The following is a 57,671-nucleotide window of genomic DNA, read 5'->3' as shown; positions in this document are numbered from 1 at the left end:
GGCCGGACCGCACGGCCGTGCGCCCGTGGTGGCCGCGGCGCCTGGCCTGGCTCGGGGGCCTGACCGCGCTCGCGGCGGTGCTGCTGTCGACGGCCGTGCTCGGGCACCCGGAGGTGTTCGGCCCCCCGGCCATGATCCGCAACACGCTGGGCTGCACCGGTGCCACGGCGGCCGCCGCCGTCCTGCTGGGCGCCCGGCTGAGCTGGCTGCCCGCGTTCGGGTACGTCAGCGCGGTGTACCTGGCCTCCGCGGGGGCGCACGGGCGCGCGGTCACGGTGTGGGCCTGGCCGGTGCAACCGGGCGCGCAGCCCGGAGCATGGGCCGCCGCCCTCACCGCCTTCCTGGCGGAGGGTGCCCTGTACGCCGTGCGCGGGGCGCGCCCGGAGGGGCCCCGCGCCTGAGGCGCGCGGCCCGCTCGGGGAACGCGAAGGCCCGGACCGTCAGGCGGAGATGCCGTCGATCCGGGCCAGGGCGTCGTCCGCGCCGTACGGCTGCAGGTAGGGCAGCCAGCGCGGGTCCCTATGCCCGGTGCCGATGATGCGCCAGGCCAGACCGGTGGGTGGGGCGGGCTTGTGACGCAGCCGCCAGCCGATCTCGAAGAGATGCCGGTCGGCCTTGACGTGGTTGCAGCGGCGGCAGGACGCCACCACGTTGTCCCAGACGTGCTGACCACCGCGGCTGCGCGGAATGACGTGGTCGACGCTGGTTGCGACGCCACCGCAGTACATGCACCGGCCGCCGTCGCGCGCGAAGAGCGCACGCCGGGTAAGAGGAACGGGCCCCCGGTAGGGAACCCGCACGAATCGCTTCAGCCGGACCACGCTGGGCGCGGGGACGGTGACGGTCGCGCTGTGCATGTAGGCGCCGGACTCCTCGAGGCATACGGCCTTGTTCTCGAGGACGAGGACGAGCGCGCGGCGGAGCGGTACGACGCCGAGTGGCTCGTACGACGCATTGAGGACCAGGACGTGCGGCACGGATGCCTCCTTGTACGCCGGCGACGCGTGGCTCGCGCCGGGACGATGTGTAGCCAGTCTCCCCTCATGCCTGGTGGAAGCGCCACCATGTCCCGGTAACGGGCTGGGAGTGTTTTCGACCACACCCAGAGCATCCCCCGTTGAGCGGCCCCTTACTTCTCCAGGTGAGCACGGTCTCTCCTCGGGGCATCGGCCGGATCCCCACACGATGCCCCGTTAGTGTGGTGCTCCTGCCGTCCGGTGACCTTTCCGTGACCTCGGCCACGGAAACCGGAGTCAGAGGCTTCACCGCACCTGGAGGTACCTGCCGTGTCCTTGCCCGCCCTGTCGGCCGTCGGCGCCGCGCCGTCCCCGTCGCCTTCGCAGACGACGGATCCGGCGGTTCCCTCGCTCCAGGACGCCCAGCAGAGCGCGACGAACGCCGCAAGCTGGGTCGAGCAGAACTGGTCCACGTGGCTTGCGATCGGCCTCCAGATCGTGCTGGTCCTGGTGGTCGCGGCGGTGCTCAGGGTGGTGGTGCGGCGGGCGATCACCAAGCTGATCGACCGTATGGGCCGCACGGTCCAGGCGGTGGACGGCACGGCGCTCGGCGGTCTGCTGGTGAACGCGGAGCGCCGCAGGCAGCGCTCGCAGGCGATCGGCTCGGTGCTGCGTTCGGTGGCGTCGTTCCTGATCATGGGCACGGCGGCACTGATGGTGCTGTCCACCTTCCACATCAATCTGGCGCCGCTGCTCGCCTCCGCCGGTGTGGCGGGCGTGGCGATCGGTTTCGGCGCCCGCAACCTGGTGACGGACTTTCTGTCCGGCGTGTTCATGATCCTGGAGGACCAGTACGGCGTCGGCGACGTCATCGACGCGGGCGTGGCCTCCGGAGAGGTGATCGAGGTCGGCCTGCGCGTGACGAAGCTGCGCGGCGACGGCGGCGAGATCTGGTACGTGCGCAACGGCGAGGTCAAGCGCATCGGCAACCTCTCGCAGGGCTGGGCGGTGGCCGGGGTGGACGTGACCGTCCGCGCGAGCGAGAACCTGGACCGGGTGAAGGCGACCCTCGACCAGGTGGCCGAGCGCATGAGCAAGGACGAGCCCTGGAGCGAGCTGCTGTGGGGTCCGATCGAGATGCTCGGCCTGGACAGTGTGCTGCTGGACTCGATGGTGGTCCGCGTCTCGGCGAAGACGATGCCGGGCAAGGCGCTGGCGGTGGAGCGCGAGCTGCGCTGGCGCGTCAAGCGGGCGTTCGACGAGGCGCACATCCGCATCGTCGGCGGCGCCACGGCCGCGGTGGAGGAGGAGCCGGCCGATCCGGCGGCCGCGACGGCGCCTCCCTCGGCATACGCGAACACCGCCTCGCCCCAGTCGGAGGCGGCGTCCCCGATCCCGTCGGTGCGGCCCCCGGCGAGGTAACGGCCGTGCACGCCAAAAGGCGGCCTCCGGAGTGTCCGGAGGCCGCCTTTTGGCGTGCACGGGATCCGGTGCCCGTGAACGACGACTCCGCGAAGGCCCGCTACACCGTGGAGGTCAAGGTCGCCTTGGGCCACCCCCTCCCCCTGCCCGCCCCCTACCCCACCCTGGACACCGCCCCCTTCCTGGAGGGCTGACCGAAGCCGGCGGCCGGGCAGGTAACGACTTGGTTGCCGCCCGCAGCCGGCATTGACGCCGTCGCGGCACCGGCCTACCTTCCTCTCACCGATAGGAAACTTTCCTAACAATGGCTGGTGGACTTCCCGGCGACCCCGCTGCGAAGCTGGGCCGTTGAAAGGGCTGAAGGGCAGGTGGCGACACACATGGCAGGATCCGCCGGTACGCCGGGCACCCCACGCGTGCTGCGCGCCATGAACGACCGCGCCGCCCTCGACCTCCTCCTGGAGCACGGTCCGCTCAGCCGTACCCGCATCGGCAAGCTCACCGGCCTGTCGAAGCCCACCGCCTCCCAGCTGCTCGCCCGCCTCGAAGCCGCCGGGCTCGTCCTGATGACCGGCACGAGCGAGGGCCGCCCGGGCCCGAACGCCCAGCTGTACGTGGTGAACCCGGCCGCCGCCCACGTCGCCGGCCTCGACGTCACCCCGGAGCGCATCCTCGCCGCCGTCGTCGACGTGACCGGCAGAACAGTCGGCGAGTTCGAGCTGCCCACCCCCGGCCGCCGCCCGGCGCAGCCCGTCGCCCGGCAGGTCACCGACGCCCTCGGCGGCGCGGTGAAGGCCGCCGGGCTCGCCCTCGGCGACGTGCACCGCGTCGTGATCGGCACGCCCGGCGCCTTCGACCCCACCACCGGCCGCCTCCGTTACGCCTCCCATCTGCCCGGCTGGCACTCCCCCACACTGCTCGAGGAACTCGCCGCCGCCCTCCCGATGCCCGTCGAGTACGAGAACGACGTCAACCTCGTCGCCCTCGCCGAGCAGCGGCTGGGCGCGGCCAGGGGGCACGACGACTTCGTCCTGCTGTGGAACGAGGGCGGTCTCGGCGCCGCCCTCGTACTGGGCGGACGGCTGCACCGCGGCTGGACCGGCGGCGCCGGGGAGGTCGGCTTCCTGCCGGTGCCCGGCGCACCCCTGGTCCGCCAGGTGACCCGGGCCAACAGCGGCGGCTACCAGCAGCTGGCCGGCTCCCAGGCCCTCCCGGGGCTGGCCCGCGAACTCGGCGTCGAGGACGTCCCCTCCGGCCCGTACGCCGAGGTCGCCGCCACCCTCGTCGCCCAGGGCGCCGACAGCGCCTCGGGCCCCCTCAGGCGCCTCCTTCAGACGTACGCGACCCGGCTCGCCACGGGTCTCGCCGCCCTCGTCTCCATGCTCGACCCCGAACTCGTCGTCCTCAGCGGCGCCTCGCTCACCGCCGGAGGCGAGCCGCTGCGGGCCCTGCTCCAGGCCGAACTGGAGGAGCTGGCCGCTTCCCGGCCGCGCCTCGTCCTCGGCGACGTACGCGAACACCCCGTGCTGCGCGGCGCCTTGGAGAGCGCGCTCGCGACCACCCGCGACGAGGTTTTCGACACCTCGCGCTGACCCCTCGTAGCCGACCCTCCAACAGCCGACCTCTCGCGCTGATCCCTCGCGCTGACCCCTCGTAGCCGACCCTCCAACAGCCGACCTCTCGCGCTGATCCCTCGCGCTGACCCCTCGTAGCCGACCCTCCAACAGCCGGCTCCTCGCGCCACACCCTTTCCCTCACCGCCCCGCCCGCCCCAGGGAGACCCAAAGATGCCCGAAGTATCCCGAAAAACGGCTCTTGTTCTCGCCGCCTCCGCCTCCATAGCGCTGCTGGCCACCGCCTGTACCGGCCAGTCGGACTCCGGCGCGACCGATGACGCCTCCAAGGAGACGACGATCAACTTCTGGCATGCCTGGAGCGCGCCGAACGAGGTGAAGGGAGTGAAGTCGCTGATCGACGGCTTCGAGAAGGCCCACCCCAACATCCACGTCAACATCGTCGGCAACGTGACCGACGACAAGATCAACCAGGCGCTGCGCACAGGCGGCGACAAGGCGCCGGACGTGATCTCGTCCTTCACCACCAACAACGTGGGCAAGTTCTGCTCGTCCGGGGCCCTGGTGGACCTGGATCCCTTCTTCGAGAAGTCGGGCATCGACCCCGCCACGACCTTCCCGAAGGCGATGAACGAGTACACCCGGTTCGACGGCAACCGCTGCACGGTGCCGCTGCTGGGCGACGCCTACGGGCTCTACTACAACAAGACCGCCTTCAAGAAGGCGGGCATCGCGGGCCCGCCCAGGACCTGGTCCGAGTTCGAGGCCGACGCCAAGAAGCTGACGATCCCCGACGGCGACGGCTACAAGCAGCTCGGATTCATGCCGGACTACCACGGCTGGGAGACGACCACCGAGCACTACTTCGCGCAGTTCTCTCCCACGTACTTCGACTCCAGCGGCAAGTCGAACCTCGCCAAGGACCCCGCCTTCGTGGCCGGTTTCACCCTCCAGAAGAAGCTCGTGGACGAACTGGGCGGCTTCCGGAAACTGGAGAAGTACCGCTCCGAGCTCGGTGACGAATGGGGCCCCAAGCACCCCTTCCACACCGGTCAGGTCGCCATGCAGCTCGACGGCGAGTGGCGCCTGGGCATGGCCCAGGACGCCAAGCCCGCCTTCGAGATCGGGGTGGCCCCGCTGCCCGTGCCCGACGACCAGGCGCCCCGGTACGGCAAGGGCTACATCACCGGCACCATCGCCGGCATCGCCGCCACCAGCAAGAAGCAGAACGCGGCCTGGGAGCTGGTGAAGTACATGACCACCGACACGGACGCAGTGGTCGGCTTCGCCAACGACATCCACAACGTGCCCTCCACCCTGGCCGCGCTGAAGTCCCCCAAGCTGAAGTACGACCCCCGCTTCAAGACGTTCCTGGACATCGCGGCGAACCCGGACTCGACCACGACCCCCGCGTCGATCAACGGCGGCCAGTACCTCGTGACCATCCAGCAGTTCGGCTACGACTACGAGAGCGGCAAGACCAAGGACCTCAAGGCGGGCCTGGCGAGCACGGCCCGGCAGATCGACACGGACATCGCGCAGGCGAAGTGACGATGAGCACCCTCACCCTCGCGTCCAAACGCCGCCGGGCGGCCCTGCGCACGGCCGCCTTCATGTCGCCCTGGCTGATCGGCTTCGCGGTCTTCTTCGCGTATCCGCTGATCTCGACGGTCTACTTCTCCTTCATGCACTACGACGGCTTCCGGCCGCCGACGTGGAGCGGGACGAGGAACTGGGTGTACGTCTTCCGGGACTACCCCCTGTTCTGGCCGGCGCTGCGCAACACCCTGTGGCTCGTCGTCGTCGCGGTCAGCCTTCGGGTCGTCTTCGGACTCGGCGTGGGCCTGCTCATCACCAAGATCAAGACGGGTACGGGAGTCTTCCGCACCCTCTTCTACCTCCCCTACCTCGCCCCTCCCGTGGCCGCCACCATGGCCTTCGCCTTCCTCCTCAACCCCGGTACCGGACCGGTCGACTCGATCCTCGACGGCATCGGCATTCCGGCGCCGGGCTGGTTCAACGACCCCGACTGGTCCAAGCCCGGCCTCACCCTGCTCGCCCTGTGGGGTATCGGCGACCTGATGGTGCTCTTCATGGCCGCGCTGCTGGACGTGCCGAAGGAGCAGTACGAGGCGGCCGGACTGGACGGCGCGTCGGCGTGGCAGCGCTTCCGCTACGTCACCCTGCCGAACATCTCGCCGATCGTGATGTTCGCCGTGGTCACCGGCGTGATCCAGACGATGCAGTACTACACGCAGCCACTGATCGCGGGGAAGGTCGCCTCGGGCGTCATCCAGGGCGCCGGTACGCAGTTCGAGCCGGGCTACCCCGACAAGTCCACGCTCACCCTGCCCCAGCTCGTCTACAACCTCGGCTTCCAGCGCTTCGACTACGGCTCCGCCTGTGTGGTCGCGCTGGTGCTCTTCGCCCTGTCGATGGTGTTCACCGCGTTCCTGATGCGGCGCCGGGGCGGCCTCAACCTGGCTGGTGACTGATGATGACCCAAGTACTCGACAAACCCGTGGAGCTGAGGGAGGCCGCCTCTCCCGCCGCGCGCACCGCCCGCCGCAGGGCGCTGCTGGAGTGGATCGCGGTCCACTCCCTCGGCGTGGCCGCCGCCCTCTTCTTCACGCTGCCCTTCGTGTTCGTGTTCCTGACCTCGCTGATGAGCGACAGCCAGGCACTCAGCCGCGACCTGATCCCGCACACCTGGGAGTGGGGCAACTACCGGAAGGTCTTCGACACCCCCGGCTTCCTCACCTGGTGGAAGAACACGCTGATCTACGCGGGCCTGGGCACCGTCCTCACCGTCGTGTCGTCGATCCCGGTCGCCTACGCCCTCGCCAAGTTCCGCTTCCGGGGCCGCAATCTGTCCCTGATGCTGGTGATCTCGATGATGATGCTGCCGCCTCAGGTGATCGTCATCCCGATGTATCTGTTCTGGGCCAAGCAGCTGGGCCTGTCGGGCACACTGTGGCCGCTGATCATCCCCATGGCGTTCGGCGACGCGTTCTCCATCTTCCTGCTGCGCCAGTTCCTGATGACCATCCCGAACGAGTACCTGGACGCGGCGAAGGTCGACGGCTCCGGAGAACTGCGCACCCTGCTGAGGGTCGTCCTGCCCATGGCACGGCCGGGCATCGCCGCCGTCGCGCTCTTCCAGTTCTTCTACGCCTGGAACGACTACTTCGGCCCGCAGATCTACGCCTCGGAGAACCCGGCCGCATGGACGCTCAGTTACGGCCTGGAGTCGTTCAAGGGCGCGCACCACACCGACTGGAACCTCACCATGGCCGCAACCGTGCTGGTCATGGCCCCCGTGATCCTCGTGTTCTTCTTCGCCCAGAAGGCGTTCGTCGAGGGCGTCACGCTCACCGGAGTGAAGGGCTAGCACCGAATGAAACTCACCGTGGTCGGCGGAGGCTCGACCTACACACCCGAACTCATCGACGGATTCGCCCGGCTGAGGGACACCCTGCCCGTCGAGGAGCTGGTCCTCGTCGACCCGGCCGCCGAACGGCTCGAGCTGGTGGGCGGCCTGGCCCGGCGCATCTTCGCCCGGCAGGGGCACCCCGGACGGATCGTGACGACGGACGACCTGGACGCGGGCGTCGAGGGCGCCGACGCCGTGCTGCTCCAGCTGCGCGTCGGCGGTCAGGCCGCGCGGGAGCAGGACGAGACCTGGCCCCTGGAGTGCGGCTGCGTCGGCCAGGAGACGACCGGCGCGGGCGGCCTGGCCAAGGCGCTGCGCACGGTGCCGGTGGCCCTCGACATCGCCGAACGCGTCCGCCGCACCAACCCCGGGGCCTGGATCATCGACTTCACCAACCCGGTGGGCATCGTCACCCGTGCCCTCCTCCAGGAGGGCCACCGGGCGGTCGGACTGTGCAACGTGGCGATCGGCTTCCAGCGGAAGTTCGCCGCCCTGCTCGGCGTCGTCCCCGCCGATGTCCACCTCGATCATGTGGGGCTCAACCACCTCACCTGGGAGACAGGTGTGCGTCTCGGCGGCCCCGAGGGCGAGAACGTGCTGCCCAAGCTCCTCGCCGAGCACGGCGACACCATCGCCGGCGACCTGCGTCTGCCGCGCTCCCTCGTCGACCGCGCCGGCGTGGTCCCGTCGTACTACCTGCGCTACTACTACGCGCACGACGAGGTCGTACGAGAGCTGCGCACCAAGCCGTCCCGGGCCGCGGAGGTGGCCGCCATGGAGCGGGAGCTGCTGCGGATGTACGCGGACCCCTCGCTCGACGAGAAGCCGGCGCTGCTGGCCGAGCGGGGCGGCGCCTACTACTCGGAGGCGGCCGTGGACCTCGCCGCGTCCCTGCTGGGCGGCGGGGGTTCGCCGTACCAGGTGGTGAACACCTACAACAAGGGCATCCTGCCCTTCCTGCCGGACGACGCGGTGATCGAGGTGCAGGCGGCCGTCGGGCCGCAGGGGCCGGCCCCGCTGCCGGTGCCCGCGGTGGACCCGCTGTACGCGGGGTTGATGGCGAACGTGACCGCCTACGAGGAGCTGGCCCTCGAGGCCGCGCTGCGCGGGGGCCGGGACCGGGTGTTCCGGGCGTTGCTCGCCCACCCCCTGATCGGCCAGTACGCCTACGCCGACACCCTCACCGACCGGCTGATCGCGCACAACCGGGAGCACCTCACGTGGGCCTGACCGCAAGCGTCCTCGCCATCGACGCGGGCAACAGCAAGACCGACGTGGCCGTCGTGGCCGCCGACGGAGAGGTGCTCGGCACCGCGCGCGGCGGGGGGTTCCGGCCTCCGGCCGTGGGTGTGGAGACGGCCGTGAACGTGCTGGCCGACGCCGTGTCGCGAGCCTTCGCGCAGGCCGGGGTCACCTCGGCCGGCCATGTCTCGGCCTGTCTCGCCAACGCCGACCTGCCCGTGGAGGAGGAGCGGCTGGCGGCCGCGCTGGACGCGCGCGCCTGGGGCACGACCGTCGAGGTGCGCAACGACACCTTCGCCATCCTGCGGGCCGGCGTCGCCGAGCCCCGGGGGGTGGCGGTCGTGTGCGGCGCGGGCATCAACTGCGTCGGCATGCGTCCCGACGGGCGTACCGCGCGCTTCCCCGCGATCGGCCGGATCTCCGGCGACTGGGGCGGCGGCTGGGGGCTGGCGGAGGAGGCTCTGTGGTGGGCGGCGCGCGCGGAGGACGGGCGGGGCGGCCCCACGGCTCTGGCCCGCACCCTGCCCGGGCACTTCGGGCTCGGCTCCATGTACGCGCTGATCGAGGCGCTGCACCTGGAGCACATCGCGCACGGGCGGCGTCACGAGCTGACACCGGTGGTGTTCGCCACGGCCCGGGACGGCGACCCGGTGGCCCGCGCGCTCGTCGACCGGCTCGCGGAGGAGGTGGTCACGATGGCCACGGTCGCGCTGACCCGGCTGGACCTCCTCGACGAGGAGGCGCCGGTTCTGCTCGGCGGCAGCGTCCTGACCGCCCGCCATCCCCAGCTCGACGACCGGGTGAGGGAACTGCTGGCGGCCCGTGCCCCCAAGGCGGTCCCCCAGGTCGTCACGGTCCGTCCGGTGCTCGGCGCCGCCCTCCTCGGCCTGGACCGTGCAGGGGCTTCCCGGGAGGCGCATGTGCGGGTGCGGGGATACTACGAAGCAGGGGCGCAAGGGGCTCAAGTGGCTTGAGGGGAGCTGGGGGCGAAGGGGGCGTAGGCGGTGGCGGCGCGAGCGCACCCCGGGGAACCGAACACCCGCACGTGGCGTATTCATGGGCAGGGGTGGTCCGACGGGGGCCCGCGAGCCCGGCGTTCCGCACAAACACTGCGATCAGGAAACAAGATCGTATAAAGACCTGTTCGGATGCCGGTTCCGACGGCGATACTTGCCGCCGTGCACCTGCGTCCGCTCCCGCGCACCGGGCGGAGGTGACCGACGGATGACCGTGGGGGAGGTCAAGTGACACATCCGCAGCAGGCCGGCGCGCCACCGGGGGCGCCCGCGATGCCGCCCGCCACACCGGCCGGGGTTCCGGCGCCGCGCCGCACGGCCTTCGCCGAGGGCGCGGACCGGCTGCGGGCCACCGCGACCACCGAGCCCGGCCGGCTGCGTGTCATCGGTGCCGTCCTCGCCGTGCTCGTCGTCGCCTTCGGCGCCGTCACCGCCTGGCAGATGACCGACCGCTCCCACGCCGCCGACGACGTGCTGCACAGCAGCCAGCCGCTGAGTGCCGGGGCCGCCGACATCTACCGCTCCCTCGCGGATGCCAACACCACGGCCTCCAGCGGCTTCCTGGCGGGCGGTCAGGAGCCGACCGCGACCACCAGGCGGTACGAGAGGGACATCGAGACCGCCGCCGCGGGGCTGGTCACGGCGGCCGCCGGCGCCGAGCCCGGCTCCCCCGCCGCCGACACCATCGCCAAGCTCAACAAGCTGCTCCCGCGGTACAAGGGCCTCGTCGAGCGGGCCCGCGCCAACAACCGGCAGGGCTTCCCGGTGGGCGGGGCGTATCTGCGGGCGGCGAACGAGGTGATGCAGCAGCAGATGCTGCCCGCCGCACAGGACCTGTACACCAAGGAGAACCAGCGGCTGCGCTCCGACTACGCGGACGCGACCCCGTACCCCTGGTTCGCCATCGTCCTCGGCGTGCTCGCGCTGGCCGCCCTCGGCTGGGCCCAGCGGCGCCACTTCCTGCGCACCAACCGCGTGCTGAACCAGGGCCTGGTCGCCGCCAGCGCCGCCTGCACGATCGCCCTGCTGTGGCTGGTGGTCGGCCACAGCGTCGCGCGCGCCGGGCTGAGCTCCTCCTACGAGCACGGCGTCCGCTCGCTGAACGTGCTGCACGACGCGCGTATCGCCTCCCTGAACGCACGCGGCAACGAGAACCTGACGCTGGTCAGCCGTGGCGCCGAGACCAGGAAGCTGGCCAACGGCAGGGTCCTGGACGCCTACGACTACGCGTACGCGCAGGATATGAAGGCGCTCTCCGCCCGTCTCGCCGAGGCCGGGTCCCTCGCCGACGACCAGGCGGGCGGCCGGCCCGTCACGGCCGCCGCCGGCAGTATGAAGGTCTGGCAGCAGCGCCACGACCAGGCACGGGCCGCCGACGACGACGGCAACTACCAGGCGGCCCTGAACAAGGTCGTCGGATCGAAGGCGGACCAGCCGACGGGCGAGTGCTTCGACAGCGTGGACGCGAATCTGGCGAAGGCGCTGGACCATGAGGAGAGCCGGTTCGAGCAGGCGGCGGGCGGCGGCCGGAACGCGATGAGCGGACTCCCGCTGGGCTCGGCGGTCCTCGCGGTACTGGGTGCGGCAGGCGCGGTGCTGGGCATCGGGCGCAGGCTTTCGGAGTACCGGTGACAGCGTTCCAAGGACCGGTGAGAGGGGGAGCGGCGATGATCGGACGTCGCCTGAGGGCAAGCCTGAGGGGCTGGGGCGGTGTGGGCTCGATGGTCCTCGCCTGCGCCCTCGCCCTGGTGTTCACGCTGTCCCTGCCGCTCGCCCGCGCGAGCCGGGACGGCTCCCCGGGCCTCGGCGGCCAGGGCCTCGCCGAGGCCACCCAGGCCAAGGCGGACGACTGCGGCGGGCACCCGGAGCGCAAGAGCCCGCCGCCGTCCGGTGACGAGAGCGGCCCGAAGGTCCGCGAGATCAAGAAACGCGGATACCTGTCGGTGGGTGTCGACCAGAACAGCTACCGCTGGGGCTACCGCGACCCCAACACCCGGGGCGGCGACCTGGAGGGCTTCGACATCGATCTCGCCCGCGAGATCGCACGCCGCATCATCGGCGACCCGAACGCCGTCCGCTTCCACGCCATTCCCACCAACCAGCGCATCCCCGCCATCAAGAGCGGGCAGGTGGACATGGTGGTGCGCACCATGACGATCACCTGTGACCGGCTGGACGAAGTCGCCTTCTCCGCCCCGTACTTCGTCACCGGACAGCAGGTCCTGGCGCCGAAGGCGTCCGGTATCACGGGCTACGACAAGTCCCTCGCCGGCAAGAGGATCTGCTCCGCGGAGGGCTCCACGGCCAACACCAGGCTGGCCGAGGACAAGAAGTCCGGCAGGCTCGCCGCGTCCGCCGACATCTCCACCACGGTCCCCAACCAGCTCGACTGCCTGGTCGAACTCCAGCTGGGCGAGGTCGACGCGGTCGTCACCGACGGCGCGCTGGCCGCGAGCCAGGCGGCCCAGGACCCGACCGTCGAACTCAAGGGGAAGCCCTTCACGACCGAGTACTACGGAGTGGCGATGAACAAAAACGCCGAGGACCTGGTGCGGCGGGTCAACCAGGTGCTGGTGGACTATCTCGGAAGCGGATGGCAGGCCTCGTACACCAAGTGGCTGTCCCCGACGCTGGGACCCGGCTCGGCGTCGTCGCGACCGCCGGCCTCCTGACCGACGCAACCGACCTGGTACCACTGGAGAGTTGACCCGGCGCACCGGACCCACGCGCGGGCACGACGAGAGCGAGAGGTGATCGATGGGCGTCACGGGACCCACCGGGCCGGTGATGGACCGGGACGAGGTGGACCGTGCGCTGGCGCGGCTCGGCGCGGAACACGAGGCCATAGAAACCTCGCTTCTCGCCCTCCAGGACCACGCGGGCCGCAGACTCCTCGAAGGTGCCGAGCTGACCGGTGTCACCAAGGAGCGCTGGACGTCGGCGGAGGCGTCGATCACCTTGCTGTGGGCGTACTTCGACGCCTACACGAACACGCTGCGCACCGCGCGCGACATCCGCGCACGGCGGCGCTGGTCCAGCCGCGAGGACCTGGCCGAGCTGACCGAGCTGCTGCGCGGCGCGAGCGTGACCGTCGCGGGCGGCGCCACGGCGACGGCGCACGCGCCGACGATCGCGGGCACCGGCAGGCTGAGCGAGCAGTTCTCGCTGGCCGAGCTGGTGGAACGGATGAACGAGCTGTACGCCTCCTCGCTCGACATGGTCGTCGCCGCCGACGCGGTGTGGTCGGCGCTGCCCGCGCGGATCGATTTACTGGCCGCGGAGCTGCAACGCACCAGCCGGCTCGCGCACTCCGTCGGTGTGCGCCCCGGCGAGCACCCGGCGGGGGACGACCTGGAACGGATCACGCGCACGCTCACGAAACTGCGCGAACAGGTGATCTCCGACCCGCTGGCGTACTGGGTCCCGGCGCAGGGCAGTTCGGCGCCCGGCGGCGGCCGGCCGGACACCGCGACCTACGACCGTGAGGCGCGTGCCCTGGAGGACGTGCGCCGGGAGATCGACGCTGTTCTGACGGTTCGTCAGGATGCCGAGGCGCGACTGGTCAAGCTGCGTGACCTGCTCAGCCGCGCGGACCGCACGCTCGCGGAGGCGCGCAGCGCCCGCGGTGAGGTCCTTGCGAAAATCGCCGCCTCGGAGGTACCCGTGGTCAGCGGCCCGCCGACCGCGCTCCAGGAGCAGTTGGCGACGGCCGCCGAGTACCGCAGACACGCCCAGTGGCACCGTCTCTCACCGCTCCTGGAGTCCCTGGAGCAGCGGGCGGAGGACGAACTGCTGCGCGCCAGGGAGTCGTTGACGGCGGTCACCGCGCCGCTCGCGGTCCGCGCCGAACTGCGCGGCCGCCTCGACGCGTACAAGGCGAAGGTCGCCCGGCACGGGCTCGCGGAGGACCCGCTGCTGATCGAACGCTACGACGCGGCCCGCCGCATGCTGTGGAGCGCGCCCTGCGACCTGCGGGTCGCCGAGCAGGCGGTGCTGCGCTACCAGCAGGCGGCCGCGGAACTGCTGCGCGTGCCCCGGCAGGGCGAACCGGCCGACCGGAGGGGGGAAGCATGAGTCAGGCGGGGCAGACGTGCCAGCGGCCCGGCTGCGAGGGCGCGTACGAGGACATGGGCGGCGGCGAACTGTACTGCGACACGTGCGGTCTGGCGCCGGTCGTCTCGGCCAAGGGGGCGGCCGGCCCGGCGGGCCCGGGCGTGACCACGGGCGGCAGGGGCTCCGGGGACTCGGGCAGCGGCGCCTCGCGGCCCAGTTCCCGTACGTCGTCCCGCTCGTCCCGGTCGTCGCAGTCCCGGCGCTCGGTGTCGGGGCGGCTGACGGGCGGCTCCGCCGGCCGGTCGGTGTCGGTCCGCAGCTCCGGTTCGACGGCCGGGAGTTCCGGTCGCAGCCGGCTCGGCCTGGGCCTGGTGCAGGTGCCGGACGTGCCGCGGCCCGATCCCCGGGCGATGGTGCTGGAGAACCCCGAGGTGCCCGAGCGCAAGCGGTTCTGCTCGCGCTCCGACTGCGGCGCCCCGGTGGGGCGCGCCCGCGGCGACCGCCCGGGGCGCACGGAGGGTTTCTGCACGAAGTGCGGCCACCCGTACTCGTTCGTGCCGAAGCTGCACGCCGGGGACATCGTGCACGGCCAGTACGAGGTCGTGGGCTGCCTCGCGCACGGCGGGCTCGGCTGGATCTACCTGGCGGTGGACCGCGCGGTGTCCGACCGGTGGGTCGTCCTCAAGGGCCTGCTGGACACCGGCGACCAGGACGCGATGGCCGCGGCGATCTCCGAGCGGCGGTTCCTCGCGGAGATCGAGCACTCCAACATCGTGCGCATCTACAACTTCGTGGAGCATCTCGACCAGCGCACCGGCTCCCTCGACGGCTACATCGTCATGGAGTACGTGGGCGGCAAGTCGCTGAAGGAGATCGCCAACGGGCGGCGCACCCCGGACGGACGACGTGATCCGCTGCCGGTGGAGCAGGCGTGCGCCTACGGCATCGAGGCGCTGGAGGCGCTCGGGCATCTGCACAGCCGCAACCTCCTCTACTGCGACTTCAAGGTCGACAACGCGATCCAGACCGAGGACCGGTTCAAGCTGATCGACATGGGCGCGGTGCGCAGGATGGACGACGACGAGTCGGCCATCTACGGCACGGTGGGCTACCAGGCCCCCGAGGTCGCGGAGGTCGGCCCGTCGGTGGCCAGCGACCTCTACACGGTCGCGCGCACCCTCGCGGTGCTCACCTTCGACTTCCCGGGCTACACCACCGTCCACGCGGACTCGCTTCCGGACCCGGACACCGTCGAGGTCTTCCGCCGGTACGAGTCCTTCTACCGGCTGCTGGTCCGCGCCACCGACCCCGACCCCGCCCGCCGGTTCGCCTCGGCGCAGGAGATGTCGGAACAGCTGACCGGGGTGCTGCGGGAGGTCGTCGCCCTCCAGACGGGCCGGCCCCGCCCCGCCCTGTCGACGTTGTTCGGACCGGAAGTCAGGGTGACGGACACGGAGTTGTTCCCGCGGGTGGACGGGGACGTCTCGCGGCTCGGGGCGAGGGTGGTGCCGGCACGACGCGGCGGGACCGCGGGGTCCGGGGGTGCGTCCGCGGCACCGGCCTCCGCCGCGGTGCCGTCCGCCGCCGTCTCCGCGCCCTCGCCTTTCCTGTCTTCCCCGGCGTCCCCGGCATCCCCGGCTTCCCCGTCCTCCCCGGCCGTTGGTCCGGCTTCCGGTTTCCGTGCCCCCGTCCTCGGCCCGGGAGCGGCCGGGGCAAGGGGCGGCGGAGCCATGGTGGCGAGCGGCAGAGCCGTCGGCGCCTCCGGCGTCCGGCAGCCCGGGTCGCCGGCCGTCGTGAAGGCGGTCGACACCGCCGCCGCCGCGCTCGCCCTGCCGGTGCCGCACGTGGACCCCGACGACCCCAACGCCGGTTTTCTCGCCGGTCTCATGACCTCCGCCCCCACGGAGCTGATCGCCGCGCTGCACGCAGCTCCGGCGGCCTCACCGGAACTGCGGCTGCGCGAGCTGCGGGCCCGCCTGGAGATGGGCGAGACGGACAGCGCCGGGCACGCACTCGCGGCCCTGGAGGCGGACCACCCGGACGACTGGCGGGTCGTCTGGTACCGCGGTGTCACCGCGCTCGTCACCGGCGACCACGAGGCCGCGGCGCTGTCCTTCGAGGCCGTCTACGACGCCTTCCCCGGCGAGCCCTCGCCCAAGCTGGCCCTCGGCCTGTGCGCGGAGGTCCTCGGCCAGCTCGACAACGCGGCCGACTACTACGGGCTCGTCTGGACCACCGATCCCAGCTACGTCAGCTCGGCGTTCGGCCTGGCCCGCGTCCAGTTCGCGGCCGGCGACCGCCGGGGCGCCGTCCACACGCTGGAGTCCGTGCCGGAGGCGTCCATCCACTACACCGCGGCCCGAGTCGCCGCCGTACGGGCGCGGCTGCGGCAGCGTACGAACCAAGGACCCGACCCGGCCTTCCTGGACGACCTCGTGGCCGCCGCGGGACAGGTCCAGGCGCTGGAGGCGTACGGCCTGGACGCCGTGCGCCGTGAGCAGTTGTCCACAGAGGTCCTCGGCTGTGCCCTGGACTGGGTACTCTCCGGTAGCCAGGGAGCCGCGCCGTCCGCGGCGGGCGGGCGGGCGCTGCTCGGCAGTGATCTCGACGAGCGCGGCCTCCGCTTCGGCCTGGAGCGCTCGTACCGCACGCTGGCCAGGCTCGCGCAGGGCGGCGAGGAGAGGATCGACCTGGTGGAACGTGCCAACCGTTACCGCCCCCGGACGTGGGTGTGATCGATGTCGCAGATGCCCCAGCCGACGGCCCTTTCGAGGTGCCCCAGTTGTGAGGAGCCCCTCGAGTCGGGCGACCGCTACTGCGGCGCCTGCGGGTACGACCTGTCGGTGGTTCCCGCCCCTCCGTCGGACACCCCCACCCTGACCATGAACGGCATCGTGCCGCACCCGGCCTCGGAGGCCGCCCCGGTGGACTGGCCCGCCGCTCCGCCGCCGGGCGGCCCGGACGTTCCCGCCTCGGTGCACCTTCCCACGGACCTCCCGGGCACCGACTCGGGCGATGCGCACCTCCCCGCGTCGGACCAGGCCCAGGGCGGCTCCCGGGGCGTACGGTTCGACCGGCCGTCGGAGCCGGACGACTACGCCCTCGCGGCGCCCCAGCCGGCCGACCCGCGCACCGCGGCCCTCGCGGCCCCCGCCGCCGATCCGAAAGTGTGCGTGGCCTGCCGCGCCGGCACCGTGGACAGCGACGGCTACTGCGAGCACTGCGGACACGCCCAGCCACGCGAACGGGACCACATGGAGCAGGAGCTGGGCTCGGTCGCCGCGGTCAGCGACCGCGGTCTGCGCCACCACCGCAACGAGGACGCGTTCGCGCTCTCCCGGACCGCGCTGCCCGACGGCTCACCCGCGGTCATCGCGGTCGTCTGCGACGGCGTGTCCTCGGCGACCCGCCCCGACGACGCCTCGCTGGCCGCCGCCCAGACCGCGAACGAGGCGCTCCTCGCGGCCCTGCCGCGGGGCACCCACCCCCAGCAGGCCATGCACGACGCGATCGTCGCCGCCTCGCACGCCGTCAACGCGCTGGCCACGGAACCGGAAACGGCCCAGGAGCACACCCCGCACCAGAACGCGCCCGCCTGCACCCTGGTCAGCGCCGTGGTCACCGCGAGCCTGCTCGTCGTCGGCTGGGTCGGTGACAGCCGCGCCTACTGGGTCCCCGTGGACCGCGCCGCTCCCCCGGCCCGGCTCACCGAGGACGACTCGTGGGCCGCGCAGATGGTCGCCGCGGGCCTGATGAGCGAGGCCGAGGCGTACGCCGACGAGCGCGCCCACGCGATCACGGGCTGGCTCGGCGCGGACGCGTACGAACTCGAGCCGCACACCGCCTGCTTCAAGCCGGACCGGCCGGGTGTGGTGGTGGTGTGCACGGACGGTCTGTGGAACTACGCCGAGGCCGCCGAGGAGATGGCCGAGGTGGTACCGGCCGACGCGGAGCACCGGCCGCTGCACGCCGCCCGGGTGCTGCTGGGCCACGCCCTGGACGGCGGTGGCCACGACAACGTAACAGTGGCGGTGGTCCCGTTCCCGGCCGTGCCACAGAGGGCAGGATCCGCCTGACGGGCGTCCCGGACACGCCCATGGCCGGCGGGGACCGGCCCCAGGACCGGAGGGGACCGGTCCGCAACCAGTCATCACCCCACGCCGGTGGGGTCCTCGAGGGGGATCAGAGTAGGCATGGCCAATTTCTCGAAGTCGAACGTGCCGCAGTTCTCGGTGGACGTCTACCAGAACGAGTACCTGCCCGAAGGCGGCCGCGAGGTCAACGCCATCGTGACGGTGACGGCGACCGGCGGCGGCACGGCACCGGGCGCGGCACCCCGTGCGTACGCGGCGGAGCAGGGCCCGAGCGCGGCTGTGGCGATCATGGTCGACTGCTCGGGGTCCATGGACTACCCGAAGACCAAGATGCGCAACGCGCGCGACGCGACGGCCGCGGCCATCGACACCCTGCGCGACGGCGTGCACTTCGCGGTGATCGGCGGCACCCATGTGGCCAAGGAGGTCTATCCGGGCGGCGGGCGGCTCGCCGTCGCCGACGCGACCACCCGCGACCAGGCCAAGCAGGCGCTGCGCAGGCTCGGCGCGGGCGGCGGCACTGCCATCGGCACCTGGCTGCGCCTGGCCGACCGCCTGCTGTCCTCGGCGGACGTCTCCATACGTCACGGCATCCTGCTCACCGACGGCCGCAACGAGCACGAGTCGCCGGGGGATCTGAAGGCCACGCTGGACACCTGCGCCGGCCGTTTCACCTGTGACGCGCGTGGAGTGGGCACCGACTGGGAGGTCAAGGAGGTCACCGGGATCGCGTCGGCGCTGCTCGGCACCGCCGACATCGTCGCCGACCCGGCCGGCCTGGCCGCCGACTTCACGCGGATGATGGAGACGGCCATGGGCAAGGAGGTCGCGGATGTCTCGCTGCGGCTGTGGACGCCCGTGGGCACGGAGATCGCGTTCGTCAAGCAGGTGGCGCCCGCCGTCGAGGACCTGACCGGCCGCCGCACGGAGGCGGGCCCGCGCGCCGGGGACTACCCCACGGGCTCCTGGGGCGACGAGGCCCGCGACTACCACGTGTGCGTCCGGGTCCCGGCCGCGAACATCGGCCAGGAGATGCTGGCCGCACGTGTGTCCCTGGTGATCCCGCGGAGCGACGGCAGCGCGGACAGCCTCGGGGCCCAGGGGCTCGTACGGGCCGTGTGGACCGACGACATGACGGCGTCCACGTCGATCAACCCGCAAGTCGCCCACTACACAGGGCAGGCCGAACTGGCGCAAGTCATTCAGCAGGGAATAGACCTGCGCAAAGCGGGCGATATCGATGGCGCAACGGCCAAGCTGGGCAGGGCGGTTCAACTCGCCAGCGCTTCGGGGAACGCGGATACTGCGAAACTGCTTGCGAAGGTGGTGGACGTGGTCGACGCCGCGACAGGTACTGTGCGACTGAAGACGAAGGTCGCGGAGGCCGACGAGATGACTCTCGAGACACGGTCCACAAAGACTGTTCGTGTAAAGAAGTGACCCGGTAAGCCCGATAGCAGCGAGCCCGACCCCCCGGGGTTGGAGAACCACGCCGGTCCCAGGGACCGGAGAAGGAGAGGGGGAAGCGCCGACATGCCGACCTGCCCGAACGGACACCAGTCGGGATCCGACGACTGGTGCGAGGTCTGCGGTCACCGTATGGCCGGTGCCGTACCCCCGCCGCCTCCACCGCCGCCCGCCACCGGTTACGGCTATCCGCCGCCGGGTTCGCCCCCGCCCCCCGGAGCGGGAGGCCGGCCCGCGGGACGTCCGCCGTCCGCCGTCCCGGACCGCGAGCCGGAACTCTGCCCGCAGTGCCGTACGCCCCGCGAAGGCGGCGCCCCCTTCTGCGAGGAGTGCCGGTGGAATTTCCTGACCAACACGGCGACCTCGTACACCCCCGCCGCACCGCGCCCGCCGGCGCCGAACCCGGCGGTGCGCTTCCAGCAGGGCGGGCAGACAGGGCCCGGGGCCGACCCGTTCGGCTACGAGAGGTCCCGGCCGTCGCAGGTGAACCGGCCCGCGGAGCCGATACCGCCGAGCCCGCCGTTCGGCAGTGAGCCGTCCGGGCCGACGGGCTTCGGCCCCGACGCCTCGCGCCCGTCCGGCTTCGGCAACGACCCCTCGCGCCCGTCCGACTTCGGAAACGGCCCCTCGCGCCCGTCCGACTTCGGAAACGACCCCTCGCGCCCGTCCGACTTCGGAAACGACCCTTCACGCCCGTCCGACTTCGGAAACGGCCCTTCACGCCCGTCCGACTTCGGAAACGACCCTTCACGCCCGTCCGACTTCGGAAACGACCCCTCGCGGCCGTCTCCGTTCGGTGGGGATCCCTCGCGGCCGTCTCCGTTCGGTGCGGATCCGTCGCGTACGGTTCCGCCGCCGCCCGCGCCTACGTCCGGGGGTCCTGGTGGGCCCATGGGTCCCGGAGGTCCCGGGGGGCCCGGAGGTCCCGGCGCGTACCAGCAGGGCGGGGCGCCCACCGCGTTCCAGCGGCCCGGCCAGTCTGCCCCGCCGCCGACGCAGGGCTTCCCGTCGCCCGCTCCGCCGCAGTCCGGCGGTCCGTCCTTCGGCGGCGGTGACGACGACTGGGTGATCTCCCCGCCGTCGTCCTCCCCCGCCCCCGGCGGCCAGGGCGGTGGCTACGGCTACCCGCAGCCCGGCTCCGCCCAGGCCCCGCCGCGCCCCTACGAGCAGCAGCCGGTGACCTGGACCGCCACCATCGGTCCGGACCGTGAGTACTTCATGGCGATGATGCACCGCTCCGGCCCCGAGGCCGCGGGCCTGAACCTGCCGGCGTACTCCCCGGAGCAGCAGCGCACCCTCACCGGCAGCCAGGTCACGATCGGCCGTCGCCGTCACTCCACCGGCGACACCCCCGACATCGACCTGTCGGTGCCGCCGGAGGACCCGGGCGTCTCGCACCAGCACGCGCTGCTGGTCCAGCAGCCGGACGGCTCCTGGGCCGTCGTCGACCAGAACTCCACGAACGGCACGACGGTCAACGGCGCCGAGGAGCCCATCCAGCCGTACGTGCCGGTGCCCCTCCAGGACGGGGACCGGGTGCACGTGGGCGCCTGGACGACGATCACCATCCGCCGGGGCTGAACCGGGCACCACGGCCGCGTGCGCGCACGCGGCCGTGGTGTGCCGCCTCCCTTCACGGCAACGGCCAGGCGTACGGCCCCTCCGGGTCGTCCAGCCAGGCGCGGGAGCGGCCACCGCTGACCGTGATCCCGAACCGGTCCCGCGCGGGCTGCCCCTCGCGCTCCCACAGCGCGTACGCCTCCTCCGGGGCGAGGCTGTGCCGCGTCAGGGCCAGCAGGAACCGGAACCGATCGTCGCCGCGGGTCCGGCGCGGCAGTGCACCGAGATCCTGCGGCTCCGGCTCGGACCGGCTGCCGCCGCGCAGCGGCACGAAGTAGGCGGGCGTGTGCAGAAAACGCCCCTGGGCCTGCCCGGGGTTCCACACCCGCAGAACGACCAGACCGGTCGCGAACGGCGCGAGGATGCGCGCACCCGGACGGCACTGCGCCAGCCAGGCGTCCGGGATCGTGTCCAGCGTGCAGGTGGCGATGATCCGGTCGAAGGGGGCGCGCTCCGGTACGCCCCGCGCGCCGTCGCCCGCGACCACGGTCGGGTGGTACCCCGCGTCCGCCAGATGCCGGCGGGCGGTCTCGGTGATCTCCGGGTCGAGGTCGACGGTGGTGACCAGGCCGTCACCGAGGCGATGGGAGAGCAGCGCCGCGTTGTATCCGGTTCCGGCGCCGATCTCCAGGACGGCGTTGCCGTCCTCCACCTCCAGCTCGGCCAGCATCTGCGCCATCAGGGACGGCTGGCTGCTGGAGGAGAGCAGCTCCCCCTCGCGCACCCGGGTGGCCAGCGGGGCGTCCTCGTACGCGCCGCGCAGCCACTCCTCCCGGCCCGGCGCGTCGGGGGCGTCGCACCCTCTGCGCTCGTAGCCCCCCATGACGCCGAGGTAGTAGTACGGCACGAACAGATGGCGCGGCACCGCCTGGAACGCCTCCCGCCAGACGGGGTCGGCGGCCCAGGCTCCGCTTGCGTCGATCTCCCGTACGAGTTCGGCCCGCACCGAGGCGGCGAGGTCCTCCAGAGCGGGATCGAGGGCATGCGTGGCCATGCCTCCACTGTGCTGCGGAAGGCGGCCGGAGGCGAACATGCCCCGTGCCGCAGGCCGGAGCTCCCGCCGGACCTAAGCCTTCAGACCTCGGTCGCCGCGTCTGAGACCATGGAGCGTGTGAGAGAGATTCGGCGCGGCACGCTTCAGGAGCAGACCTTCTACGAGCAGGTCGGCGGGGAGGAGACCTTCCGCCGGCTCGTCCACCGTTTCTACGAGGGGGTGGCCGGGGACCCGGTCCTGCGGCCCATGTACCCGGAGGAGGACCTCGGGCCGGCCGAGGAGCGCCTCACCCTGTTCCTGATCCAGTACTGGGGCGGCCCGAGGACGTACAGCGACAACCGCGGCCACCCCCGTCTGCGGATGCGCCACGCGCCGTTCACCGTGAACCAGGCCGCCCACGACGCCTGGCTCGGGCATATGCGCGTCGCCGTCGACGAACTCGGCCTGTCCGAGGAGCACACGACGGCGCTGTGGAACTATCTGACGTACGCGGCGGCGTCGATGGTGAACACGCCGGAGTGAGGCGCCCCGTCGTCAATGGGAACAGACCGGGGTGAGGCGCCCCGTCCTCGACGCGGAACAGACCGGGGTGAGGCGCCCCGTCCTCGACGCGGAACAGACCGGGGTGAGGCGCCCGTCAGCGGACGTCGACTCTGGTACGCCCTCCGTCCGGGGCCGCCGTACGTCCGGGGCGCCGTCAGCGGACGCTGACGTCCAGGGTGCCCAGTCCCGCCCGGCGCACGGCGACCGATCCGTAGGGCGTGCGCAGCCTGAGCCACGCGCCCGACGAGAACAGGGCCGGCGGTTCGTCGCCGGGCGCCCGCGGGGCGGGCCGCAGAAAGCCGAGTGACTGCGCCGCGTGCACGGCCCGAACCGGGAGGCCGGTGTCCCCCACCGTGCGGGACCAGATGTCCCGGCCGACCCGGTCGAGTGCGGTGCGCGTGCGCTGCGAGGGCGCCAACTCCTCCGTACGGGACCGGAATTCGGCCACCGCCGCGGCCACGGTCGCCCGCAGTGCGTCGGGCGCCGGCAGTCCGAGCACCGGCTGCCACCCGCCGCGCGGCGGAAGCACCCCGGCCCACGGCGGTCCGGTGACGGCGGCCGGCACGGCGGCCATGGCCGCCGACTCGTCGACGGACTCCAGGAGTTGCCCGGCCGAGACCGTGACGTCGAGTCCGTCGTCCAGCCCGTTCTCGTACGGCTTGGCGAGCCTCACCGCACGGACCACGAGCACCTCGAACGACGGCGGCCGCCCGAACACGGCCAGCGTCGTCCCGGTCGCCTGAAGGCGCACCGCGGCGCCGCGGTCGTAGCGGAGCAGCCGAGCCAGGAAGGCGGCGAGATCCGCCGCCTCCACATCGTCGGCGAGCTGGAGCACCGTCATGCGGCGACGGCCTCCTCCTTGTCGTCCAGGTACCCGAGGAGGAACTCGCGTTCGTCCTCGGTGATCCGGCGCGGCCGCTGCCGTTCGAAGTCGAACGGCACGACCACGGTGGAGGCCCGGACATAGATCTGGTCCGGGTCCTTCACCTCGTAGGCGATGGTGAAGGACGCGGCCTTGACCTCCGTGACCCACAGCTCGATGTCCACCGGCTCATGCCGGTGGACCAGCTGCCGCTTGTAGTCGATCTCGTGGCGCGCCACCACGGACCCCTGCTGGAACTGCTTGTCCGGGCGACGCAGGAAGTCGATACGGGCCTCCTCCAGGTAGCGGAGGAACACCGCGTTGTTGACGTGGCCGTATGCGTCCATGTCCGCCCAGCGCAGCGGGCAGCGGTAGAGGTACCGCAAGATCGATCAGCCCCGGGTCAGCTTCTTGTAGGTGGCACGGTGCGGACGGGCCGCGTCCGGGCCGAGCCGCTCGATCTTGTTCTTCTCGTACGACTCGAAGTTGCCCTCGAACCAGAACCACTTCGACTGACCCTCGTAGGCGAGGATGTGCGTGGCGACACGGTCGAGGAACCACCGGTCGTGGGAGACGACCACGGCGCAGCCCGGGAACTCCAGCAGCGCGTTCTCCAGCGAGGAGAGCGTCTCGACGTCCAGGTCGTTGGTCGGCTCGTCGAGGAGCAGCAGGTTGCCGCCCTGCTTCAGGGTGAGCGCCAGGTTGAGGCGGTTGCGCTCGCCACCGGAGAGCACCCCGGCCGGCTTCTGCTGGTCCGGGCCCTTGAAGCCGAACGCGGACACATACGCGCGCGACGGCATCTCGACCTGTCCGACGTTGATGTAGTCGAGCCCGTCGGACACGACCTCCCACAGCGTCTTCTTCGGGTCGATGTTCTCGCGGCTCTGGTCGACGTACGAGATCTTGACGGTCTCGCCGACCTTGATCGAACCGGCGTCGGGCGTCTCCAGACCCTGGATCATCTTGAACAGCGTGGTCTTGCCCGCGCCGTTCGGACCGATGACACCGACGATGCCGTTGCGCGGCAGGGTGAAGCTGAGGCCGTCGACGAGGACCTTCTCCCCGAAGGCCTTGTTCAGCTTGTCCACCTCGACGACGACGTTGCCCAGACGCGGGCCCGGCGGGATCTGGATCTCCTCGAAGTCCAGCTTCCGCATCTTGTCGGCCTCGGCGGCCATCTCCTCGTAGCGGGCCAGACGCGCCTTGGACTTGGCCTGCCGCCCCTTGGCGTTGGAGCGGACCCACTCCAGCTCGTCCTTGAGGCGCTTCTGCCGCTTGGCGTCCTTCTGCCCCTCGACCTTGAGGCGGGTGGCCTTGGTCTCCAGGTACTTGGAGTAGTTGCCCTCGTAGCCGTGGAGGCGGCCGCGGTCCACCTCGCAGATCCATCCGGCGACGTTGTCCAGGAAGTAGCGGTCGTGGGTGACCGCCACGACGGTGCCCTCGTACTTGGCCAGGTGCTGCTCCAGCCAGTTCACGGACTCGGCGTCGAGGTGGTTGGTGGGCTCGTCGAGCAGCAGCAGGTCGGGCTGCTCCAGCAGCAGCTTGCACAGCGCGACACGGCGGCGCTCACCACCGGAGAGGTTGGTGACGGGCCAGTCGCCGGCCGGGCAGCCCAGGGCGTCCATGGCCTGCTCCAGCTGGGAGTCCAGGTCCCACGCGTTGGCGTGGTCGAGGTCCTCCTGGAGCCTGCCCATCTCCTCCATCAGCTCGTCGGTGTACTCGACCGCCATCTGCTCGGCGATCTCGTTGAACCGGTCGAGCTTGCCCTTGATCTCGGCGACACCCTCCTGGACGTTCTCCAGGACGGTCTTCTCCTCGTTCAGCGGGGGCTCCTGGAGGAGGATGCCGACGGTGTAGCCGGGCGTGAGGAAGGCGTCACCGTTCGACGGCTGCTCAAGACCGGCCATGATCTTGAGGACGGTCGACTTACCGGCGCCGTTCGGGCCGACGACGCCGATCTTCGCACCCGGCAGGAAGCTCAGGGTGACGTCGTCGAGGATCACCTTGTCGCCGTGCGCTTTGCGCGCCTTGCGCATGGTGTAAATGAACTCAGCCAAGAGAAACCGTCCGGCAGCTTGAATCTGGCAGTGGGCAGATACACCCCATCTTGCCTGACCGCCACCCCAGAGCGGAAACCCGTTAGGTCGGGGGGCTCTGACCTGGGGTTTCGCTGACGGCGGCTGTGGCTCGCCTGTCAGTGTCGGTCGCCGTTGGTCGGTCTCGGGGGGCCTCGGACGGCCCAGGGGCGGGCCAGCGATCCGCCACTGGGCAGGCCGGGCCCTGCCCAGCGAGTCATCCAACGTGCTGATCACCCGGCCCAGCCGCTGGTTCGCCTCCCCGGGCAAGGCCGGGACGGGCGCACCGGCAGCGAGGTGCTCACCCACCAGCCACAGCACAGCACCTCGTACAGTCAGCGCCCCCGCCGGCCTCAGTCACGCTGCCGACGGTTTGTCGTCGGCCCGAAGCTGCGATCGCCGGCCCGTGCTGACGGCTCCAGAGCTCTCGGTTCGGTAGGTCGCGTATGCGGTAGTGGCGATCTTTACGGTTGTGCAGTCGCTTTCCTGCGCCGAGCGAGCCGGCGCCGAGCTACCAAGAGGCTGCTCAAGATCAGCGCTGCCGCTCCCGCAATGAGCCAGCCCACAGATCCTCCGTGGCGGTGGGTTCTGAGTCCGACCGCCAGCAGCATTGCGCCTGCCGCCAGGCCCATCACGTCGTGGAGGAGGTCCATCCATCTCGTGACCTTCGCAAGGTTGACCACGCCTGATCGTGACAGGTGACCACAGTCGCCGCCAAGAGCGAGTTCCCTGCTGGGACCTCCGGCCCCTCGAAGCCTTGCTTGTTCGGGTTCATCGTCATGACCCGGGGGTTCGCATGTGCGGTCTTGGGCGGACAGCGGCGGCGGTCAGCCCGCGGTCTCGTAGCGGGCGACGTTCTTCGAGACCTTCTCGAGCAACGGTGTCAGACGGTCGACGAGTTGCTGGTAGTCGCGGGTTCGGCCGTCCGACCACTGGGCCAGCCCCACCACCATCGCCCGGCCCTGCCCGGTGAAGGACTGCACCATTCCGCTGTCGGCCGGCAGCGTCGGCAGGCCGGAGCCGGGCGGCGGAGCCTGCGCAGCCACCTCGTAGTCGTCAAAGGCCATGGACAGCCGGGTCACCAGCTTCACCGTGTCCTGAGGGTCCTTCATCGTGAAAACGGCCAGGTTGAACTGGTTGTTGTGCGCGTCCTTGTAGAGGGCGATCTCCTCACCGACGCACCCCTTGCCGGCGGTTATGTCGGCGGCCAGGGACGGTCCCACCGAATCGGGCTCGGTGCAGGACTTCAGCACGGCCGCGCCCAGCTTGGTGAAGGTTCCGCCGGTACCTGCCGACACATGAGCCGGGAACGCATCGGCCAGCGGGATCACCGGCCGGACCGAGCCAGTGGACTTCGCCGGGACTCGGGACGCGGGGGCCGAAGCCGTCGACGCGGGGGCCGAAGCCGTCGGCTTGGGCGCGGCGGCTTCGTCGGACGGCGAACCCTTGTACCCCAGAACGAGGAAGGCGGCTGCGGCTACCACGACAACCAGCGCGGCATACCAGGGCCATACCCGCTTACGAGCGGGAGCAGGGGCTTCCCTCACGGTGGCGCTCCGGACGAAGTCCTCGTCGAGCACCACGTTCCACTTGTCGTCGTCCGGCCCGTCGTGACCCCTGGGCACATCATGGTTCATCGGCACGGTGAAACCGTAGTGATCAGGCCTACCGAGCGAAGTACGGCCGGGTCACGGCATGATCACTATCCGCGCGGCTGTGGCCGTGTCCGCCGCCGAGCGGTTCAGGGCGCGGGCTCTGCCGCCGGGACGGCCGCAAGGAGGTTGGGGACGCCGCAGGCGCCGGCGAGGAGGTCGGCGTAGGCGGTGAGGATGCCCCGGGTGTCACGCAGCGCCGTGCGCAGTTCGCCGGCGCGGTCCCAGGCCTGTTCGTGGTCGCGGCGTGAGCGGTCGGTGGGGCGGCGGGCCTCCCAGTCCTCCAGGGTGGGATGCCAGTCGGCCAGCAGCGGGCGGAGGCCGTAGTTGAGCATGGCGACGGCCAGATAGCCGAAGTTGTACTGGCCGTTCCTCTTGGGCTCGGCGACCTCGGGGCCGTAGGTGCGCAGCACCTCCCGGGTCGTGACGAACAGGGAGTACAGGCTGCTCAGGGCTTCTCGCAGGAGCCCGTCGTTCTCCCGCAGCGGCACCACCGAGACGCGGGTCACCAGCTCGACGTACAGCTCCCAGGCGGCCCGCCGCTCGGCGTCGTTCGGCTCCCATGTGCCGGAGATCTCCAGCACGCGCAGGTTCAGCTTCACATCCACGCTCTTCGGCGCCCGCACCATGTCGCTCCCCCTCGCCCTGGCCGGTGCGATCTCGACGATTCGCACCCTTGGCCACCGTATAGGGCGGATCATGGGTACGGCGTCATGTCAGGGATGACGTTCAGGGCAGTGGGGGGCAGGGATGGCCGCAGCAACGGAGTCGGTCTTCGTCAGTTAGGCCGGGCCGGACCAGGCCTGGGCGGAGTGGGTGGCGTGGCATCTGCGGGACGCCGGCCAGCGTGTGGAACTGGACGTGTGGGACTGGCGGGCCGGCGACAACTTCGTCGCGCGGATGAACGACGCCCTGGAGCGTGCCACCGCGGTGGTGGCGCTGTCCTCCGACAACTGCTTCGACCGCGCTCGGTGGACCCGTGAGGAGTGGACCTCGGTCGTCGCCCGTCGCGAGCGGTTGATCCCTCTGACGATCGAACCCCTCGCGGCCGCCGACGATCCTCATCCGGTACACCGACGCCGTGACCCAGACCCTCGTCAGGGCGCTGAATGCCGCGGGCAAACCGCACGAAGCCCAGAAGCTGCTGGCCTCACGCAAAGCAGGGCAACGCCAGACCCGGCGGAAGCGCCGCTGACCCGGCGGTGTCCTCCGCCTCAGTCCTGGGTGGGGGTCTTCTTGCGGATCAGGACCAGAGCCGCGCCGCCGATGACGACCAGGGCTATCGCCGTGCCCGCGATGAAGGGGGTCACGCTGGTGCTGCCCGTTTCGGCGAGATTGGTGTCCTCGGCCGTACCGCCCACCGTCGCGGGGCTGGGTTCACTGAGCGTCTGCGTTCTCAGGCCACCCGCGCCGCTCTCGGTCTTGCAGTCGAGGACACCCTTGAACCACTTCTGCCGACCGCCGGGACCCTTGATCGCGAAGTCGTACGCCTGGTCCTCCTGCAACAGGATCGTCACCGTCTGGCCTCGTCCCGCAGGGATGGTGTGCTCTTCCCCCATCAGCTCGAACGTGAACGCCGCGTCGCCCTTGTTGACCGCGGTGATGTCCAGGCCGCCCTCGGTGCAGTTCTTCTCGGCCGACAGCGCGGGTATCGCGCCCTTGGCGGCCCAGGTCGCCGTGGCCGTCGCAGAGACGGTCGACTCGCTGGAGCCGGCGAGTATCTGGGTCTGGCTGCGGCTGTCGGAGGTGAAGGCCCTGCCGACCGGCACAGTGGTCGACGCCTGCACGGTGAGATCGGCCGAACCGTCCTGCGCCTTCTTCGGCACCTGGAAGTAGAGCCTGCCGCCGTCGGTCGCGGAGATGACCTGCTTGCCGTCCTTGTCGACGATCTTCACTCCCGCGCCCGCAGCGTCCGGCGGTGGGGTCACGGTCACGCTGTCCGCGTTCGTGTGGACCGTGACCGGGCCGATTCGCTCACCGGGGTGGCCCGGGACGGCGGGTGGGTAGAGGGTCAGGGACGTGGTGGGCTCCGGCACGCTCCGCGCGTGCTTCTCCAGGTAGTCCGCGAGCTTCTCCGCCTGCGGATCGGACGCGTCCACGTCGGCCCCGTCCGAGTAGCGCCAGATCGCCACCTGAGTGCCCGCCGCCGCGTCCTGCTCGGTGAGTCCCTTGGCACCGGCCTCGGCCGCCAGCGCGGCCAGGTTGTTGACCTGCGGATAGGAGTGGCTCAGAATCCAGCGGATCTTGCCGGCGTTCCTGTTGCCGTTCAGGGACGTGCCGCTCCAGGACGTCTCGTGGTACTTGGCCTCTTTCTGCGCGGGGTTGTGGATGTCTATTCCGTAGGTCTGGAGCGTGCCGCCGTTGTCGACGGACATCTCGAACAGTCCTGCGGACACCTGCACGTCGCTGCCACCGTCGTGGACGACGGCGGCCCCGTACGTCTTCAGGCCGCCCAGGGTCGCGGTCGCGCCCCCTTCGCTCTGCGGCGTCCCGTCGGCGGCCGCCATCCCCGCGGTGGCCAGCAGCCCGCCCGAGACGAGTCCGGACACCAGCGTCGCGGCGGCGAGGCGGGCGGCCCCTCGCCTGTGCGCCGATGGCGCAGAGAGCGAAGAAAACACAGAATTTCCCTTCGAGCAGGACCCATTGGCGTGGGGGGCGCGGTCCCACCAGCAGCATCGGAAGCCCCTGGAGCTACGCTCGGCATCCTAAGGACGCGACGCAGCCCTCTCCCCGATGATGGCGTCCGACAACCGATCCGACTCGGAATCGTTATCGCACACACAGGCTGTGAGCTGCGCTCATTGCCATATCCATGAGGACTGTTCGGGTATCCGACGACTTACGCGGCGATTGGCGGCAGTTCAGTCAGGTCGGGACGAAGAATCGCTGACATCACGTCACACTGACTGTCAGATCCGGTTGTTGGCGAGTTCCGTCTTCCGACTGGTCCGGCTGCTCGGGCCGACTCGGCGGCCCTGTCTCCCAGTTGGGCTCCGGCTGCGGTGCCGGCCCGGTCTGCGTCTCGGGCCTGGAGGACCGCCGGAAGGCCGAGGTGCCGCGTGACAGGTCGTGGCCGATGGCCACCGCGTCGAGGTCCGCCGACAGCCATCCCTGCCCGTCCCGCTGCTCGGTGCGCACCTTCAGCCGCCCCTGCACGACGAGCGGATCGCCCACGGCCACGGACGCGGCGACGTTCGTGGCCAGGGAGCGCCGGGTCCACACCGTGAAGAAGTTCGTGTGCCCGTCCGTCCAGGCGTTCTTCTCACGGTCCAGATACCGTGCCGTCACAGCCAGCCGGAAGCGGGCCGTGGGACCCGCCGGCGACTCCCGGTACACCGGCTGGGTGGCCACGTTGCCGACCACGCACACCGTCGTCTCGTTCATGCGAAAACCCCTCCCTCGCCCCGGTCGACCGCGCCGGGGACGGAACGCGTACGGGCCCCTCCCGTACGGCTGCGTCTGCGCGGCGGCCATGCCCTGTGGACTGCCGCCGCCGGTGCGACGACCGCGTTCGCTGCGGTCGTCGCGAGATCAGACTGCCTCCGTCGGCCCGAGTCCGCCGAGCGCTGTGGACCGTCCCCCGGTTGTGGAAAACTCCGCCACTCGAACGAGCACCTCCGCCCTGCGTGTCCGGGCCCTCAGCCCAGTCGTGGCGCCGCCCCGGTTCCCGCCGCCTTCACGTACTGCTCGCGCACCTCCCGGTACCGCAGCAGCTCCGCCGCCACTGGATCCAGCACCCGGGCCCGCCCGCACCCGGCCGCCGCGTCCCTCAGCCGCCGCTCCGCATCGCGTCCGTATCTGCGGGCGGGCCCGCGCGCCGCCATCCGGCAGCCCCACTCGATGGCGGGACCTCCCACGATGCCTGCCGTCAGCAGCAGCGCCGGGACCCCGAGGTGGGGCGTCACCAACCCCACCACCTGCGTCAACAGCCACAGGCAGCCGAGAACTTGGAGGAGGGTCATGCACAGCTGGGCCAATACGGCGGCCGGCCACCACCCGGGCCTGGGCGGCCGTCCGGGCGACGCGGCGGCGCTCACGGCGAGCTCGTCCAGCGCCTCGGGCAGCCCGCGCGCACCCCGTGCCGCCGTCTCGCGAACCGACTGGGCCCAGGGCGCGGGCAGCCCGGCCGCAGCCCGGTCAGCCACCGTCCGTACCGCCTGCTCGACGCTCTGCCGTGCGGTCGTCTCCTTGTCCGCCGTCACGGGCGGCGACAGCCGGGCCGTGGCGGGCTGCCGCCGCTCCCGGGACCACCGCCACAGCCGCAGCCAGGGCGTGCCGCACGCGCGGTTGGCATTGCGCAGCCACGCACGTTCGGCGGCCTCGCCCGCGGCCGACGCACCCACCGCGTCCGCGAGCCGCCCCGCGAACTCCTCGCGCGCCTCCTCGCTGAGCCCGGTGCCCCGGCCGGTCCCGTACAGGGGCCGCAACCGGGCCACGGCCGCGTCCACATCCGCGGAGACACGGCGCGCGGCCGCACCTCGCTCGGCGACGAACTGCCCGAGTACCTCCCGAAGTTCGTCGACGCCCTCCCCGGTGAGCGCGGAGACCGCGAGCACGCTGGTGCCCGGCTCGCCGTACTCGCCCAGTGCGATCCCGTCCCCGTCCAGCAGCCGTCGTAGATCGTCGAGAACCTGCTCTGCGGCCTCCCCCGGCAGCCGGTCGACCTGGTTGAGGACGACGAACATGACCTCGGCGTGCCCCGCGAGAGGCCGCAGATAGCGCTCGTGGAGGACGGCGTCGGCGTACTTCTCGGGGTCGACGACCCAGATGACGGCGTCGACGAGCGCGAGGACTCGGTCGACCTGCTCCCGGTGCTCCACGGCCGCGGAGTCGTGGTCGGGCAGGTCCACCAGGACGAGTCCGCTCAGCTCGGACTCGCCGTCGGGGCTCTGCGGGGGCCGCCGGCGCAGCCGCCCGGGGACGCCGAGCCGGTCGATGAGGGCGGACGCGCCGTCGCTCCAGCTGCACACGACCGGCATGGCGGTGGTGGGCCGGCGCACCCCGGCCGCCGAAAGGTTCACACCGGCGAGGGCGTTGAAGAGCGTCGACTTGCCGCTGCCGGTGGCACCCGCGATGGCCACCACGGTGTGCTCCCCGGAGAGCCTGCGGCGCGCGGCCGCCTCGTCCAGGACACGGCCCGCCTCGGCGAGCGTGTCGCCGTCCACCCGGGTCCGCGAGAGACCCACCAGCTCGCGCAGCGCGTCCAGCCTCGACCTCAACGCCCCGTCGTACGCGAGTGGTGCCGGCTGCCGTTCGGTCGTGCCGCGGGGCTCGACGACCGTGGCCGCCTGCGGTCCGCAAGGGCCCGTCTCGGGCACGCGCCTGGCGATCAGCCCGTCGTCCCAGGCGTCGCCGGGACCGGAATCCTCCGCCGGGTCCTCGCGCCACACGCGTGCGTACCGGGCCCCGTCCTCCACGCGTGCGTGCGGGACCTTCTCCTGGGGCCGGACCGCCGGGGCGCCGCCCCGGGTCACCGGGTTCGCGCCCCTGTCCTCGCCCTCATCGGCACCCTTGTCCACGCGCTCGCCCACCCGCTCACCCACCCGCTCGCCCACGCGCTCATCCGCGGTCTCGTCGGCGACCTCGTCCCCCTCCGAGAGCCGCTCAGAGCGCCCAGAGGGATCAGCGTGAGCTGAGTGATTGGAGTGGAGTAGGTGGGGTGGGTGATCTGAGTGAGGCAGGTGATCTGGGTGAGACAAGTGAGATGACTGAGACAAGTGAGATGGGTGATCGAAGGGATTTGGGTGCTGGAAATGCGGTGGGTGCTTGGAGTGCTCGGACTGTCCCGGTCCCCCGGGCCCCTCGGGGCGCTCGGCGTGATCCGTGTGGCCAGTGACGGCAGTCACCGCGGTCACCTCTCCTTCTGCAGTACGGACAGCGCGGCGATGAGTTCGGCCTGGGGCTCGGCCTGGATGTCGAGGGCGTCGAGAGGGGCGATACGGCGCTCGCGTTCGGCGCGCAGCGCCCGGTCCACGTACTCGGAGAGCAGTCGGGCGGCACGGTCGCGCAGCCGGATCGCCGCCTGGGCCCCGATCCGCTCGGCGAGCCCCTCCCCCGCCGCCTTGGCTCGGCGGCCGCCGAGCAGCTCGGTGGCGACGAGCGCGGCCACCGATTCGGCCTCCGGGGCGGTGTCGAGTCCGCGGACCGACTCCTCGGCGTACTCCTCGAGGACGCGCCGCCAGCGCCGTACGGTCATGCCGATGCGATGCTCGGCGCTGTCCAGGGTCGGATCGTGAGGGGTCAGCCCGGGGACGTCTGCGGCGGGCTCGTGCCGCCATGCCTCGTCGATGCGTTCGTCGGCGGCTGTGACGGCGCACAGCAGCAGTGCGCCCAGGCTCTCCACGAGGGCGTCCAGCAGTTCCCCCGGGGTGCAGTCCAGGGGGTAGCCGCGCCACCGTGTCATGGCCTCGCCGGCCAGGACGGCCCCCGCTTGCAGTCGGCTCCGCACGCGCGCGTACTCGCTGTCGTACGCCGTGTCGACGGCGGCCGTCAGCCGCAGCGCGGCGGCGTACTGGGCGGCTGCCGCCCCGGCCAGCGCGGGCATGCGGGTCCTCAGCGAGTCGAGGACGCCGTACGCCGTACGCGCCGTGGCCGCCTCCCGGGCGGCCGGATCCTGCACCTGGTGCGTGAGCCAGGCGCGCAGCGGTGCGACGGCCGTGGCGGGCAGCAGCCCACCGCCCCAGGCGGACTCGGGCAGCTCGGGCACGGTGAAGCGGGGGACGTCGCCGAGTCCGGCCTTGGTGAGCAGGGCGCCGTACTGCCGTGACACCTCGGACACGACCTGGTGGGGAACCCGGTCCAGCACGGTGACAAAGGTCGCCCGGTTCTCTTTGGCGGTCCGCAGCAGGTGCCACGGCACGGCGTCGGCGTACCGGGCGGCGGTGGTGACCAGGATCCAGATGTCGGCGGCGCAGATCAGCTCGGCGGCGAGTACGCGGTTGTCGGCGACCAGGGAGTCGATGTCGGGGGCGTCGAGGAGGGCGAGCCCGCGCGGCAGCGTGTCGGCTGTCTCGATGCGCAGCACTTGCTCCTGGCGCCCGACGAGGGAGTCCAGATCGTCGCCGTCCTCCTGGTGGGGCACCCACACGCGTGTGAGATCGGGCAGGACCCGCATCCCGCTGAACCAGTGGTGGTCCTCGGGGTGGCAGACGAGTACGGGCGTACGGGTGGTGGGCCGCAGCACGCCCGCCTCGCTGACCCTGCGGCCCACCAGGGAGTTAACAAGTGTCGACTTACCGGCGCCGGTCGATCCGCCGATGACGGCCAGAAGCGGCGCTTCAGGCTCTCTCAGCCGGGGCACCACATAGTCGTCGAGCTGTGCGAGGAGTTCGTCGCGGTTGGCACGCGCCCGTGGAGCCCCCGCCAGGGGCAGCGGGAAGCGTGCGGCGGCGACACGGTCGCGCAGGGCGGAGAGTGCGTCGAGCAGCTGAGGCCGTACGTCCAAGGTCACCACATGCGAAGAATGCCCAACTTTGAAGGCTTTCTGAAGCATATGAGGATGTCTGCGCGCCGACAGGACACATGGGATGGAAGGGGCGACTGGGACGCAGGCATAACGAGTGCACAACACCCGGGGCGTGAGACGCCGAAAGCGATGCGCGATTCGCACCTGCCTGCGATTATCAGGACCGCTTCACTGAACCTCCACATCGAGCCACGGAGGGGAAGCACCGGGGACAAGGACTCGGGAGCCCTATCCTTGTCACCGGCGAGGTCACGGATCAGCCCGCACCCGGGCACCACGACAGGCCGCACCGGCCCCCGTAGCTCAGTGGATAGAGCAGGCGCCTTCTAAGCGCTTGGCCGCAGGTTCGAGTCCTGCCGGGGGCGCCCACCCTCAGCCCTCCCCTTGGGAGGGCTTTTTGCTGGTCAGAGACCGTTTCGCTCGACACGGGTCAGCCCCGGACACCCCCTTGGTGATCAAGGGCGCGGTCCGGGGCTGTCCGGCTGTCACCGGGTTTTCGCGGGTGGCCGTGTCGAATACGTGTCGAAGTTCTCGACCGGTGGAAGATCAGCCAGCGCCCGGCACCTCCGCCTCCGGGAGGTCACCCGCGGCTTCCAGCCGCCGTTTGAGATCCGGCAGCTGCCCGTCGACGCAGCGGGCGTAGGTCGACAGGAGCACGGCGACGCTGTTCCCGGCCCACTCGGCCACCTGAGCGGGCGGGATGCCGTCGTTGAGCCACTTCGTCAGGCGCGTGTTCCGGTTGTCGTACACGCGCCGTCCGGTGGGCGACTCGAAGACATGCGGGGGCAGTACGGCTTTGCGCGCGCTGCGCCACGCCCGGCGGATGACGGAGCCGGCGAGGATGCCACCGGTCTCCCCCTGGAAGAGGAGATCACCCGGCTGGAGCTGTTCGTCCTCGATGTGCTGCCGCAGGATGCGCGTCAGGGCCGGATGCCCGGGAACAGTGCGCGTCTCACCCTCCGCGCGGCCTTTCAGGTCGCGTTGCTCGTGGATCTCTCCCGTGTTGGTCCACTGCTTGCCGACCTCCGGAGTCGCCGTGTGGATCAGCAGCTCGCACCACTGATCGTCGGCGTCGGGCTCGGGCAGGGTGACGTCCTCCACGCGCATGGCTACGGCTTCCTCGGGCCGAGGGCCGCAGTAGTACAGCGTGGCGAAGAAGGCATGGAGCCGCTTGCCACCGCGCGGCCGGCGCCGGATCCAGTCGAGGATCGCCGCCGCCTGCTCCGGGTTCAGCAAAGACCGCTTGTCGACGGCATTCGTCGTCTTTGTGGCCGCTGTCGAATCCTTGCCCTTGGGCAGGGGGTTGGTCCGCAGGATGCGCCGTCTGATCGCGTACTTCATGGCGACGTTGAGGATCCGGCGGTTGCGCTTACGGGACCAGGCCGCCGCCTGCTTGCCGTCGAGGCGGGTGTCGATGGCCCGCAGGACCTGGTCGACCTTCTCCGGGTCCTCCCAGGCCGAGACGGGCAGGGAGTTCCGCTCGACCCATTTGAGGATGGCCACCACGTCTCGGGGCGCGTCCGGGCGTCGGTTCGTGTTGAACGCCCACTCACGCAGTGCGGTGCGTACGGCCGCAGGGGCGAACTGGGTGGGCTTGGCCCGCAGCAGGGCGATGGTGGTCGCGGTCAGGGTCTTGGCGATGTTCTTGCGGCTGTTGCCGCCGAGTTGAGGCCAACGGGCGTCCACGTAGTCGACGGCGAACCTGTACCAGCTCATGGCGGCCGACTTGGAACGATGGGACACCGGGAGGCCCGTGGCGACGACGAAGGCCTCGCCCTTGCCCGTGGCCCGGATGAGTTCTGAGCGGAAGCCCTCGGCGAGCGCGACGGTGTTGAAGGGCTCACGCCAGCGCTTGTCTGCGACAGTCCAGCGCACGGTGTACGTGGTCTTCCGGGCGCCCTTGTAGGTGAGGATCTTGTAGATCTTCACGTCGTACGTCGTCTCCATCAGGCTGCGTCCTCGCAGTCGTCGAGCCAGTGATCGAGGTCGCTCCGCCGGATCCGGAGGTCGCCGTTCGGGAGCTTGATGCAGCGCGGCGCGCGGCGCTTGGCCCGCCAGTCGTAGAAGGTCGAGCGGGAGATGGCCAGTTCCTCGCAGACCTCCGCCAGGGTGAGCATGGTGCGTCGTGACCGGATGGCCGTGGTCATTCCGTGCTCCCTTCGTTCTGGAGGGCGTCGCGGGCGGTTTCGCGGTTGGTCTGGAGGTCGCGGGCGATGGTTGCGGCGAGGGCGGCCTCACCCGGCGTGTGGCCGTGGCCGGCGTACTGCCAGTCGGCCAGGACGAGGACGGTGTCCGGCTCGCGGTCGTCGAGGCCGAGGACGGATGCCTCCTGGGCGGCGCGGTAGTCGGCGCGTTCCTGGCGGAGGGCGCCGAGGGTGGTGGAGTAGGTGCGCGACTTGGACGAGAAGTGCCCGCGGAAACCGAGCATGTGTGCCCAGGCCCAGAGGCGCCGGTCGGGGTAGAGGCTGTCCAGGTCGCGGCACGCGGTGATGAGGCGCCGAGTGTGGTCCGGGACCTGGTGGCGGTCGAGTTCGGCGAGTTCGCCGATACGGCGGTCGAGGGTCCCGGTGTTCTCGGCGGCCTTGGTCGCGTACTTGGCCACGTACGAGGCGACGGCCTGTTCGGTGATGTCGGAGCCGTCGCCGAAGGCCTTGACCGGGTGGACGTCGAGCTGTCGGCCCCAGCGGAAGGTACGGGCGGGCTCGTCACCGGCGGCCGGGACCGAGACGGACGTGTACGAGTGCGCTGCGGCGGCACGTACGGCGTCCGTGAGGAGGTCGACCGTGGCCCACGCGGGCGGGGGTGTCCCCGGCCCCTCCGGGCCATCGAGGCGCACGACGGCATGGAAGTGCAGAGCCCCGCGCTTCTGGAACTCGGCGACCTTGCCGTAGGAGACCCGAAGGTGATCGGCGAGTTCCCGGCGAGGCAGGCCGGCGCGGACGGCGAGTTCGCGGCGGAGTCGGGTGGTGAAGCGCTGCCAGAGCTGTCCGGCGTGGTTGTTGAACAGCACGGCGCCCGCGTAGTCGTAGCTGTCCGGGTCGAAGGCGGTGCCCAGCTCCGGAGCGTCGGGCGCGTGCGGGGTGCCGCAGCGGCAGGAGCCGTGGTCGGGGCGGTTGTGGACCGGGCCGAACGAGGGGGCCGTGAGGGTGGCGAAGACGCGCGGGTGATCGCGGACGGTGGCTGGGATGTCGCGGCGGTCGTCCCCGGCCAGGCCAGCGCGGATCAGGTGGTACGTGTCGCCCGCGTAGGTCCAGGCGCAGGACGGGCAGCGGGAGGCGCGACGGTTGCCGCAGGCAAGGCGGAGGCGTCCGCCAGGCTCCTTCTCGGTGGAGTAGTGGTGCAGGGTCTCGCCGCTGGTCTTGTCCTTGTGGAGGACCCAGCCGGTGAGGTGGATCGGGTCGGAGCAGCCGCCGGTGCGGCGGATCTGGTCCTCCCAGCGTGCGTAGTCGGAGGCCGAGGCCACCCGGAGCACGTCCCCGAGGGTGATCGGGTCGAGCAATGTGTCGGGCATGGGCGCACTCGGTGTCGCGGGTGAGGCGCGGTGGGCCATGCTTGGGGTTCCTTCCGGTTGCGAGATCGGACAGGGACGGCGCCCGGGCGGCGGATGCTTGGCGGTATCGAGGCCGCCCGGGTGCCGGTCAGCGACGCTTGGCGTCGGAGGCGAGCAGGGAGCGCAGGACGACCGCGCAGACGGCGACCGAGGCGCCGGTGACGGCGACTGCCAGGAGCAGGGAGACCAGGACGGCGCCGAGGACCAGGACGACGGCCGTGCCGCCGCCGACGAGGGCGAGCGCGGTGCCGGGGGTGAGCTGGATCGTGGGCCGGGACGGCGCCGGAGTAGGCGTGGCGCTCGGCGGGATCTCCGCGTTCCGGGTGACGGTGGTCGGCTCGATGACGGCGGGCGGGGTGGCGAGGCCTGTCGGCATCGGCATGGTGGGGATCTTCGGGCGCAACATGGCTGGTCTCCTCTCGCGGGCGGGCTACTTGACGAGGGCGTTGATGGCCGGGGCGAGGACGCTGTCGGCTAGGAGGAAGCCGCCGAGCAGGAGTACGGCGATAAGCCAGGCGGGCGGGCGGATGAGTTTGACGCCGAGGTAGCCGATGACGAGCAGGGCGAACCAGAGCGGGACCTGCATGGCGGTGGGTCTCCTAGCGGACGCGGCAGCGGTGGGTGCGGGCGGCGAGCTGGGCCGCGGACTGGCTGGAGTAGTCGGAGGACCAGCCGCAGCCGTCGGAGCTGCACACGGCGGCGTGCTTGGTCTGGCCGTTGCGGTCGCGGTGCGTGCCGAGCTGCACCGGGCCGATGCGCATCACGGAGTGGAAGTGGTCGCGGGCGGGCATGTCAGTCGGTCTCCTCTCGGGTCGTGGCCGGAGCGGGGAAGCTGGCGCGGATGCCGGCCGCGGTGGCCGGGTCGGCGGTGAGGCGGGCGGCTTCCTCGGCGAGCAGGTGGGCGAGGAAAGGCCGGTTGGCGGCGGCCATCTCGCGGGCGCCGTCGAGGTAGTCGGAGGCGGTCAGTCCGGCCGGGTCGCGGGTCACTGGTCTTCCTCTCTTGCTGATCAGGTGAGGTGGGCGGCGATGGCGTCGGCGAGGTGGGGCGGGACGCCGAGGCGGGAGCGCAGGGTGTCTGTGTCGATCGGGGCACCGGTACGGGCGCGGTACTCGTCGGCGACCTTCCGGGCGTGGTCGATCAGGACGGAGGGGACCGGAGGAGCGGACGCCGGGGCCGGAGATGCGGGAGCCGTGTCAGGCTCGGGCACCGGCTCAGTTGCCGATGCGCGTTCGACGTCCGGGACCGGCTGCTCGACCGGAGACACGGCCTCCTCCACGTCCGCGACAGATGCCGGCGGCACCGGCGCCGACTCCGCAGCCGACGAGTGCGCGAGGAGCGTTCCGCCGAGGAAGGCGAGCGCGGGCCATCCGGCAATGCCGAGGCGGAGCAGGGCGGGCGGGTCGGCCAGGTCGAGGAAGCCGGCGGTGGCGACGTTGGCGCCGAGCGAGGCGAACAGCGCGACGAGGAACCAGCACCAGGCCAGCCGGGACGGGCCCTCACTGCGCAGGCGCCGCCAGGCAGCGACCAGGAGCAGGTCGACACTGACCGGGTAGGCCCACGCCTTCCACCCGTTCTGACCGGCAGCGGAGGCCAGATCGTGCAGATGGGCGAAGGACAGGGCACCGGCGATGACGGCCTGAACCAGGACCGCGTCGACACGGAGCCCGTGACGGGCAGCCATCAGGAGTCACCGGGGTAGGCGGGGCCGCCGTCGGGGTCGTAGCCGGACGGGAACGTGTCGGGCGGCGGCTCGGGCAGCGAGACGGCGAGGGAAGCGCTGACGGCTTCCACGAAGTCGAGGTCAGCGCCGGCCATGTCGGCGTACAAGGCGAGTTGACCGAGGAGGAGCACGGTTCGGGCGAAGTCCTCGCAGTTGGGGCACACGGCGGGGTCTCCCTTCTTTGGGCACGGCGGGGGTAGGGACTTGGCGCGAAGGCGGTCGCGCCGACCGGTGGGGATCAGAGAGGGATCAGACGGTGGCTGAGGAAGCCTTGGCCAGCGACACGGGAGCGGCAGCGGAGGCGGAGGGGACGGGCCGGAACGGAGCCAGCTCAGGCAGGTCCGGGGTCCGGTCGGCGTGCCGGTTGCAGATGTTCACGGCCTGGCGGAGCGAGGTGTGCGGGGCGCGGATGCGGTGCCATCCTCCGGAGGAGTCGCCCGAGATGGCGAGTCCCCGCGTTTCGGCCGGAATCTGGATGGCGGCGAGTACGGCGTCCGGGGCGATGTCGCCGAAGGCCATGTTGGCGGATGTCTCGTCGTTGACGCGGTGGGCGGTACGGCCGGTGAGCTGGGCGCGGAGCATGGTGATGCCCTTGCCGAGTTCGGAACCGAAGCGCTGTCCGCAGATTTCGAGGTAGATGCCGGCCGCGCGGCCGAGCTGGGCGAGGCGGACTAGGGCGGTGATGATGCGGTCTCGGCGCTTCTCCTCCTCCTTGTTGGCGTACAGGGCGAGTTCGGCGACCTCGTCGACCAGGACCACGACCGGGACCGGGCGCAGGTGATCGGGCAGCTCCCAGATGTCGGCGGCGATCTCGGCGTCCGGCACGTCGGAGGTGATCCGTTGCTGAGCCCGAATGACCTGATAGATGCGCTCCATCCGGACCACGAGGGCGTCGAGCACTTCAGCGGCGGTGTCGGGATCATCGGCCAGCGCGGAGAACCGGCGGGCCAGCGGGAACAGTTCAACCCCTTGCTTGCAGTCGATGCCGACGAGGGCGACGTCCATCGGGGCGAGTCCGGCGACCAGGTTGCGTTGGTAGACGGACTTGCCGGACTCCGTGGCCCCGAGGGTGAGGGCGTGGGGTATCGCGCGGTAGTCGCGGTAGTGCACCGAGCCGTCCTGCCGCAGGGCGACCGGTACCCGCATCGGCCGGGTGTCGGTCTTGGCCGGCATCTGCACCCGCTTGAGCACGTCGTAGCCGGTCATCCGCACCTCTACGACGCCGGAGCGCAGCTCCCGCGAGGTCACGCCGTACATCGAGAACGAGTGCCGGAGCCGGTCGGAGGCGGCGGCGACGTCGAAGGCGTCCTGCCCGGGACGGAGCTTGAGCCGCAGGACCAGGCCGGTACGAGTGGGCCGCACCCGCAGGATGCGTGGGGCACGTGGCCCCGGTATCGGCCGGTTGGTGGCACGGGCGAGAGCGAGCCGCCACCGCGCGGGCGGCACGGTTAACCCGCACGCGTCCATGACCGAGCCGTACCGGACCAGGACCCGCACCACGGCCAGCGTGACCCCGAAGGTCAACCAGTACCAGGCGGGGCGCCGCCACCGCAGAAGACCCGCGGCAACGGCGACCAGCACCAGGGCGACCGTGAGGCCGGTCATGATCAGGCCGCCTTGGGCCTTGCGGCAGCATCGGCGAGCGAAGTGACCGCAACCGCGCGGAAGGCGATGCCGTGCCGCTTCTGGCCGTTGAAGTCGTTCTCCCAGGGCCGGGCGATCAGGCCGGTCAGCGCGACCGGCGTGCCCATGGCCAGCTCGCCGGTGATCCCGGGCTCCGGGACGGTGATGGAGAGGATCTCCACCTCCTCGTTCGCCGCGAACATCACGTCGACCGTCATCAGCTTGGCACCGGTCTCGGCGTCGGTGGCGATCTCGCCGGTACGGCGGTCACGGACCTTGACCTGGGGGGACTTGGCGACCATCACGACGGCGCCGTTGGTGTCGACGGGGATCTGACGCACAGAGATCACTCCTCTATAGATGCTGAACTCCGCCACTCATGTACATGAGTAGCAGGAAGAAGAGTGCCCGACTCCTGTACATGAGTCAACCCGCCACGAAGAAGAACTCGTGACGGGCGGCGGAGAGTTGAGCGCGCGTCAGTCGGCGGCGGGGATCCGGTACTCGAAAACGAACTGGTCAGCGGCCATGAGGGTGTCGCACACCTCGACCACGAGACCCGCGGTCGTGCGGGCCTCACGGATCAGGTGAACCACGGGTGCACCCGGACTCAGTGCCAGCTCCGAGGCTTCCGCCTTGGAGGCCGGCCGCGCTTGCAGCGTCTCGACGAACTCCGCGAACTCATGCCCGTGGTCTTCGAGGCGGGCGTAGATGCCACCGCCGCCGGGGTTCTCGCCGAACAGCTCCGGGATGTCCTTCACGACGTCCCAGGGCAGGTACGACGTCGCCGTCTCGACCGGGGTGCCGTTACGGAAGTAGAGACGCCGGCGAGCCAGCACCTGCGTACCGGCGGGGACACCCAGGCGCTGGGCGGCATCCTCGGGCGCCTCCATGGGCCCGATGTAGAGAACGCTGACTTTGGCGGTGGCGCCGGACTGGGCGGACTCCGCGAGGTAGGCCGCTTGTCCGCCCTGCCGGAGCGAGCGCCGGAAGCGATCGGAGGAGCGGTGCCGCACCGGAGGCCGGTTCTTCACGATCGAGCCCTTGCCGTGCCGGGTCTCGACCAGCCCACTCGCCCGCACCTCGACCATGGCCTTACGGATCGTCCCGCCGGACACGCCGTAGCGCTCCACCAACTCAGACTCACTCGGCACCATGTCACCAGGCTTGAGAACTCCCGCCCGGATCTGTTGCACGATCTCGTCCGCGATCTGCACGTACCGAGGTCCGGATCCGACCCCTCCAGCCGCAGTTCCCATAGTCCTTCTCTGCCTCCTATGCTCCTCTACATGAGTCAAGCACAGGAAGCGACGCCTTCTCCCCTGCACTCCGTATCTGTGGCCGGAGTGGTGGTGCGCGAGGACGGCCGCCTCCTGGCGATCCGCCGAGCCGACAACGGCACCTGGGAGCTCCCCGGCGGCATCCTCGAACTTAACGAGACCCCCGAGGCAGGCGTTGCCCGCGAGGTTCTGGAGGAGACAGGCATCCACGTCGAGGTAGACGAACTGACCGGCGTCTACAAGAACCTCACCCGCGGCATCGTGGCCCTGGTCTTCCGCTGCAAGCCCTCCGGCGGCACAGAGCGCACCTCAAGCGAGTCCACAGCCGTTTCCTGGCTCACGCCCGACGAGGTCAGCGAGCGCATGTCCGAGGTCTTCGCGGTCAGGCTCCTGGACGCCCTGGACGGCAACGGCCCCCACGTACGCAGCCACGACGGCAAGCGCCTCATCCCTGTCGGATCCCAGCTGATGCCTGACGTTCCGGTCCCAGGTGATGCTTGACGGTGGGCCTAGACAACGTAGGGAGCCCCGTGGGGCTTGTTCGCTTTCACGTTACGGACCGGGACGTCGGTCGTGCGCCGGATGACCCGGACCTGGCCGTCCAGCTCGACGCTGATCGTGGAGTCCGACACGTGCACGGTCACGGTCTGGCCTGCGTACAGGCGGCCGAGGGACACGACCTGCCGACAGACCATGACCGTGCCCACCGCGCTGACCCGCCGCTGCACCCGCACGGGCTCGACGCCCGGACGCGGCGGCGGACCGGCCGGACGCAGGCCCCGCAGCCTGCGGACTTCCTCGCTGGTCAGCGGGTTGGGCCGCACCCGCAGCAGTTCCCGCGAGGACGGATCGAAGAACGACAGCGTCTCGTCGTCGATGCGGATACCCACCTGGCGGCCGCCGAGGATCTCCGCCGCCAGGACCTGGTGCCCGCCCAGGCCCACCAGGCCGCTGTTGTTCACGACCCGGTCCACCTCGAACGCGGCCCCGTCACCAGCCGGAAGAGGGGCCGGCCCGGCCGCACGTCCGCCCCGGACCGCCAGCCGTCCCAGATCCGCCACCGACAAGTGCGACCGCACCGTCTTGATCCGCGCCCCGGCGATCAGCAGATGGATCACCGAGGTGTCGGCCCAGAACGTCACCGTCAGCCCTGAGCGGGCCGGTCCGAGCCAGAACTGCTTGCCCGCGACCTGCAGATTCCCACTCGCAGGCACCACCCGCTCGAACTCCACCGGCCCACCGGCCTCCACCGGCACCACTGCCGGGACCACCTCAGGCGGACCGGCAGGAACAGCCGATGCTTCGACCGGCACCGGCTCCGCAGGAGCTGTCCGCTGCTGCGGCACCAGCGCCAGTACTCCGGGCACCCTCAAGCCCAACACGTCCCGCTCCCGCTCAGCAACCGCCGTGAACCGCTCGCCCGGACACTGCATGTCCAGCGCCTGATGCGGACGCGAGGAGTTGTACTCCTGCACCCACTCATCCAGCGCCGCCTGAGCCGCTTCGATGTTCTCGAACGCACCGCAGTCGTCCAGGAGTTCGCGCCGCGGCGTCTGATGGAACCGCTCGACCTTGCCCGTCGTGGTCGGCGACGCCGGCTGGGTGAGGCGGTGCGCGATCCCGTTCTCCCGGCAGATCCGGTCGAACAACACCTCACCGCCCTGCCCGAACCGGTCGGTGAACTGCTTGCCGTTGTCCGTCAGCACCTCCTCCGGCACCCCGAACCTCTGCAAGGCCCGGGCGAAGGCCGCGCAGACCGCCCGTCCGGTCGCCCGCTCGACCACCGACGCGATCACGCAGTACCGGGAATGGTCATCCACCCCGGTCACGATCTTGGCCTCGGTCAGCTCCCCGGTGACCGGCTTGACCAGCATCACGCCGCCGACGATGTCCATCTGCCACAACTGCATCGGCCTGTGCCACTGACGTTGATCGATTACGCCCGGGTCGTGGTCTTCTGTTTGAGGCGTTCGTAAGGTGTCTGGCCGCCGAGGCCGCCGTGGGGGCGATGGTAGTTGTAGTAGTCCTCCCACTCGCGCAGCTTGTCGTTGAAGACCTCGGCGTCGTCGATGATGACGCCGTCGAGGAGCTGGTAGAACTCCTCGGCGTCGATGCGGTGGGAGCGTTCGACCTTGCCGTTCAGCCGCGGGGTGCGGGGCTTGATGTAGGTGTGGGCGATGCCCTTGTCGAGCACGTGCCAGTGGAAGGCGGACTGGAACTCGGCGCCGTTGTCGGTCTGGATGACCTCGACCTGGAACGGCAGACGTTGCAGCACGTAGTCCAGGAACTGTATGGGGGTTTTCTGCGGATAGATCCGCAGAACACGCAGGCGAGTGCAGTCGTCGATCGCGGTGAACTGGAAGTACTTGTTGCGACCGCCGCGCCGTCCCTGGGGCATCGAGGCGAGCGGTTCGATGAACTTCACGTCGATCTGGACGCGGTGGCCGGGCAGTTGCTTCTCGTACCGCTTCCATCGGCGGTCGTGGCGCTTGTAGCGCTGGGAGGCCGGCAGGCGGCCCATGTCGAGGCGGTTGAGGATGCGCCAGACGCCGGACTTGCTGATGGTGACGTCGTGGTACCGCTTGAGGTACATGGCGATCTTCTCGGGCCCGAAGTGGTAGTTCTGCCGCAGGTAGATGATCTTCCCGATCACCTCGACATGGGTCGCGTTCGGAGAGTTCTTCGGCGCCTTGGAGCGGGTGCGCAGACCCTCGACGCCCTCGGCCTGGTAGCGGCGGTACCACGTGTAGTACGCCTGCCGGCTGATTCCGAAGTACCGGCAGGACATGGCGACGTTCCCGGTGACCTCTTCGACGTGGCGTATGACGGCCAGGCGCCGCTTGGCCTCACGGTCAAGCGGCGAGGTGGTGGGAGTGGAGTTCGGCATGTGGATCTCCGTAGTGATCGGAGACCCGGGTGTCAACGATGGTCGTCAGTTTTAGACAAGCGCCTCATCCCAGCGGGATAAAACCTTCTCTCCATCATCAAGGCGGCTCGCTTCGCTCACCGCGCGCGGCCCGGCCCCCGGCCGGGCCTGCGCTCCAGTCTCCGCCCCGCTCCAGCCCGGCCGGCGCCCTGGCCGCTCTCATAGCCGACGAGTCGCCTGATGCCAGAGAAGAAGGTCGTGCGGCTGGGACAGATCGGGCACAGCATCAGCAGTGGACGAGTCGCGAGCGGGCTTCCAGCTACATGCCAGTGCCTCTCTGGCTCTTCTTATTGATCCTCCGCGTCGCCGCCACGATGATGTAGCAGGTGGACTACGACCTCACTCGTCTCGGCACACGAGAGTTCGAACATCTGACTCAAGCGCTAGCAGTACGTGTACTTGGCGCGGGCGTCGAGGTTTTCGGCGATGGCCCAGATGGTGGCCGAGAGGCAGCGTTCCGGGGGCGCATGAGGTATCCAGAACCGGCACCGGAAGGCAATTGGGATGGCTACGGAGTCCTTCAGGCCAAGTTCCGCGCAAGGCCACTAGGAACAGAACTCGACACTGCCTGGTTTCTCGCTCAAGCAAAGACAGAGCTCACGACATGGGCAAATCCAAAGTCCAAACGTGCACGGGCGCGCGAGATTCCACAGTACGTGCTTTTTGCAACCAACGTTGTACTTTCCCCCGTAGCCGAGGTGGGCGGCATCGATACAGTGAAGCGCGAGATTGACGCGCTGATCGCCAAGCTGAAGCTTCCAATCAGAGGGTGGCGAGTATGGCACTATGACCAGCTCAATACTCTTCTGGACAACTATCCAGCCGTACGCCAGCCTTATGAAGCACTTGTTACTTCCGGGGATGTCCTAGCGCATCTGCGCAGAATGCTGGAGGGGAGCGGCGCGGCTGAAATCGCCGAACGGGCCACAACCTATAGCGTGATGCAACTCAAGGCAGATCGTCACGTTCGACTTCATCAGGCCGGAGAAGGCGACAATCAACGCCTGAATTTGTCAGATATTGCGATTGACCTCAAGGCATATGTTGATAATCTAGACCCGTTCGAAGAACAGATTGTGAACACTGCCGAGTATGTACTGCGGCGAGGAAACGCTATTCTTCGACCAAGCCACGGCGGCGACGAATCCCCGAGACACTGCGTCATCCTTGGTGGGCCCGGGCAGGGAAAAACTACACTAAGCCAACTAATTTGCCAGGCGTATCGGGTAGCTTTCCTCGCTGAAAGTCCAGCCTTGCTCTCAGGAGAACAACAAGAGCTGTTGAGGAGGATGAAATCGCACCTAGAAGAGATTGGTCTCGCAACACCGGCTCAGCATCGTTGGCCAGCTCGAATCGATCTAGCTGATTACAGTGACGTGATCGCAGGTGGCGAAAACGTCAGCGTCTTGAAGTATCTCGCGCAGCGGATGAACGAGAGCGCACCCGAGGTGAGCGCTAACCACCTTCGTGCGTGGCTAGGGAAATGGCCATGGCTGCTTGTGTTGGACGGCCTTGACGAAGTGGCCTCCAGCACATCTCGGGAATCTGTGATTTCAAGGCTCGACGACTTCTACACGGAAGCTCGGCAACTGGATTCAGATCTCTTCGTTGTGGCCACCAGCAGGCCACAGGGTTATCGTCAGGAGTTCTCCGACTCGGTTTACACTCACCTATCCTTGAAGCCGCTGGAACCTGGGGAGGCTGTTTCCTACGCAGAACTACTTGCTCACGCTCGATACCCCGGAGACAGCGAGACTGCGCGCCAGGTGTATACCCGCCTACAAAGCGCGGCATCGGAAGAGCTTACAGCACGCCTTATGCGGACACCGTTGCAAGTCACTATTATGTCAGTTCTTTTGGAGCGTCGCGAAAGAGTGCCACAAGAAAGGTACAGGCTATTCGACGCTTATTACGAAACGATTTACAATCGAGAGGTTGGCAAGCCTGGCCCTGTCGGACGTCTACTCGATCAACACAGAACGACTATCGGCAGAATTCATCAGCAGGTTGGTTTGCAACTTCATGTGCTCGCCGAGAACGTAGGGGAGCACGGTGCTTCGATATCAATCGAGCAGCTAGAGGAAATCGCTCAGCATATCCTCTCATCCGCAGGTTACGATGACGAAAAATCTTCTCGCAAGCTAGTCGACCAATTAGTCAATGCGGCAACAACTCGTCTCGTATTGCTGGCCCCGCAGGGGGACGGATTCGGCTTTGATGTACGTAGTCTGCAAGAGTTCATGGCTGCCCAGGCAATCGCCCGTGATCAAGCAGCTGACATCAGCGAGCGACTGCGCCTCATTGCTTGGTCGGCGCATTGGCGCAACACATGGCTGTTGGCAGCAGGTAATGTGTTCTTTCACCAAGGCCGTCAGAGACACAACCTCATAAACCTTCTTCGCGAAATCCAGATCGAGGATGAACTGGCTCTTCTAGTGAAGCCTGGTTCGCTGATCGCTCTGGAACTTCTTGACGACGATGTGGCAGCAGCGACACCAAAGTTCCGTAGGCTCCTTGTGCAGCAAGCGCTGGAACTTCTTGATATCCCACCCGAAGGCCGGATTAGTTCCACTCTTGCGCGCGTCCTAAGTGATTCCGTAAAGGTGGATCCGGGATGCAAACCCATCGTCTTCCAAGCAATCGAGAGGGCAATCTCATCGACTGGCATGCCGGCAGTTGCCGCATTGGATGTTCTGCGCTCCTGGAGTATCGAGTCCACTCCCGAAGGTGCGAGGGCTCGTCGACTAATGGAAGCGATGCGGCGTACGGCGACGCCCGCCGTTCAGGGTTTCGGTGAAGCCTGTCTTCATTGCTGGGCTGCAAAAAAAGACACCGAGGAACGCAACGAGCTACTCTCCGATGTTTTGCACCTCTCAGGGAACCCGGAAGATGACTCTACCTGGGAAGCGACCGAATGGTGCCGTGATATCGGCGTCACCTTCAAGTTGACTTCTCGGGGAGTCTGGGTAGTTGAGAGCGTTACCGGACCAGCAGGCGAATCGCATTACCACGCACAAATTCCAGAAGTGCGTGCACAGATGATTGAAACGGCCCTCCGCAGTCCTGTCGAACACGCCATGATCGCATCCGTGTTGCGTAAGTGGGTTCTGAGTTGGGCTGAACGACGCCCGTGTGGAACGAGCTTGCTGGAGGCGGTAGCCAGGGATGAGCTTGGAATATAGCTACACGCGGTTCCCGGCTGATACATCACCACTACAGGCAACAGCAGGGAACGTAATAGTCGGCACCCAAGTCTCCACGGCGTTCCACGCTGACTCTGGTCGACGCCACAAACCAGTAGCGTGGCTGAGGCTGGTGGGGGTGCCGCGAGGCACACGCGCGCCTGGTCGCTCGGCGCGCCCTCCGTCGTGGCTGGCTGTCGTCGGCCGGGGTTCGTGCCTCTGCCGTGCCAGATGCAGCGGTCATCCACGGTCAACAAGGGTATCCCGCAGTCGAGTTACTGGGCATCTCATCAATCATCAAAGCCCTAGGTCACCGGCCCGACGACCCAGCCTCTCTCCTAAAGTGGTTGTCCAGCCCGCTCACCGCGTCCACACCCGCAGGAACTCTTCGGCCGGGATGGCCTCCAGCCGATCCTCTTCAGGATCGACCGCTTGGTCTGTGAGGAAGCCGTGCTCGTCCTCCAGGTGCTCCCAGCTGTAGCGGTGGAGTTGGCCGGCCGAAGTCAGCTCGGCTTGTTTGATGACGACCAACTCACCGCGGTCAGGTACGGCCTCGATGTACCACAGGCCGCCCTCCTCGTCAGCGTGGCGGAAGTGGTGCCGATGGGTGGCGGCTTCATCGAGTGCTCGGAAGTACGCCACGGTCTCTGCTTTGATGCGCTCCAGGTCAACCACGGGACCATCGTGTCAGCGAGCGCACGCGGTGGCCCCGTTCTGGCATCCACGAGTGACATCAACGGCGCCGGACGCCAGCACTCCCAGGCGGTCTGGCACGGCCAGCGTGGCCAGGCGGCTCCCGGGCAGTGTCACGAAGTGATCGAACTCCTAATGCGGTGCTCACGGACGAGCGCCCTCCCGGGCCGTCCTTGGCCGTGGAAGGGCGCTCAATGGTGACCAACGTCGACAGGTGCCGACAGCTCGGCAGCAGGTCAGGACGTTGATCGATACGGCGGCTGCAGGTCACGGCCGCCGTCGGTCAGTTGTGGCTGTGCAGATACGCATGGTCCCCCCACTACGTGTGTGTCTGAGAGGGAATCATGCCAGGACGGCTAGGAGCCTGACAGCTTGTCCAGCGTGTCGTAACGGCGTCCGGGTTCCCGGTCCTCCGGCCATGGGGCTTTACCCAGGTCTCGCTGGTAGTGCCGGTGTCCCGCATCCTGGCGGCTGATGTGCATCAGGTGCAGCGGGTTGGTCTCCAGCGGAGGCTGGCCGACCTGCTCCCGGTTGTCGTTGTGCCTGTCGATCTTTGCCTTCTTCCGAGGCGCATCGCAGGGAGTGCTGGGCTCGGCTCCGCAGGTGGGGCACCGATGGGCGAGGGCGTACTCGTGGAGAGGCGGGAAGGCGGGATCCTGAGGCATGGAGCCATCATGCCGGGCCGCGGGCCGACCGTTCTACCCGCAGCGCTCCAGGCCCGAAGGCCCGGAGGCGCCAGGGGCAAGTCCTGCTACGAGCCGGAACGGCTACGCGCTACCTCGTAGGCCGCGCGCAGCATCTCCTGCTGCTCCGCGTCCAGGCCGCGCGGCCGCATCCCCCGCCGGCCGATACCGAAGAAGGAGACGGGGCCGTAGAACGGGCCGTCGTAGCAGCCGAGCAACCGGAGCATACGGTCGGCGACCGGGTTGGCCTTGTCCTCGGAGGCGGTGACCAGCTCGGCGACGTAGGCGTGGACCCGGGCCTGCTCGGGCAGGACGACCCGGTCCACGTAGCCTGAGCCGGCCAGGCCGACCTTGTCCCGCATCTTGTCCGGGGGCTCGGTGTGGAACTCCAAGTCCCCGCCGGGGGTGACCAGACAGTAAGCGATGGGCGACTCCGTGCTCTCGCGGGGAGTGCGGGTGCGCAGCTGCTCGAGGAAGTCGGCTCCATCGAGAGTCCCGTCGCCGCCGGGTTCCGGGGTGTCCTCCTGGTCGTACTCGAGGTCTTCGATGTCCCGGCTCTCGACCTGCTGGCGGAGAGACCGGAACCGGCTCAACGCGTCGAATTCAGCTTCCTGCTGCTGGAGGAGTCGTAGTGCGGTGGAGTGAATGGCGGGCCGCGGCACCCAGTTGGGCAACTCGTACTCGTCGATGCGGCGGTCCCGGGCGTAACCGATACGGCGTTCGAGGTTGGTGACGGACGCGGAGGACACGCTGCCCGGCTTCAGGCCGGGGGTGCGCTGCCCCCACGCGACCGAGCTTGCGGCGGAACTCCAGGCGACGGCGACGAGCTGCCCGAGCGTGAAGCCTTCCCGGCGGGCGTTCAGGAAGGTCTCGTAGGCGTCGGGCAGCCGGTGCTCGGGGATGGGGTCCTCGTTGTACTTCCGGGTGAGCAGACCCTCGAGGTAGTTGACGGCCATGCCGGCCTCGAGCTTGTACACCTGCTCCTTGATCTCGTCAGGCCGGTCCCACAGCGCGTCCTGCATCAGGGAGATCGTCTCGCAGCGCGCTGAGGTTTTCCCGCCCAGGGAAGGGGCCAGACCCCAGGGGATCTGTGTGATGTACACGCCGCGGGCCGTGCCGTCTTCGTTGAAGGTGAAGTCGTTGGTAGTGGCGGGCGTGGTCGGGCAGATCCACCGGTTCCGGTGCAGGGTCCGGAAGGTTTCGATGTCGGTGTCGGCGGACGCGGTGAAGGTGTAGTTCAGGCTGTGCAGCGGGCCGATCGCCTCGGTGTCCTTCCGCTGCATGATCTCCACCATGGCCAGCAAAGCCAGACACCCGAGAAGGTCGGGGATGCTGCCGGGCATATCCCGGTCGGCCTGCTCTTGCAGCCACACTCCAGCGGATTCGACCTGCCGCGCGATGCGCTCCCGCTCCTCCTCCGCCGCACGCTCGGCTTGCCTCGCCTGCTCAGCGGCCTCCGCGTCCCGGCACGTCGGGCACTTGACCGTGGACACGGTCTCTTCGCGGGGGAAGAGGTCCAGGAACCACAGGCGGGTCGCGGTGACGTCGGAGCGGCTGTACACGCTACGGGGGCCGGCGCAGTCGGGGCAGACGACCGTGAGGAGGTCGGCGTGGCAGACGGCCTTGACAGTGCGCAGCACGGCTGTGGTGGGGCCGATCTCGGCAACCTTGCGAGTCCAGGTGCCCGGCTCGGTGAACGCCCAGTAGTCCAGGCAGATCTGCTTGTCCTCGTCGGTGACCTCCTGGTGGAAGACGACCTCGAGGAGCGGCGTGTCCGCGCTCGGCAGGAGATACCGCTGGACGGCCTGCTTCTGCTGCTTGATGGTCTTGTTCTTCTGCTGGCGTTGGCGTCGCCGCTGACGCTTCCCCATGGCGTCCCCTCCCCGGTGAACGACCAGGATATCGACGGGCGCCGACAACCGGGCCAGACAGAGCGACGACACGATGGCGCCCCCAGGTCTGAATGAGGCGCCCTCCGGAGCCGTCATCTTGCCCAGCATGAGCGCCGGAGTGCTGTCCCTCCTCCTTCGCGCAGGGCAGGATGGGGTCATGGCACCCACCGACTTGTCTCGCCTGCAGCTGCCACGCGCGTGTCGTGAGGCCCTTGCCAAGCAGCGGTCGGAGCGGATCGACAGTCACACCATCCCCGTAGCCGCCGCCTGGTGGAACACCGAACTAGCCGCCGCTCGCTTGCCTGGTGGGCCCATAGCCAGTTCAGATGTCACGCAGCTCAGTCGCGGTGACTTGTTCGCGGATGCTGCCAAGCTCGACGCGGACAACGATGAGGAGCTGCTGCGTTTTCTGTGGCGTGTACTCGCCTGGGGTAGCGGCATGAAACTCCGCCTCAATCGCAAGCGCATGCGAGCTGTGGCGGATAGCCCGTCCTCAGCCGTGGCGGCTCTGCGCCAGGCTCTAAAGGTCGCTCGCGAAGATCCGGCGCAGGCATACGAAGCTCTGCGCCCGCGAGACCGCAACGCCATCGCGTATCTGGGCCCGGCGTTCTCGACCAAGGTCCTGTATTTCGCCGGCCGCGGCGCTCTCGATCACCCGTGCGCGATTCTCGACTCCCAGGTGGCCGCCACGCTCAGGGACACCTGCAAGTGGGACTCGCTCGGTGACAACGAGTGGCCCACCAGCACTTACGTCCGATACTGCGCACTCCTGGACCGCTGGGCCCACGAGGAGAGCAGGCGGTTCGGGCGCCGCATAGGCATCGACGAGATCGAACGCTGGCTGTTTAGGCCCTGAGCCAGAACCGAGCTGCCAGCTCCGGATCCCACAGACGGTGCGCCACACTGCCAGATGCAAGGGTCAGCCACGGTCAGTTCGGTGGAAAGTGCCGCTCCAGCTACGCCGCAGTTCTAGGCTTCCCGCTGCCGCGCACGAGCCTGTTGCAGCAGGGCGACTCAGACTTCAGTACTGGGGGGACCAGTGACCGTACCGACACTCTCCTTCAACGACGCCTCCGACGGAGAGGACGCAGGGGCGTACATGTGGGAGGAAGACCTAGGCAGGCTGGCTCGTGAGCAAGAGGCATACGAACGGGCGCGGATGGAGGCAGCTCGTACTCTTCGAGCGGCCGCTTGCGCACTGATGGAGAAGGGCGCAGCACAGGTAGATGCGACAGAACGTGACCGACTCATCGAGCAGGCGCGGCTGAAACTGCGTTTGGCACATGATCCCCTGCCCCAGAGTCGTCAGACACTGGAGCCGCAGGAGCAGATCATTGCTCGCTCCTGCGGACGTCCCGCTGTGCTGCTGCGGCCCAGCCTCCCGGGACACCGAGAGACATACCACACGGGCCCCGAATGTGGACTCATTAGTGGCAAAGGTCGGCACTTGGAGGACTCGAGGTGGGCGCCAGTCGGTGAGGCCGAAGCCGTCGGGTATCGGCCCTGCGAACGCTGCGGAACGCAGGCGTAGAGGGTCACCGTCCGGGGACAACGCCAAGATGGTCACCGCGACGTGTAGGTCCCGGACCGAGTCGGCGGCGTCCTGGTCTTCGCCTCGGGCACTGACAGCGGACCTATCAGCGATCGTCCATTGAGCGATGAGTGTCTAACTGCGTGACAACGCTGACGCACAGCGGCGGACGAGCGCGGACGTCTACGGACCATCAGGGCAGGTGAGGGTCACATCAACCTGAGGCCGCGCTCCCATCCAAGTTGCTTCGGGACGAAGAGGTCGTGGGTTCAAATCCCGCCACCCCGACGTTGGTCAGAGACCCATTCACGTGAGCGTGGGGCCTCTGTCGTGCTCGGGGGCCAAACAGGGGGGCAAACGAGATTGATCAGGCCACCGCGTCCCCTTCTTCCTCTTCTACCGCGCCCTCCGCTTTCTGATCTTTGCGGGCACGGGTTTAGGGGCTTTCGAGGACCCCGTGGTGGAGGTACCAGGCGCTGTCGGCCAATCCATAGCGCAGGGCTGTGTCCCAAGCATTGAGGCCGTGAGTAATGGCGTGCTGCTCGGCATCCTCTTGCAAGTGCGCGGTCAAGGCCGGCATACCGCTCTCGCGGCGTATCTTCTGGTGCAGCCACTGGTTGGCGGTCACCTCGGATATGCAGAACTCGGCATAGCGCTGTGCCAGCTTGAAGGTGTGAAAGTGATATTCGACGCGGGCACGCAATTCAGCGTCCCATTCAGGCAGGGCGTGGATGCGGAACTGCACGGGCCAGCTCGTGATGTCCGCGAAAAGATAGCGTCCGGTCTGGCCGGGGCGGTCGTAGTAGGGATGGAGGGTGCGCTGGCTGGCGGTGGCACCAATCCGGTCGCCTTTCATCTGGTTGCACTTGCCGCATGCCGGCAGGAGGTTGACCGGACAAATCGTGTAGAGCGGGAGCATGTCCTTGGGCAGATGATGGTCGAGCGTGCCGATCTCACCGTTGCCGCACAGGAGACAGCGCCCGTACGGTGCGCGGGCCTTTAGCTCGTCATACTTTATCCTCCCGTCCTTACGCCCGACCAACCCCGCATTGTAGAGAGTTATCAGGTGCGCCCCGTCGCGGTCGGGCAGTAGCTCCTCGGCTTCCCGGGCAGTGATGGCGAGCCTGTAAAGGTTGTTGTGCTCGGCGGCGTCGATGTAGGTCTTTTCTGCTGCGGACAAGTCCTGCTCACGGGCCAGAAGTCGTATTCTCAGGACGGAGTTCCGCAGTCTCTTGCAGGCAGCGGTCAGGGTGTCTTGGACCGTCATGACGGGAGGATCGACCGGAATCATGAGGTTCTCCGGTGATGACGGGAGGTGAGAACACGCAGCAGGCCACGGGCTTCGCTGCCCAGCGATTCGAAGTCTGCCAGGATCTCTTGATAGCTGCGTCCCTCGTCGACCTCCTTGGCCAGGGCCGCATAGAAACCGGTGGCGGTGGATTCCAGGCCGAAGGCTTCGTGAGTGAGAGTGCTGACGTTCTCCCCGTAGGTTTCCATCAGCGGCCGCTCGGCTATCAAAACATTGCCATAGCGGCGCAGCTTGTAAACGCACGACTTCGGCACCTCCTGCAGGACGACCGGTGAGTGCGTGGCCACGACCGCCATACCGTTCACGTCTGACAGGAAGTCGGACAGTGCACGGATGAACGCCGACAATAGCGGTGGTTGAAGGTGTGCTTCGGGTTCGTCCATGAAGACGACCGTGCGCTCGGTCACCTCCTGGACCAGCCGCGTCAAGGTCAGCAAAGCGATCTTGTGGCCAGAGCTCAGCGGCGCAAAGAGCCGTACCGCAGCGGCCCTGAACCGGCGGTCAGATCCCTCAGACAACAAATCTTCAAGATCGCCTGCGTAGTCATCCAAGAAACCAGACTCCGGATAACTGAGCGTGGCCAGAACCTGTTCCCATCGGCGACGGCGGGCACCGATTCGGGCCGTCGCGAGACTCTCGGCGAATTCCGCGGACAGGTCTTCGGTCGTCTTCAAACGCTGCGGCTCCTCACCATCCCGCAGCCCGATGTAAGCGAACCCCGGAGGAGCGTCCGGGTGATAAAGCAACTCATCGAAGGCGCTGAAGGAGACCATCACCACGTTCGGTGTGACCTGGGCTGCGCGGGCAGCCAGCTGGGTGACCTCAATGCTTCCGGACGCCACCCCATCAGCCATCGCACGCATCATGCTGGTCTTTCCCACTCCATTGCGGCCGATTAGAGCATGCACGTTGCTTGGCGGCAGCGAGGCGGGACTGGCGCGGAAGCTTAGTGTAGGTGGTTCGTACCCTGAACCGTCACGCAAGGGAGGCACGTATTCCCACTGGAAGTCGACGACCCGATCGCGGCCGCGGGCAATGAGGTGGAGGCGCTCCAACTCCGCGCGCGGATGACGGACATCGCGCATCAGAGAGTCTGTGAAGACCCTCAGATTCCATACGCGTTCCACGAAGTCCACGCTGTAGTCGTAAGCTACATCCCGCAACGCGGTTAGAATGCTGGTTCTGTCGTGAGTACCCAGCTTTCTCAGCGACTCGTAATAGGTGTCGTCGAGGCCCAGGCTGAAGTAATCTTCACCGAGCGACTCGAATTCGCGCGGCAGGCGGTCCTCAGTCCGACGGAAATCGTCATAGCGGCCTGAGCCCATCTCGAGATGGCCGATTCGGACACCACCGATGGACTTCGCAGTTTTCCCGCGACGCTTGATGCCCAGCTTGTACAGCGTCACGAAGCCGTAGTCATTCCAGCTGTCCGGTACTAGGTAGGCTCCGCTGTAGTCCGTAGGCAGATCCCCTAGCCGCTCCACCACGACGAACTGCATGATGCCCTCCCCGACCCCATGACCACCCCACGACTCCATGAGCTGGAGTCTTCTCCGGCCACAGTAGTAGTCGCCCCACGCTCGTCTCACGGATACCCGTACATGAAGTCCGGGCGGCTTGTCGATGGAGCCCGATCGCAGCCGGCGGTCAGAGTCAGAGCTCATCTCACGACTGGACCTGCTGCTGAACCTGGACCAGAACGGCTCCCCTTCCACGCTCAGCTCAAGGAGAGCCGAGCGAGAGCACGGCAGCGGGCCAGGAAGCTTCCCATCAGCGCATAGAGGCCCGCAGTCTGACATCACCGGTTGACATCAATGAATCCGGATCGGAGCGCGCAGGGGCGGTCACGACTTGGAAGCTAATGAATTCCCACAGGTGCGTTGCCCGAAGTGGGTTGGGTCGACGATCGAACTCCTAAAGCGGGTGTCGCAGGTTCGAATCCTGTCGGGGCATCAGACCACGCGAGCCCTCTTGCGTGCCGAGCCCTGCACGGTGACCATCAGCCAGGCCTGCTGCCCGGCATCTCGACCATCCGACCAGTGCTCTTTCTGCCACTCGCACACCGCCAAGGCGCGATTTTCCAGCCGCACACCGGCGCCCTGAGAGCCCTGGTGCGGCAAAGCTGCCGACCGAGGAGGGACCCATCCCGCTCCGGCCGGCAAGTCGGTCCCGAGGGTGGTGGTTGCGGCGTTTGTCCGTGCCGGACGTGTCGCATCCTTATTCTTTGGTGTAGTTGACAAAGGGTGACGGCGAGTCAGGGGGCTTAAGGTGGGTGCGGAGATTGTTGAGCTGGTGGAGCAGGCCGGCCCGTACTTGACGACGGCGCTGGGCGCCTACGGCGTGGGAGTACTGGGCCGAGCCGAGAGCGCCGCGGTTGATGCGACCGCGAACGTGGGCTGCCGCATCCTGCACGCGGTGTGGCGCCGCGGGAACGCGCAGGGCCAGGCTGAGCTGGAGTCTGCGGTGCGGGACGCCGTAGAAGATCCGAACGACGCGGATGCTGCAGCTGCGTTGCGCCAGCAGATCAAGCGGGCGCTGCGGGACGATCAGGAACTGCTGCAGGAGCTAGCTGGCTTGCTGCCCGATCCTCGCGGGGCATCGGTGACGGTCACGGCATCGGGTGAACGGACGATTGCCGCGCAGAGAATCGGCACCGCAATCACGGGCGACAACGCCACCGTCCGGCCATGACCCCAGCCGACCAGGCCCCGCTCGGGCAGCCCCAGGTGTCGGGAGATCGGTCGATCGCAGCGGGAAGTATCGGGGTGGCGATCACTGGGGACAACGCCAGAATCGTGATGCTGCCTCCGGAG

At 69.3% G+C, this 57,671-nt stretch carries 50 protein-coding genes, 1 tRNA gene and 3 pseudogenes (2 of these 54 cut by a window edge); 24 read left to right on the top strand and 30 right to left on the bottom strand.

Features of this window, described 5'->3' with window-relative positions:
• Positions 1–4, top strand: a pseudogene (locus ABZ876_RS22075) (ATP-binding cassette domain-containing protein); its annotated part reaches 431 nt to the left of the window's first position; the annotation flags it as partial.
• Positions 5–17: 13 nt separating this feature from the next.
• Positions 18–401, top strand: coding sequence for a hypothetical protein (locus ABZ876_RS22070; protein ID WP_361783775.1), 384 nt, complete (start codon positions 18–20; stop codon positions 399–401).
• 39 nt (positions 402–440) lie between these two features.
• Here the strand turns inward: ABZ876_RS22070 and ABZ876_RS22065 are convergent, their stop codons facing one another.
• Complete coding sequence (locus ABZ876_RS22065) at positions 441–977, bottom strand: HNH endonuclease (protein ID WP_234515622.1); 537 nt, start codon at positions 975–977, stop codon at positions 441–443.
• Positions 978–1,286: 309 nt separating this feature from the next.
• On the opposite strand from ABZ876_RS22065, the gene ABZ876_RS22060 reads away from it, so the two are divergent.
• From ABZ876_RS22060 to ABZ876_RS21995, 14 genes are all read left to right on the top strand, one after another.
• Positions 1,287–2,378: a mechanosensitive ion channel family protein gene (locus ABZ876_RS22060; protein ID WP_361783652.1), complete on the top strand. Its 1,092-nt coding sequence runs from the start codon at positions 1,287–1,289 to the stop codon at positions 2,376–2,378.
• A 380-nt stretch (positions 2,379–2,758) separates the two neighbouring features.
• Complete coding sequence (locus ABZ876_RS22055) at positions 2,759–3,970, top strand: ROK family transcriptional regulator (protein ID WP_361783649.1); 1,212 nt, start codon at positions 2,759–2,761, stop codon at positions 3,968–3,970.
• Positions 3,971–4,165: 195 nt separating this feature from the next.
• Complete coding sequence (locus ABZ876_RS22050; RefSeq protein ID WP_361783646.1) at positions 4,166–5,503, top strand: ABC transporter substrate-binding protein; 1,338 nt, start codon at positions 4,166–4,168, stop codon at positions 5,501–5,503.
• A 2-nt stretch (positions 5,504–5,505) separates the two neighbouring features.
• Entirely contained in the window at positions 5,506–6,447 is a 942-nt protein-coding gene (locus tag ABZ876_RS22045) for a sugar ABC transporter permease (protein ID WP_361783643.1), read from the top strand.
• 2 nt (positions 6,448–6,449) lie between these two features.
• Entirely contained in the window at positions 6,450–7,343 is an 894-nt protein-coding gene (locus ABZ876_RS22040) for a carbohydrate ABC transporter permease (protein ID WP_361783769.1), read from the top strand.
• A 6-nt stretch (positions 7,344–7,349) separates the two neighbouring features.
• Entirely contained in the window at positions 7,350–8,615 is a 1,266-nt protein-coding gene (locus ABZ876_RS22035; protein WP_361783640.1) for a 6-phospho-beta-glucosidase, read from the top strand.
• On the top strand, positions 8,606–9,601 hold the full coding sequence (locus tag ABZ876_RS22030) for a BadF/BadG/BcrA/BcrD ATPase family protein (protein ID WP_361783637.1): 996 nt from the start codon (positions 8,606–8,608) through the stop codon (positions 9,599–9,601). The genes ABZ876_RS22035 and ABZ876_RS22030 overlap by 10 nt, the downstream gene beginning before the upstream one ends.
• A gap of 315 nt (positions 9,602–9,916) precedes the next feature.
• Positions 9,917–11,275 carry a hypothetical protein gene (locus ABZ876_RS22025; protein WP_361783766.1) on the top strand — a complete coding sequence of 453 codons (1,359 nt, stop codon included), beginning with the start codon at positions 9,917–9,919 and terminating at the stop codon, positions 11,273–11,275.
• A 35-nt stretch (positions 11,276–11,310) separates the two neighbouring features.
• Positions 11,311–12,315, top strand: coding sequence for a glutamate ABC transporter substrate-binding protein (locus tag ABZ876_RS22020; protein ID WP_361783634.1), 1,005 nt, complete (start codon positions 11,311–11,313; stop codon positions 12,313–12,315).
• Between the two features lie 85 nt (positions 12,316–12,400).
• Entirely contained in the window at positions 12,401–13,717 is a 1,317-nt protein-coding gene (locus tag ABZ876_RS22015) for a hypothetical protein (RefSeq protein WP_361783631.1), read from the top strand.
• Positions 13,714–16,431 carry a tetratricopeptide repeat protein gene (locus ABZ876_RS22010; RefSeq protein WP_361783628.1) on the top strand — a complete coding sequence of 906 codons (2,718 nt, stop codon included), beginning with the start codon at positions 13,714–13,716 and terminating at the stop codon, positions 16,429–16,431. The genes ABZ876_RS22015 and ABZ876_RS22010 overlap by 4 nt, the downstream gene beginning before the upstream one ends.
• A gap of 3 nt (positions 16,432–16,434) precedes the next feature.
• A complete protein-coding gene (locus tag ABZ876_RS22005; RefSeq protein WP_361783625.1) occupies positions 16,435–17,772 on the top strand; it encodes a protein phosphatase 2C domain-containing protein in 1,338 nt (445 codons plus the stop codon).
• A gap of 117 nt (positions 17,773–17,889) precedes the next feature.
• The gene (locus ABZ876_RS22000; protein WP_361783622.1) at positions 17,890–19,230 is read left to right on the top strand and encodes a VWA domain-containing protein; all 1,341 of its coding nucleotides are present in this window, start codon (positions 17,890–17,892) and stop codon (positions 19,228–19,230) included.
• 93 nt (positions 19,231–19,323) lie between these two features.
• Positions 19,324–20,838, top strand: coding sequence for an FHA domain-containing protein (locus ABZ876_RS21995; RefSeq protein ID WP_361783619.1), 1,515 nt, complete (start codon positions 19,324–19,326; stop codon positions 20,836–20,838).
• A 52-nt stretch (positions 20,839–20,890) separates the two neighbouring features.
• Here the strand turns inward: ABZ876_RS21995 and ABZ876_RS21990 are convergent, their stop codons facing one another.
• Positions 20,891–21,871, bottom strand: a complete 981-nt coding sequence (locus tag ABZ876_RS21990) for a methyltransferase domain-containing protein (protein WP_361783616.1) — start codon at positions 21,869–21,871, stop codon at positions 20,891–20,893.
• Positions 21,872–21,979: 108 nt separating this feature from the next.
• Between ABZ876_RS21990 and ABZ876_RS21985 the strand changes: the two genes are divergently transcribed.
• Complete coding sequence (locus tag ABZ876_RS21985) at positions 21,980–22,393, top strand: globin (RefSeq protein ID WP_361783613.1); 414 nt, start codon at positions 21,980–21,982, stop codon at positions 22,391–22,393.
• A 175-nt stretch (positions 22,394–22,568) separates the two neighbouring features.
• On the opposite strand, the gene ABZ876_RS21980 is transcribed toward ABZ876_RS21985, so the two are convergent.
• The 5 genes from ABZ876_RS21980 to ABZ876_RS21960 form a co-directional block, all read right to left on the bottom strand.
• Positions 22,569–23,255 (bottom strand): hypothetical protein, encoded by a 687-nt coding sequence (locus ABZ876_RS21980; protein WP_361783610.1) that lies wholly within the window; start codon positions 23,253–23,255, stop codon positions 22,569–22,571.
• Positions 23,252–23,662 (bottom strand): thioesterase family protein, encoded by a 411-nt coding sequence (locus ABZ876_RS21975; protein ID WP_361783607.1) that lies wholly within the window; start codon positions 23,660–23,662, stop codon positions 23,252–23,254. Before ABZ876_RS21975 ends, ABZ876_RS21980 begins: the two co-directional genes overlap by 4 nt.
• 6 nt (positions 23,663–23,668) lie before the next feature.
• Entirely contained in the window at positions 23,669–25,333 is a 1,665-nt protein-coding gene (gene ettA, locus ABZ876_RS21970) for an energy-dependent translational throttle protein EttA (RefSeq protein ID WP_361783604.1), read from the bottom strand.
• A gap of 845 nt (positions 25,334–26,178) precedes the next feature.
• The gene (locus ABZ876_RS21965; RefSeq protein ID WP_361783601.1) at positions 26,179–26,994 is read right to left on the bottom strand and encodes a hypothetical protein; all 816 of its coding nucleotides are present in this window, start codon (positions 26,992–26,994) and stop codon (positions 26,179–26,181) included.
• Positions 26,995–27,092: 98 nt separating this feature from the next.
• Positions 27,093–27,677 carry a hypothetical protein gene (locus ABZ876_RS21960; RefSeq protein WP_361783598.1) on the bottom strand — a complete coding sequence of 195 codons (585 nt, stop codon included), beginning with the start codon at positions 27,675–27,677 and terminating at the stop codon, positions 27,093–27,095.
• 124 nt (positions 27,678–27,801) lie between these two features.
• Here ABZ876_RS21960 and ABZ876_RS21955 point away from each other — a divergent pair.
• Positions 27,802–28,053: pseudogene (locus tag ABZ876_RS21955) on the top strand (toll/interleukin-1 receptor domain-containing protein); the annotation flags it as partial.
• 164 nt (positions 28,054–28,217) lie between these two features.
• Here the strand turns inward: ABZ876_RS21955 and ABZ876_RS21950 are convergent.
• The 4 genes from ABZ876_RS21950 to ABZ876_RS21935 form a co-directional block, all read right to left on the bottom strand.
• The gene (locus ABZ876_RS21950) at positions 28,218–29,621 is read right to left on the bottom strand and encodes a thioester domain-containing protein (protein ID WP_361783595.1); all 1,404 of its coding nucleotides are present in this window, start codon (positions 29,619–29,621) and stop codon (positions 28,218–28,220) included.
• Between the two features lie 274 nt (positions 29,622–29,895).
• A complete protein-coding gene (locus tag ABZ876_RS21945; RefSeq protein WP_361783592.1) occupies positions 29,896–30,387 on the bottom strand; it encodes a single-stranded DNA-binding protein in 492 nt (163 codons plus the stop codon).
• Between the two features lie 254 nt (positions 30,388–30,641).
• On the bottom strand, positions 30,642–32,684 hold the full coding sequence (locus tag ABZ876_RS21940) for a GTP-binding protein (protein ID WP_361783763.1): 2,043 nt from the start codon (positions 32,682–32,684) through the stop codon (positions 30,642–30,644).
• Between the two features lie 170 nt (positions 32,685–32,854).
• A complete protein-coding gene (locus ABZ876_RS21935) occupies positions 32,855–34,456 on the bottom strand; it encodes a dynamin family protein (protein ID WP_361783589.1) in 1,602 nt (533 codons plus the stop codon).
• A 304-nt stretch (positions 34,457–34,760) separates the two neighbouring features.
• Here ABZ876_RS21935 and ABZ876_RS21930 point away from each other — a divergent pair.
• Positions 34,761–34,833 (top strand) — tRNA-Arg (locus tag ABZ876_RS21930).
• A gap of 181 nt (positions 34,834–35,014) precedes the next feature.
• Here the strand turns inward: ABZ876_RS21930 and ABZ876_RS21925 are convergent.
• The 12 genes from ABZ876_RS21925 to ABZ876_RS21870 form a co-directional block, all read right to left on the bottom strand.
• A complete protein-coding gene (locus tag ABZ876_RS21925) occupies positions 35,015–36,415 on the bottom strand; it encodes a site-specific integrase (RefSeq protein ID WP_361783586.1) in 1,401 nt (466 codons plus the stop codon).
• Complete coding sequence (locus tag ABZ876_RS21920; protein ID WP_116129694.1) at positions 36,415–36,615, bottom strand: helix-turn-helix domain-containing protein; 201 nt, start codon at positions 36,613–36,615, stop codon at positions 36,415–36,417. Before ABZ876_RS21920 ends, ABZ876_RS21925 begins: the two co-directional genes overlap by 1 nt.
• The gene (repSA, locus tag ABZ876_RS21915) at positions 36,612–37,979 is read right to left on the bottom strand and encodes a replication initiator protein RepSA (RefSeq protein ID WP_361783582.1); all 1,368 of its coding nucleotides are present in this window, start codon (positions 37,977–37,979) and stop codon (positions 36,612–36,614) included. The genes ABZ876_RS21920 and repSA overlap by 4 nt, the downstream gene beginning before the upstream one ends.
• Positions 37,980–38,106: 127 nt before the next feature.
• A complete protein-coding gene (locus ABZ876_RS21910; RefSeq protein ID WP_361783580.1) occupies positions 38,107–38,424 on the bottom strand; it encodes a SpdD-like protein in 318 nt (105 codons plus the stop codon).
• Between the two features lie 24 nt (positions 38,425–38,448).
• Positions 38,449–38,604: a hypothetical protein gene (locus ABZ876_RS21905; protein ID WP_361783578.1), complete on the bottom strand. Its 156-nt coding sequence runs from the start codon at positions 38,602–38,604 to the stop codon at positions 38,449–38,451.
• A gap of 13 nt (positions 38,605–38,617) precedes the next feature.
• Positions 38,618–38,809, bottom strand: a complete 192-nt coding sequence (locus ABZ876_RS21900) for a mobile element transfer protein (RefSeq protein WP_361783575.1) — start codon at positions 38,807–38,809, stop codon at positions 38,618–38,620.
• 1 nt (position 38,810) lies between these two features.
• Positions 38,811–39,005 carry a hypothetical protein gene (locus ABZ876_RS21895; protein WP_361783572.1) on the bottom strand — a complete coding sequence of 65 codons (195 nt, stop codon included), beginning with the start codon at positions 39,003–39,005 and terminating at the stop codon, positions 38,811–38,813.
• Between the two features lie 20 nt (positions 39,006–39,025).
• Positions 39,026–39,700, bottom strand: a complete 675-nt coding sequence (locus tag ABZ876_RS21890) for a DUF2637 domain-containing protein (RefSeq protein ID WP_361783569.1) — start codon at positions 39,698–39,700, stop codon at positions 39,026–39,028.
• Positions 39,700–39,903, bottom strand: a complete 204-nt coding sequence (locus ABZ876_RS21885) for a hypothetical protein (RefSeq protein ID WP_361783566.1) — start codon at positions 39,901–39,903, stop codon at positions 39,700–39,702. The genes ABZ876_RS21890 and ABZ876_RS21885 overlap by 1 nt, the downstream gene beginning before the upstream one ends.
• Before the next feature lie 85 nt (positions 39,904–39,988).
• Positions 39,989–41,344, bottom strand: a complete 1,356-nt coding sequence (locus tag ABZ876_RS21880) for an FtsK/SpoIIIE domain-containing protein (protein WP_361783563.1) — start codon at positions 41,342–41,344, stop codon at positions 39,989–39,991.
• A gap of 2 nt (positions 41,345–41,346) precedes the next feature.
• A complete protein-coding gene (locus ABZ876_RS21875; RefSeq protein ID WP_361783559.1) occupies positions 41,347–41,703 on the bottom strand; it encodes a hypothetical protein in 357 nt (118 codons plus the stop codon).
• Between the two features lie 138 nt (positions 41,704–41,841).
• On the bottom strand, positions 41,842–42,621 hold the full coding sequence (locus ABZ876_RS21870) for a GntR family transcriptional regulator (protein ID WP_361783556.1): 780 nt from the start codon (positions 42,619–42,621) through the stop codon (positions 41,842–41,844).
• 18 nt (positions 42,622–42,639) lie between these two features.
• Here ABZ876_RS21870 and ABZ876_RS21865 point away from each other — a divergent pair, with 18 nt between their 5' ends.
• Complete coding sequence (locus ABZ876_RS21865) at positions 42,640–43,143, top strand: NUDIX domain-containing protein (RefSeq protein WP_361783553.1); 504 nt, start codon at positions 42,640–42,642, stop codon at positions 43,141–43,143.
• Positions 43,144–43,151: 8 nt separating this feature from the next.
• Here ABZ876_RS21865 and ABZ876_RS21860 read toward each other — a convergent pair.
• Positions 43,152–44,576 (bottom strand): annotated as a pseudogene (locus ABZ876_RS21860) (DDE-type integrase/transposase/recombinase); the annotation flags it as partial.
• Positions 44,577–44,578: 2 nt separating this feature from the next.
• Positions 44,579–45,529: an IS481 family transposase gene (locus ABZ876_RS21855; protein ID WP_361783551.1), complete on the bottom strand. Its 951-nt coding sequence runs from the start codon at positions 45,527–45,529 to the stop codon at positions 44,579–44,581.
• 365 nt (positions 45,530–45,894) lie between these two features.
• On the opposite strand from ABZ876_RS21855, the gene ABZ876_RS21850 reads away from it, so the two are divergent.
• Complete coding sequence (locus ABZ876_RS21850) at positions 45,895–48,750, top strand: hypothetical protein (protein WP_361783549.1); 2,856 nt, start codon at positions 45,895–45,897, stop codon at positions 48,748–48,750.
• A 360-nt stretch (positions 48,751–49,110) separates the two neighbouring features.
• On the opposite strand, the gene ABZ876_RS21845 is transcribed toward ABZ876_RS21850, so the two are convergent.
• The 3 genes from ABZ876_RS21845 to ABZ876_RS21835 all read right to left on the bottom strand — a co-directional run bounded on the left by ABZ876_RS21845 (position 49,111) and on the right by ABZ876_RS21835 (position 51,997).
• Positions 49,111–49,425: a hypothetical protein gene (locus ABZ876_RS21845; protein ID WP_361783546.1), complete on the bottom strand. Its 315-nt coding sequence runs from the start codon at positions 49,423–49,425 to the stop codon at positions 49,111–49,113.
• Between the two features lie 374 nt (positions 49,426–49,799).
• Positions 49,800–50,108 (bottom strand): hypothetical protein, encoded by a 309-nt coding sequence (locus ABZ876_RS21840; protein ID WP_361783543.1) that lies wholly within the window; start codon positions 50,106–50,108, stop codon positions 49,800–49,802.
• 86 nt (positions 50,109–50,194) lie between these two features.
• Entirely contained in the window at positions 50,195–51,997 is a 1,803-nt protein-coding gene (locus tag ABZ876_RS21835) for a hypothetical protein (protein ID WP_361783540.1), read from the bottom strand.
• A gap of 178 nt (positions 51,998–52,175) precedes the next feature.
• Between ABZ876_RS21835 and ABZ876_RS21830 the strand changes: the two genes are divergently transcribed.
• On the top strand, positions 52,176–52,874 hold the full coding sequence (locus tag ABZ876_RS21830) for a hypothetical protein (protein ID WP_361783537.1): 699 nt from the start codon (positions 52,176–52,178) through the stop codon (positions 52,872–52,874).
• A 1,111-nt stretch (positions 52,875–53,985) separates the two neighbouring features.
• On the opposite strand, the gene ABZ876_RS21825 is transcribed toward ABZ876_RS21830, so the two are convergent.
• Together ABZ876_RS21825 and ABZ876_RS21820 are read right to left on the bottom strand one after the other, a co-directional pair.
• On the bottom strand, positions 53,986–54,840 hold the full coding sequence (locus ABZ876_RS21825) for a hypothetical protein (protein ID WP_361783534.1): 855 nt from the start codon (positions 54,838–54,840) through the stop codon (positions 53,986–53,988).
• A complete protein-coding gene (locus ABZ876_RS21820; RefSeq protein ID WP_361783531.1) occupies positions 54,837–56,357 on the bottom strand; it encodes an AAA family ATPase in 1,521 nt (506 codons plus the stop codon). The genes ABZ876_RS21825 and ABZ876_RS21820 overlap by 4 nt, the downstream gene beginning before the upstream one ends.
• Positions 56,358–57,126: 769 nt before the next feature.
• Here ABZ876_RS21820 and ABZ876_RS21815 point away from each other — a divergent pair.
• Positions 57,127–57,549 (top strand): hypothetical protein, encoded by a 423-nt coding sequence (locus tag ABZ876_RS21815; RefSeq protein ID WP_361783528.1) that lies wholly within the window; start codon positions 57,127–57,129, stop codon positions 57,547–57,549.
• Positions 57,546–57,671, top strand: partial view of a tetratricopeptide repeat protein gene (locus ABZ876_RS21810; RefSeq protein WP_361783525.1) — the 5' end (the start) only. It continues 2,568 nt past the right edge of the window; only the first 126 of its 2,694 coding nucleotides appear in the window; its start codon is at positions 57,546–57,548; the stop codon falls past the right edge of the window. The genes ABZ876_RS21815 and ABZ876_RS21810 overlap by 4 nt, the downstream gene beginning before the upstream one ends.

It is taken from the genome of Streptomyces sp. NPDC046931, from assembly GCF_040644655.1.
GTDB lineage: Bacteria > Actinomycetota > Actinomycetes > Streptomycetales > Streptomycetaceae > Streptomyces.
Note: the sequence above shows the minus strand (reverse complement) of the source record. Positions and strands in the feature narration are given on the sequence as shown.

Coding starts and splice junctions, on each gene's coding strand:
- ABZ876_RS22055 (WP_361783649.1), top strand. CDS start 2,759: ATGGCAGGATCCGCCGGTACGCCGGGCACCCCACGCGTGCTGCGCGCC.
- ABZ876_RS22050 (WP_361783646.1), top strand. CDS start 4,166: ATGCCCGAAGTATCCCGAAAAACGGCTCTTGTTCTCGCCGCCTCCGCC.
- ABZ876_RS22045 (WP_361783643.1), top strand. CDS start 5,506: ATGAGCACCCTCACCCTCGCGTCCAAACGCCGCCGGGCGGCCCTGCGC.
- ABZ876_RS22040 (WP_361783769.1), top strand. CDS start 6,450: ATGACCCAAGTACTCGACAAACCCGTGGAGCTGAGGGAGGCCGCCTCT.
- ABZ876_RS22035 (WP_361783640.1), top strand. CDS start 7,350: ATGAAACTCACCGTGGTCGGCGGAGGCTCGACCTACACACCCGAACTC.
- ABZ876_RS22025 (WP_361783766.1), top strand. CDS start 9,917: ATGCCGCCCGCCACACCGGCCGGGGTTCCGGCGCCGCGCCGCACGGCC.
- ABZ876_RS22020 (WP_361783634.1), top strand. CDS start 11,311: ATGATCGGACGTCGCCTGAGGGCAAGCCTGAGGGGCTGGGGCGGTGTG.
- ABZ876_RS22015 (WP_361783631.1), top strand. CDS start 12,401: ATGGGCGTCACGGGACCCACCGGGCCGGTGATGGACCGGGACGAGGTG.
- ABZ876_RS22010 (WP_361783628.1), top strand. CDS start 13,714: ATGAGTCAGGCGGGGCAGACGTGCCAGCGGCCCGGCTGCGAGGGCGCG.
- ABZ876_RS22005 (WP_361783625.1), top strand. CDS start 16,435: ATGTCGCAGATGCCCCAGCCGACGGCCCTTTCGAGGTGCCCCAGTTGT.
- ABZ876_RS22000 (WP_361783622.1), top strand. CDS start 17,890: ATGGCCAATTTCTCGAAGTCGAACGTGCCGCAGTTCTCGGTGGACGTC.
- ABZ876_RS21995 (WP_361783619.1), top strand. CDS start 19,324: ATGCCGACCTGCCCGAACGGACACCAGTCGGGATCCGACGACTGGTGC.
- ABZ876_RS21990 (WP_361783616.1), bottom strand. CDS start 21,871: ATGGCCACGCATGCCCTCGATCCCGCTCTGGAGGACCTCGCCGCCTCG.
- ABZ876_RS21985 (WP_361783613.1), top strand. CDS start 21,980: ATGGAGCGTGTGAGAGAGATTCGGCGCGGCACGCTTCAGGAGCAGACC.
- ABZ876_RS21980 (WP_361783610.1), bottom strand. CDS start 23,255: ATGACGGTGCTCCAGCTCGCCGACGATGTGGAGGCGGCGGATCTCGCC.
- ABZ876_RS21945 (WP_361783592.1), bottom strand. CDS start 30,387: ATGAACGAGACGACGGTGTGCGTGGTCGGCAACGTGGCCACCCAGCCG.
- ABZ876_RS21925 (WP_361783586.1), bottom strand. CDS start 36,415: ATGGAGACGACGTACGACGTGAAGATCTACAAGATCCTCACCTACAAG.
- ABZ876_RS21920 (WP_116129694.1), bottom strand. CDS start 36,615: ATGACCACGGCCATCCGGTCACGACGCACCATGCTCACCCTGGCGGAG.
- repSA (WP_361783582.1), bottom strand. CDS start 37,979: ATGCCCGACACATTGCTCGACCCGATCACCCTCGGGGACGTGCTCCGG.
- ABZ876_RS21910 (WP_361783580.1), bottom strand. CDS start 38,424: ATGTTGCGCCCGAAGATCCCCACCATGCCGATGCCGACAGGCCTCGCC.
- ABZ876_RS21905 (WP_361783578.1), bottom strand. CDS start 38,604: ATGCAGGTCCCGCTCTGGTTCGCCCTGCTCGTCATCGGCTACCTCGGC.
- ABZ876_RS21900 (WP_361783575.1), bottom strand. CDS start 38,809: ATGCCCGCCCGCGACCACTTCCACTCCGTGATGCGCATCGGCCCGGTG.
- ABZ876_RS21890 (WP_361783569.1), bottom strand. CDS start 39,700: ATGGCTGCCCGTCACGGGCTCCGTGTCGACGCGGTCCTGGTTCAGGCC.
- ABZ876_RS21880 (WP_361783563.1), bottom strand. CDS start 41,344: ATGACCGGCCTCACGGTCGCCCTGGTGCTGGTCGCCGTTGCCGCGGGT.
- ABZ876_RS21870 (WP_361783556.1), bottom strand. CDS start 42,621: ATGGGAACTGCGGCTGGAGGGGTCGGATCCGGACCTCGGTACGTGCAG.
- ABZ876_RS21865 (WP_361783553.1), top strand. CDS start 42,640: ATGCTCCTCTACATGAGTCAAGCACAGGAAGCGACGCCTTCTCCCCTG.
- ABZ876_RS21855 (WP_361783551.1), bottom strand. CDS start 45,529: ATGCCGAACTCCACTCCCACCACCTCGCCGCTTGACCGTGAGGCCAAG.
- ABZ876_RS21840 (WP_361783543.1), bottom strand. CDS start 50,108: ATGCCTCAGGATCCCGCCTTCCCGCCTCTCCACGAGTACGCCCTCGCC.
- ABZ876_RS21835 (WP_361783540.1), bottom strand. CDS start 51,997: ATGGGGAAGCGTCAGCGGCGACGCCAACGCCAGCAGAAGAACAAGACC.
- ABZ876_RS21830 (WP_361783537.1), top strand. CDS start 52,176: ATGGCACCCACCGACTTGTCTCGCCTGCAGCTGCCACGCGCGTGTCGT.
- ABZ876_RS21825 (WP_361783534.1), bottom strand. CDS start 54,840: ATGATTCCGGTCGATCCTCCCGTCATGACGGTCCAAGACACCCTGACC.
- ABZ876_RS21820 (WP_361783531.1), bottom strand. CDS start 56,357: ATGCAGTTCGTCGTGGTGGAGCGGCTAGGGGATCTGCCTACGGACTAC.